The 56,724-nt window shown below is 59.9% G+C and carries 55 protein-coding genes (2 of these 55 cut by a window edge); 21 read left to right on the top strand and 34 right to left on the bottom strand.

Translation table 11 applies throughout. The annotated features are described in order from the left end of the window. From AC097W_RS05075 to AC097W_RS05055, 5 genes are all read left to right on the top strand, one after another. Nucleotides 1–69: the 3' portion of an OmpA family protein gene (locus AC097W_RS05075; RefSeq protein WP_479601211.1), read on the top strand. The gene continues 576 nt to the left of window position 1, outside the view; 69 of the gene's 645 nt are visible here — the last part of the coding sequence; the start codon falls outside the window, past its left edge; its stop codon occupies nucleotides 67–69. Then, a complete protein-coding gene (locus AC097W_RS05070; RefSeq protein ID WP_479601210.1) occupies nucleotides 66–647 on the top strand; it encodes a DUF2894 domain-containing protein in 582 nt (193 codons plus the stop codon). The genes AC097W_RS05075 and AC097W_RS05070 overlap by 4 nt, the downstream gene beginning before the upstream one ends. A 629-nt stretch (nucleotides 648–1,276) precedes the next feature. Then, the gene (locus AC097W_RS05065) at nucleotides 1,277–3,052 is read left to right on the top strand and encodes a hypothetical protein (protein ID WP_479601209.1); all 1,776 of its coding nucleotides are present in this window, start codon (nucleotides 1,277–1,279) and stop codon (nucleotides 3,050–3,052) included. 480 nt (nucleotides 3,053–3,532) lie between these two features. Continuing rightward, the gene (locus AC097W_RS05060) at nucleotides 3,533–5,518 is read left to right on the top strand and encodes a methyl-accepting chemotaxis protein (protein ID WP_479601208.1); all 1,986 of its coding nucleotides are present in this window, start codon (nucleotides 3,533–3,535) and stop codon (nucleotides 5,516–5,518) included. Between the two features lie 21 nt (nucleotides 5,519–5,539). Beyond that, on the top strand, nucleotides 5,540–5,941 hold the full coding sequence (locus tag AC097W_RS05055; RefSeq protein WP_479601207.1) for a response regulator: 402 nt from the start codon (nucleotides 5,540–5,542) through the stop codon (nucleotides 5,939–5,941). 20 nt (nucleotides 5,942–5,961) lie between these two features. On the opposite strand, the gene AC097W_RS05050 is transcribed toward AC097W_RS05055, so the two are convergent. The 10 genes from AC097W_RS05050 to hppD form a co-directional block, all read right to left on the bottom strand. Then, a complete protein-coding gene (locus AC097W_RS05050) occupies nucleotides 5,962–6,204 on the bottom strand; it encodes a hypothetical protein (RefSeq protein ID WP_479601206.1) in 243 nt (80 codons plus the stop codon). A 441-nt stretch (nucleotides 6,205–6,645) separates the two neighbouring features. After that, the gene (locus tag AC097W_RS05045) at nucleotides 6,646–7,329 is read right to left on the bottom strand and encodes an SDR family oxidoreductase (RefSeq protein ID WP_479601205.1); all 684 of its coding nucleotides are present in this window, start codon (nucleotides 7,327–7,329) and stop codon (nucleotides 6,646–6,648) included. Nucleotides 7,330–7,430: 101 nt separating this feature from the next. Then, entirely contained in the window at nucleotides 7,431–9,962 is a 2,532-nt protein-coding gene (locus tag AC097W_RS05040; RefSeq protein WP_479601307.1) for a DEAD/DEAH box helicase, read from the bottom strand. Nucleotides 9,963–10,001: 39 nt separating this feature from the next. Further along, entirely contained in the window at nucleotides 10,002–11,753 is a 1,752-nt protein-coding gene (locus AC097W_RS05035) for a thiamine pyrophosphate-binding protein (protein WP_479601204.1), read from the bottom strand. Between the two features lie 53 nt (nucleotides 11,754–11,806). Next, complete coding sequence (locus AC097W_RS05030; RefSeq protein ID WP_479601203.1) at nucleotides 11,807–12,280, bottom strand: hypothetical protein; 474 nt, start codon at nucleotides 12,278–12,280, stop codon at nucleotides 11,807–11,809. 28 nt (nucleotides 12,281–12,308) lie between these two features. Continuing rightward, nucleotides 12,309–13,175 (bottom strand): phenylalanine 4-monooxygenase, encoded by an 867-nt coding sequence (gene phhA, locus AC097W_RS05025; protein WP_479601202.1) that lies wholly within the window; start codon nucleotides 13,173–13,175, stop codon nucleotides 12,309–12,311. Next, nucleotides 13,172–13,471 (bottom strand): 4a-hydroxytetrahydrobiopterin dehydratase, encoded by a 300-nt coding sequence (locus AC097W_RS05020; protein WP_479601201.1) that lies wholly within the window; start codon nucleotides 13,469–13,471, stop codon nucleotides 13,172–13,174. Before AC097W_RS05020 ends, phhA begins: the two co-directional genes overlap by 4 nt. 10 nt (nucleotides 13,472–13,481) lie before the next feature. Next, the gene (fahA, locus tag AC097W_RS05015; RefSeq protein ID WP_479601200.1) at nucleotides 13,482–14,753 is read right to left on the bottom strand and encodes a fumarylacetoacetase; all 1,272 of its coding nucleotides are present in this window, start codon (nucleotides 14,751–14,753) and stop codon (nucleotides 13,482–13,484) included. After that, nucleotides 14,746–15,294 carry a VOC family protein gene (locus tag AC097W_RS05010; protein WP_479601199.1) on the bottom strand — a complete coding sequence of 183 codons (549 nt, stop codon included), beginning with the start codon at nucleotides 15,292–15,294 and terminating at the stop codon, nucleotides 14,746–14,748. The genes fahA and AC097W_RS05010 overlap by 8 nt, the downstream gene beginning before the upstream one ends. Before the next feature lie 9 nt (nucleotides 15,295–15,303). After that, complete coding sequence (gene hppD, locus AC097W_RS05005) at nucleotides 15,304–16,401, bottom strand: 4-hydroxyphenylpyruvate dioxygenase (protein ID WP_479601198.1); 1,098 nt, start codon at nucleotides 16,399–16,401, stop codon at nucleotides 15,304–15,306. A 107-nt stretch (nucleotides 16,402–16,508) separates the two neighbouring features. On the opposite strand from hppD, the gene AC097W_RS05000 reads away from it, so the two are divergent. Together AC097W_RS05000 and AC097W_RS04995 are read left to right on the top strand one after the other, a co-directional pair. Next, a complete protein-coding gene (locus AC097W_RS05000) occupies nucleotides 16,509–17,012 on the top strand; it encodes an Lrp/AsnC family transcriptional regulator (protein WP_479601197.1) in 504 nt (167 codons plus the stop codon). A 252-nt stretch (nucleotides 17,013–17,264) separates the two neighbouring features. Then, nucleotides 17,265–17,672 carry a BON domain-containing protein gene (locus AC097W_RS04995; RefSeq protein ID WP_479601196.1) on the top strand — a complete coding sequence of 136 codons (408 nt, stop codon included), beginning with the start codon at nucleotides 17,265–17,267 and terminating at the stop codon, nucleotides 17,670–17,672. A gap of 384 nt (nucleotides 17,673–18,056) precedes the next feature. Here the strand turns inward: AC097W_RS04995 and AC097W_RS04990 are convergent, their stop codons facing one another. Continuing rightward, on the bottom strand, nucleotides 18,057–19,280 hold the full coding sequence (locus AC097W_RS04990) for an MFS transporter (protein WP_479601195.1): 1,224 nt from the start codon (nucleotides 19,278–19,280) through the stop codon (nucleotides 18,057–18,059). Nucleotides 19,281–19,366: 86 nt separating this feature from the next. On the opposite strand from AC097W_RS04990, the gene AC097W_RS04985 reads away from it, so the two are divergent. Continuing rightward, nucleotides 19,367–20,173, top strand: coding sequence for an AraC family transcriptional regulator (locus tag AC097W_RS04985; RefSeq protein ID WP_479601194.1), 807 nt, complete (start codon nucleotides 19,367–19,369; stop codon nucleotides 20,171–20,173). Nucleotides 20,174–20,252: 79 nt separating this feature from the next. On the opposite strand, the gene AC097W_RS04980 is transcribed toward AC097W_RS04985, so the two are convergent. The 10 genes from AC097W_RS04980 to AC097W_RS04935 form a co-directional block, all read right to left on the bottom strand. Then, complete coding sequence (locus tag AC097W_RS04980) at nucleotides 20,253–20,756, bottom strand: PaaI family thioesterase (RefSeq protein ID WP_479601193.1); 504 nt, start codon at nucleotides 20,754–20,756, stop codon at nucleotides 20,253–20,255. A 9-nt stretch (nucleotides 20,757–20,765) separates the two neighbouring features. Continuing rightward, a complete protein-coding gene (locus AC097W_RS04975) occupies nucleotides 20,766–22,106 on the bottom strand; it encodes a (Fe-S)-binding protein (RefSeq protein ID WP_479601192.1) in 1,341 nt (446 codons plus the stop codon). Then, a complete protein-coding gene (locus AC097W_RS04970; RefSeq protein ID WP_479601191.1) occupies nucleotides 22,103–22,783 on the bottom strand; it encodes a hypothetical protein in 681 nt (226 codons plus the stop codon). The genes AC097W_RS04975 and AC097W_RS04970 overlap by 4 nt, the downstream gene beginning before the upstream one ends. Nucleotides 22,784–22,896: 113 nt before the next feature. Next, on the bottom strand, nucleotides 22,897–25,503 hold the full coding sequence (gene clpB, locus AC097W_RS04965; protein ID WP_479601190.1) for an ATP-dependent chaperone ClpB: 2,607 nt from the start codon (nucleotides 25,501–25,503) through the stop codon (nucleotides 22,897–22,899). 121 nt (nucleotides 25,504–25,624) lie between these two features. Continuing rightward, nucleotides 25,625–26,113: a molybdenum cofactor biosynthesis protein MoaE gene (locus AC097W_RS04960; protein WP_479601189.1), complete on the bottom strand. Its 489-nt coding sequence runs from the start codon at nucleotides 26,111–26,113 to the stop codon at nucleotides 25,625–25,627. Nucleotides 26,114–26,116: 3 nt separating this feature from the next. After that, the gene (gene moaD, locus AC097W_RS04955) at nucleotides 26,117–26,368 is read right to left on the bottom strand and encodes a molybdopterin converting factor subunit 1 (RefSeq protein WP_479601188.1); all 252 of its coding nucleotides are present in this window, start codon (nucleotides 26,366–26,368) and stop codon (nucleotides 26,117–26,119) included. Then, a complete protein-coding gene (locus tag AC097W_RS04950) occupies nucleotides 26,365–27,609 on the bottom strand; it encodes a molybdopterin molybdotransferase MoeA (protein WP_479601187.1) in 1,245 nt (414 codons plus the stop codon). The genes moaD and AC097W_RS04950 overlap by 4 nt, the downstream gene beginning before the upstream one ends. A gap of 13 nt (nucleotides 27,610–27,622) precedes the next feature. After that, nucleotides 27,623–29,083, bottom strand: coding sequence for a threonine synthase (gene thrC / locus AC097W_RS04945; protein ID WP_479601186.1), 1,461 nt, complete (start codon nucleotides 29,081–29,083; stop codon nucleotides 27,623–27,625). Further along, nucleotides 29,083–30,405, bottom strand: a complete 1,323-nt coding sequence (locus AC097W_RS04940; protein WP_479601185.1) for a homoserine dehydrogenase — start codon at nucleotides 30,403–30,405, stop codon at nucleotides 29,083–29,085. The genes thrC and AC097W_RS04940 overlap by 1 nt, the downstream gene beginning before the upstream one ends. Nucleotides 30,406–30,475: 70 nt before the next feature. Further along, a complete protein-coding gene (locus AC097W_RS04935; RefSeq protein WP_479601184.1) occupies nucleotides 30,476–31,702 on the bottom strand; it encodes a pyridoxal phosphate-dependent aminotransferase in 1,227 nt (408 codons plus the stop codon). Between the two features lie 103 nt (nucleotides 31,703–31,805). On the opposite strand from AC097W_RS04935, the gene AC097W_RS04930 reads away from it, so the two are divergent. From AC097W_RS04930 to AC097W_RS04920, 3 genes are all read left to right on the top strand, one after another. After that, nucleotides 31,806–32,195, top strand: a complete 390-nt coding sequence (locus AC097W_RS04930) for an Mth938-like domain-containing protein (RefSeq protein WP_479601183.1) — start codon at nucleotides 31,806–31,808, stop codon at nucleotides 32,193–32,195. Between the two features lie 113 nt (nucleotides 32,196–32,308). Next, nucleotides 32,309–32,785, top strand: a complete 477-nt coding sequence (locus AC097W_RS04925) for a peroxiredoxin (RefSeq protein WP_479601182.1) — start codon at nucleotides 32,309–32,311, stop codon at nucleotides 32,783–32,785. Nucleotides 32,786–32,977: 192 nt separating this feature from the next. After that, nucleotides 32,978–34,669: a PhoH family protein gene (locus tag AC097W_RS04920; RefSeq protein WP_479601181.1), complete on the top strand. Its 1,692-nt coding sequence runs from the start codon at nucleotides 32,978–32,980 to the stop codon at nucleotides 34,667–34,669. A gap of 100 nt (nucleotides 34,670–34,769) precedes the next feature. On the opposite strand, the gene dnaB is transcribed toward AC097W_RS04920, so the two are convergent. The 7 genes from dnaB to ppsA all read right to left on the bottom strand — a co-directional run bounded on the left by dnaB (nucleotide 34,770) and on the right by ppsA (nucleotide 42,634). Continuing rightward, nucleotides 34,770–36,173 (bottom strand): replicative DNA helicase, encoded by a 1,404-nt coding sequence (gene dnaB, locus AC097W_RS04915; RefSeq protein WP_479601180.1) that lies wholly within the window; start codon nucleotides 36,171–36,173, stop codon nucleotides 34,770–34,772. 214 nt (nucleotides 36,174–36,387) lie between these two features. Further along, nucleotides 36,388–36,840, bottom strand: a complete 453-nt coding sequence (rplI, locus tag AC097W_RS04910; protein WP_479601179.1) for a 50S ribosomal protein L9 — start codon at nucleotides 36,838–36,840, stop codon at nucleotides 36,388–36,390. An 11-nt stretch (nucleotides 36,841–36,851) separates the two neighbouring features. Then, nucleotides 36,852–37,133: a 30S ribosomal protein S18 gene (rpsR, locus tag AC097W_RS04905; RefSeq protein WP_142810912.1), complete on the bottom strand. Its 282-nt coding sequence runs from the start codon at nucleotides 37,131–37,133 to the stop codon at nucleotides 36,852–36,854. Between the two features lie 18 nt (nucleotides 37,134–37,151). Next, nucleotides 37,152–37,445: a primosomal replication protein N gene (gene priB / locus AC097W_RS04900; protein WP_479601178.1), complete on the bottom strand. Its 294-nt coding sequence runs from the start codon at nucleotides 37,443–37,445 to the stop codon at nucleotides 37,152–37,154. Nucleotides 37,446–37,468: 23 nt separating this feature from the next. Beyond that, nucleotides 37,469–37,834: a 30S ribosomal protein S6 gene (rpsF, locus tag AC097W_RS04895; RefSeq protein WP_479601177.1), complete on the bottom strand. Its 366-nt coding sequence runs from the start codon at nucleotides 37,832–37,834 to the stop codon at nucleotides 37,469–37,471. Nucleotides 37,835–37,928: 94 nt separating this feature from the next. Then, on the bottom strand, nucleotides 37,929–40,244 hold the full coding sequence (locus AC097W_RS04890) for a VC_2705 family sodium/solute symporter (protein ID WP_479601176.1): 2,316 nt from the start codon (nucleotides 40,242–40,244) through the stop codon (nucleotides 37,929–37,931). Beyond that, complete coding sequence (gene ppsA / locus AC097W_RS04885; RefSeq protein ID WP_479601175.1) at nucleotides 40,241–42,634, bottom strand: phosphoenolpyruvate synthase; 2,394 nt, start codon at nucleotides 42,632–42,634, stop codon at nucleotides 40,241–40,243. Before ppsA ends, AC097W_RS04890 begins: the two co-directional genes overlap by 4 nt. A 217-nt stretch (nucleotides 42,635–42,851) precedes the next feature. On the opposite strand from ppsA, the gene ppsR reads away from it, so the two are divergent. The 7 genes from ppsR to hemP all read left to right on the top strand — a co-directional run bounded on the left by ppsR (nucleotide 42,852) and on the right by hemP (nucleotide 48,988). Further along, the gene (ppsR, locus tag AC097W_RS04880) at nucleotides 42,852–43,673 is read left to right on the top strand and encodes a posphoenolpyruvate synthetase regulatory kinase/phosphorylase PpsR (protein WP_479601174.1); all 822 of its coding nucleotides are present in this window, start codon (nucleotides 42,852–42,854) and stop codon (nucleotides 43,671–43,673) included. Nucleotides 43,674–43,965: 292 nt separating this feature from the next. After that, nucleotides 43,966–46,119 carry a TonB-dependent receptor gene (locus tag AC097W_RS04875; protein WP_479601173.1) on the top strand — a complete coding sequence of 718 codons (2,154 nt, stop codon included), beginning with the start codon at nucleotides 43,966–43,968 and terminating at the stop codon, nucleotides 46,117–46,119. Nucleotides 46,120–46,160: 41 nt separating this feature from the next. Further along, entirely contained in the window at nucleotides 46,161–46,844 is a 684-nt protein-coding gene (locus AC097W_RS04870; RefSeq protein WP_479601172.1) for a Fe2+-dependent dioxygenase, read from the top strand. Between the two features lie 31 nt (nucleotides 46,845–46,875). Beyond that, the gene (locus tag AC097W_RS04865; protein ID WP_479601171.1) at nucleotides 46,876–47,604 is read left to right on the top strand and encodes an energy transducer TonB; all 729 of its coding nucleotides are present in this window, start codon (nucleotides 46,876–46,878) and stop codon (nucleotides 47,602–47,604) included. A gap of 27 nt (nucleotides 47,605–47,631) precedes the next feature. Beyond that, on the top strand, nucleotides 47,632–48,348 hold the full coding sequence (locus AC097W_RS04860; RefSeq protein ID WP_479601170.1) for a MotA/TolQ/ExbB proton channel family protein: 717 nt from the start codon (nucleotides 47,632–47,634) through the stop codon (nucleotides 48,346–48,348). Nucleotides 48,349–48,359: 11 nt separating this feature from the next. Further along, complete coding sequence (locus AC097W_RS04855; protein WP_479601169.1) at nucleotides 48,360–48,782, top strand: ExbD/TolR family protein; 423 nt, start codon at nucleotides 48,360–48,362, stop codon at nucleotides 48,780–48,782. Then, a complete protein-coding gene (gene hemP, locus AC097W_RS04850) occupies nucleotides 48,779–48,988 on the top strand; it encodes a hemin uptake protein HemP (protein WP_479601168.1) in 210 nt (69 codons plus the stop codon). Before AC097W_RS04855 ends, hemP begins: the two co-directional genes overlap by 4 nt. An 81-nt stretch (nucleotides 48,989–49,069) precedes the next feature. Here the strand turns inward: hemP and AC097W_RS04845 are convergent, their stop codons facing one another. Further along, complete coding sequence (locus tag AC097W_RS04845; RefSeq protein WP_479601167.1) at nucleotides 49,070–49,477, bottom strand: GlcG/HbpS family heme-binding protein; 408 nt, start codon at nucleotides 49,475–49,477, stop codon at nucleotides 49,070–49,072. Between the two features lie 182 nt (nucleotides 49,478–49,659). Between AC097W_RS04845 and AC097W_RS04840 the strand changes: the two genes are divergently transcribed. Together AC097W_RS04840 and AC097W_RS04835 are read left to right on the top strand one after the other, a co-directional pair. After that, a complete protein-coding gene (locus AC097W_RS04840; protein ID WP_479601166.1) occupies nucleotides 49,660–50,355 on the top strand; it encodes a Bax inhibitor-1/YccA family protein in 696 nt (231 codons plus the stop codon). A 166-nt stretch (nucleotides 50,356–50,521) separates the two neighbouring features. Next, nucleotides 50,522–50,914: a hypothetical protein gene (locus AC097W_RS04835; protein ID WP_479601165.1), complete on the top strand. Its 393-nt coding sequence runs from the start codon at nucleotides 50,522–50,524 to the stop codon at nucleotides 50,912–50,914. Between the two features lie 38 nt (nucleotides 50,915–50,952). On the opposite strand, the gene rlmD is transcribed toward AC097W_RS04835, so the two are convergent. From rlmD to surE, 5 genes are read right to left on the bottom strand one after another with little or no spacing between them, the layout of a single operon-like run. Continuing rightward, complete coding sequence (gene rlmD / locus AC097W_RS04830; RefSeq protein ID WP_479601164.1) at nucleotides 50,953–52,413, bottom strand: 23S rRNA (uracil(1939)-C(5))-methyltransferase RlmD; 1,461 nt, start codon at nucleotides 52,411–52,413, stop codon at nucleotides 50,953–50,955. 47 nt (nucleotides 52,414–52,460) lie between these two features. Next, nucleotides 52,461–53,501: a sigma-70 family RNA polymerase sigma factor gene (locus tag AC097W_RS04825; protein WP_479601163.1), complete on the bottom strand. Its 1,041-nt coding sequence runs from the start codon at nucleotides 53,499–53,501 to the stop codon at nucleotides 52,461–52,463. Nucleotides 53,502–53,508: 7 nt separating this feature from the next. Continuing rightward, nucleotides 53,509–54,405 (bottom strand): peptidoglycan DD-metalloendopeptidase family protein, encoded by an 897-nt coding sequence (locus AC097W_RS04820; protein ID WP_479601162.1) that lies wholly within the window; start codon nucleotides 54,403–54,405, stop codon nucleotides 53,509–53,511. An 11-nt stretch (nucleotides 54,406–54,416) separates the two neighbouring features. Next, entirely contained in the window at nucleotides 54,417–55,166 is a 750-nt protein-coding gene (locus tag AC097W_RS04815; RefSeq protein ID WP_479601161.1) for a protein-L-isoaspartate(D-aspartate) O-methyltransferase, read from the bottom strand. Continuing rightward, nucleotides 55,163–55,942: a 5'/3'-nucleotidase SurE gene (gene surE / locus AC097W_RS04810; protein ID WP_479601160.1), complete on the bottom strand. Its 780-nt coding sequence runs from the start codon at nucleotides 55,940–55,942 to the stop codon at nucleotides 55,163–55,165. Before surE ends, AC097W_RS04815 begins: the two co-directional genes overlap by 4 nt. Nucleotides 55,943–56,071: 129 nt before the next feature. Here surE and AC097W_RS04805 point away from each other — a divergent pair, with 129 nt between their 5' ends. After that, nucleotides 56,072–56,724, top strand: the 5' portion of a protein-coding gene (locus AC097W_RS04805) for an NADPH:quinone oxidoreductase family protein (RefSeq protein ID WP_479601159.1). Its footprint extends 325 nt past the window's final position; only the first 653 of its 978 coding nucleotides appear in the window; its start codon is at nucleotides 56,072–56,074; its stop codon lies beyond the right edge, outside the window.

Below are 56,724 nucleotides of genomic sequence, written 5' to 3'. Positions count from 1 at the left end.
CAAAACAGGCGTGTAGAAATGGCGCCCGTTCCCCGGACCACCAACGCCAATACCAGCACCGGGCAATGAACCACGCGCTGGATCCTGTCGAGCCCTTTGACCCGGTGCGCCTGCGCTTTTTGGAGGCTTTGGCCCGGCGCGCCCGGGATAGCGAAGGCACAGTCAAACACCTTCTCGAAGACAAGCTGGCCCGCGCAATGGCAGCCTATCAGGAGCGCGTCGCGCAGCACACGGATGCCGCAAGCGAATTGCAGCGTCTGGAAAGTCCCCCTCAGCCGACCGCCCTGGCGGAGCTGACCCGCACGCTCACGCAACACTTACCAATAAATGCGCCGGCCAGCATGGGTGGCCGTCCTGAACTCAAATCCATCCGCTATTTCAGGGATACCTGGTCCAAGCTCAGCGTTGACAAACAGCTTTCCCAAGCCATTGCCCAGGGCCCGGAGAATGCAGGCCCCCTTAATTCGCATCAACTGGTGCTGCGCTCTTTGTCCGTGATGCGCGACATCTCGCCGGATTATCTGAACCGCTTCATGTCCTATGTGGATGCCTTGCTCTGGTTGGACCAAGCGGATTGCATGCCTGTAGCGAAAAGCGCCCCCGATGACGAGGGCAGGAAAAAACGCAAAACCAGCCACGCTCGTTAAGGCTTTAGGCAGCACAAGTGCCGTAGTGAAATCAGCCTGAAGCCTGCATATTGCATTCACATTCCGCCACTGGCAGATGGATGCGTATCCAATGCGCTTGAGGACTACGTTCGAAGCCCTCAGCCGGTCACGAAGGTTTGCAAATGGCAGATTGCGGGTTCTCAAGACCCGAAATGGAAATTCAGCAAGGGGCCCACGGCAGTCGCATGACTTGGATCTGCCAATGGATGGTGACGCTGGTACAGCGGTCACTCAAGTGGGTCCGTCAGATCTCAGGATCCGACCCAAAGCCGGCCTCCGTTAGATCGAAAAGCAGACATCCTCCATAAGCGTTTCCAACGTTGATGCCGTCCGATCAATCAACCTGTGGGAGTGAGAGGGGAGTAGGCAAGCTGACGGATGATGGGTACGAGTGACGAGGTTCGAAAGCCGGCCGGCCTAGCTTTAGATTTGGATGGCGGCCTTCTCAAGTCGAAGCCGTGCGTGATCCAAGTTAGGGATGAAGCCGAACCGGGACCTTCGCTGGATTGAGAATTCGCAACGCGGCAACCGTACATCCGCAGTAGAATTTTTCGAAGCCGATGCGCATCTCCTTGAGCGTCGTCGCCAATCCAATAATAGGAGTAGTCATGCCATCACATTCCAGTGCGGCGCCTGCAGGGCCGTTGGTTGGTACTGCGATGCCTCTGTCACAGATCACGCCGGCCCGTTTTGGCATGCTGGTGTCCAGTGCAGTGGCGCAATCAGCACTACTCGGAAAAATGCTGACAGCGCGGCTGACGGCGGATCAAAGCGACAAGGAAATGGCTCCGTACGTGGCCATTGTCTTGGCCTCGTCAAAGAAGACCGGCAACACAGACCTGCTGCACAGGGTCGTCGCAAGAATGATCACGTTGCGTCGGCACAATCTGCTGCTGGCCACTGCCTACTTGGTGGGGCGCGACACCGGAAAGGCGGTACTGGATCAGATTTGGGAGCCCAATGAGAAGGCCGCGGTGCTGCACGTGTTCACACAGGTAAGTAGAACGATGCTGCGTCAGGGGAGCGCTGGAAGCGCGAATAGTAGGCCGCGACCTGCGTTTTCGTTGGGTGGCTGGATCGCCGATAGGTGGGACGACGTCGAGGACGCGATCGCCGCCGTAGTCGATGTCGCTCAGGCGGCAGTTGACGCCGCGACTCAATTTGCCAACGACGTGCTGAACAAGGCACTTGATTTGGCTTCCGCATTGCAGTCGCTTGTCGATGAATCCATCGACGCCCTCGCGGCGTTCGCAGATACGCTTATCGATGCTGGAAAGGCCGTTGGCGACGTGCTGTCGGCGGCGCTAGAAGTCTCGGGGGAGATGCTCGAAAAGATGGTTCAGGCAGTTGCCGCAGTGAAGGAGCGGGCCCTAGACGCCATCGATTGGGTGGCTGCGCATACCGGCTCCATCGGTAGCGTCGTCGGTGCGCTGTTGAAGGCTGCTGTGTTACCGCTTGCCATCGTCGAACGGGCTTTGATAGCAGGCGTGGCCATCCTCGAAGTCAGTCGGACCCTGATAGCTGCGGTTGGCTCCCTGGCCAACTACATGGAACAGCTTGTCCACGCAGTAGCCGATACGCTGAAAGCGACACTCAGGTCGATGTTTGCCCTGGGCTACAACGTCGCATCGATCATTGGCGAGCTTGCGTCGGCGGTAATGAGTCATCTGATCCGGGGACAGTTTCTAGCCGCGCTGGTGGACCTAGGCCACGCGGCGCTCGACCTGCTGAAGGCGGCTTGGACGTTTGGTGCGACGCAACTGGCCATCATCTTTGCTGGATTCGTTTCACTGTGGAGTGGACGGCGCCTGACACCGGCCGAACTGGCTGATGTAGTCCGGGTTTACGGTTTCTGGCCCAAGCTGCTGGACGTGTGGATCGTGCAGGGCTCAATCCCTGCGGATATCGTCGGTCTGATGGAGGACGAACGTCCCTTCACCGCGATGTCGACGCTGGTCTTCCCGAGTCCACCTCAGCAAGGCGAGCTCGTGCATGAACTGATGCACGTACATCAATTCCTGAGTCAAGGTGCCCTGTACATGGTCGACTCGATGGAGCGCCAGGCACGGCAGGGAGACGGAGCATACAAGTACAAGCTTGGAGCGCATCCCAATCTGGGGGACTACCACGTCGAGCAACAGGCCCAACTAGTGCAAGACTATTACCTGCTGCGTTACGTGGAGCAGAGCCGGGACTTCAGGGCCTACCTGCCGTATGTGACGCCGCTGTGCGTGGCCCCGCCGCAGATCGGTACGTCTCAGTTCGAGAAGTGGGTTCAGAGATGCCCACAGGCGCTGGAGGCCGTTGGCCTGATCAAGCCACCGAGCGATCCGCACGGAGGCTTGGGCCGGGGTCGGGGTACGGGGCGATACCAGATTCCTTGAATGGACTGAGCACGCGGTTGCGTAGCCAATGCCATCTTCATTGCCGCTGGACTGTGCTTGCCGCTGGAATTGAAGGGTTTGCATCGCGCCGTTGTGCTCTCGTAGAGTGGCAGGCCAAGTCGTGAGGGCAACAGTCCAGCCGCACATCGAGCGGCTTGGAGGGAGATCCAATTGATATCTGGAGCTTCGATACGGCCAAGCAATTGGCGGCCACCAGCGGGCAATGTGCTTGACAGGCGGATCGGCCGCCGAGTCCGTGTTCGAAGGTGGGGAACGTCCGCTTGGTGCGACTTAGCGCAATGACCATATATGGACTTACCGGCGATTCGTGTCGCCATATAAGGGCTTTTGCTGCGCCTTTCCAAGCAACCAGGGCAGGTACTCTCGCTCTCGGAGTGGTGCGTTAGACATCGCACAGGCGGGTCAGGTTTCCACCATGTTTTTGATGCATACTATTCTTCAAAATTCGAAGGAAACTCGATGGAATCACTTGAAAACAGGCGTTCGTTGGACAACAACTCCCATTTTTTCCAGCACCATGGCTGGCTGGCACCCGGGGTCAAGTTGTTTCGCTCCATCGGCTTTCCAGCCAAGACCGTGTGGATCATTGCGGCCATGCTCATCCCCATGGTCGGGCTGCTGGTGCAGCTTTACCGCGCCGACGCGGAGCTGATCAGCATCACCCAGCTTGAACGCCAGGGCCTGGTTTACGTTAATGGAGTCGATGACCTGGCGGCGGATATCCGCAACCTGCGGCGCGCCGCGACCAACAGCTCTGCCGACCTGCCGGAGAAAAGCAGTGCGGTGGCTGCCAGTTTTGCCAAGGTGCAGCAACTGCAAAAAGACTATGGCGTCGCCTTCGGTGGCGATACCAACGCCAGCTTTGCCAAGCTCACCAAGGGGATAGAGGCGGCTCTTCAGCGCCCTACCCTGGCTACGCCGGACGAGACTTTTGCGTTGCATGCGGACAATGTGTCGGCGGCCCTGGACCTGTTGGGGGACATCAGCGATGGCTCCGGCCTGTCGCTGGACCCGGAGCTGGACACGTACCACATGCTGAATCTGGTGGTAATAGTCGGGCCGCAGTATACGGAGTACCTGGCCAGATTGCGTGGCTTGGGGGTGCTCACCTTGGGTAAAGGCGCCGGGCAGCCCATGCCAGCTTCGCGCCGACGGTTGCTGGACCGCGATCTGGCGCTGATTGACTACGTGGACCCCCTGTTTGAAAACTCTTTCCGGCGCGGCGTTGGGGCCCTCCCGGACGTTGTGAAGACCATGGACATGAAAGGCGTGGACACCACGCGACAAGCCTTCATGGACATGGTGCAAAAGCAGGTCATGGTGGAGGCGCCTGCGGGCGACCCGGTTGCATACCGGGCGGCGGCCGACGCTGCCATTGACAGCCAGCTCGCCCTGAACAAACGAATTGCCGCGCGCCTGGACAGCCAGTTCCTGGCCCGTATCGACCGCGTCAAAACCAAGATCTATCTGGAATTCGCGGCGGCCCTGGTGGGTATCGCCATTGCACTGTACTTATTTTTGTGTTTTTATACGGTCATGAAGGGCGGGCTGGCCCTAGTCAGCAAGCACATCCATGAAATGACAGAGGGGGACCTGCGCCACCGTCCTGCCCAGCCCTGGGGCAAAGACGAGCCTGCCGCGCTGATTGTGGATCTGTACAAGCTGTACGACTCCATGCACGACCTGATCCGCCGGGTGCGCCATTCGGCGCGCGAGCTGGCCAACACCAGCGCCGAAGTCTCCCGCGCAAGCCTTGACTTGTCCGCGCGCACGGAGGAGGCCGCATCCAGCCTCGGCCAGCAGGCCTCTGCGGTCGAGCAGATTGGCTCGCAGGTCCGCGAAACCGCACACAGCGCCCAGCGTGCGGCCACTGTGGCACAAGGGAACGCCGAAGTGGCAACCAAGGGCGGGCGCATCATCACCGATGTGGTCACGACCATGCGTGAGATTCACCAGTCGTCGTCCAAAATCAGCGACATCATTGGCACCATCGATGGCATCGCTTTTCAGACCAATATCCTGGCACTCAACGCGGCAGTCGAAGCGGCCAGGGCCGGTGAGTCTGGCCGCGGATTCGCTGTGGTGGCCTCGGAAGTCCGCAGCCTGGCCGGCCGCAGTGCGGAAGCCGCCCGCGAAATCAAGAGCCTGATATCGGCCAGCGTGGAGCGGGTTTCTGCGGGCACCGAGATCGTCGAGGGCGCAGGCAAGGCCATGACTGAACTGGTCAGCAACGCGACCCAGATCAACACCCTGCTGGGCGAAATCTCGGTGGCCACCAGCGAGCAATCCCGGGGCGTCGAAGAAGTCGTCAAAGCCATCCACCAGCTGGACGCGCACACGCAACAAAACGCCGCGCTGGTCGAGGAAACCAGTGCTGCAGCCGGTGCGCTGAGCGAGCAGGCAATCGGTTTGACGGGTGAAATTGCCCGCTTCCGGGTCGCCTGAGCCTTGCTGGCCCGTGACACCATGAACGCTCCGGTTGCAGCCCGGCCCGGGCGCTCTCTGAAAGTGCTGGTGGCGGATGACAACATCATCAACCAGCGCGTGGCAACCGCCATCCTGTCGACGCTGGGGCACACCGGCGTGGTCGTTAGTGATGGTGAAAAGGTCCTGCGATGCCTTGCCGCATTGAAATTCGACGTCGTGCTGATGGACGTGATGATGCCGGTGATGGATGGTCTGCAGGCGGTGGCGGCCATCCGGCAAAAAGAGCAGTCCACCGGAAAACACCAGACCATCATCATGTGCACGTCCCATGCCGAGCCCGGTGATGATGTCCGGTTTATGAGTGCAGGCGCAGATGGCTACATTGCCAAACCGATTTCTGCCAAGCACCTCAACGCCGAACTGCAACGGCTTGGGCTGTAGGCATAGCGCGCAGTTGCACCCTACAACTTCATTTCAAACCGCACCTGCAGATTCACCGCTTTCGGGGCTGTGTTGGTCGACGTCTCGCACACGCTTTGGCCCAAGGCGTTGGTGGTCAGCAGCGTGTCAGAAGACACATAGTCGCGCGGTGCCAGGTTGCTTGCCGACACCCGCATCTGGTAGCCCGGGCTGAAGACCCACAGGCCGTAGGCCTGCAGGGACAACCGTTTTTTGAACACCTCGGCAAGCGACGCCGTGGCCAAGTGGAAATTCCAGCCGATTGAGTAGGTCGTGCGCGTCGAAGTGGGCTTTGTCTTTTCACTGGACTGAACTGTCAGCGATCTCCTAAGTCCCGGGCGCGCTTGGTCAAACGCCCGGCCAGTGGTGCTTGCTTAGGCATTCCCAGTGAGGCCACAAGTCTGTTTCGGCCGTTAAAGCCTGGGTGAATCGCCCCGGATTCTGTAGGTGCCTTTTGTCCGCTTCTAAGCGAGCAATTTGTCCGCAATCAGCCCATAGGGGTAGTAGGATTTGCCGTCGCCAATGGCTGCAATCGATGGCAGACCGGTCAACCAATTTGAAACAGCGAATGTCGGTTGCTGGTCGGTTAGAGACTTACGTTTCCCGTGCTCTGGACTGTATGGGTTTTCCAGAACCAATCCGCGTTCAGGACCTTGAGAAGATGGCTAGATTTGTTAGCCGGACCATCATCGTTGTACCCAGCCGCCGCACACGGGAAAGACCTGCCCGACAAAACAATTGGCGTGTTCGCTGCAGAGGTAGGCCGCAAACTCAGCGTCTTCCGTTGCTCCAACCAAGCGCCCGAGCGGCACCTCGCGCTTCAAGCGCTCCTGGAATCGCGGGTTGGCCTGCACATCGGAGGGAAAGTAGGTGGGGTTTTCGACGAAGTTCTGCGCAATGGCATTGACTTGAACATTGTGGCCCGCTACTTCTACACCAACAGCCTGAACGTAGGCCAGTTGAGCGCCTCGCGCCGCGCTATAGGTGGAAGCGCGCTTCATGCCGCGCAGGGCTGAAGCGCTGCCCATGACCAGAATTTTGCCCGCGCGTCGTTCAATCATCGCAGGCAAGACAGCCCGGAACAAGCGAGGAAGTGGATTCACGAGTGCGGCAAATGTGTTGCTCCACTCTTCATCAAGAACGTCAGTGACGGCCGTTGTGGGTGCAGGTACGGCCAGATTGGCGACGAGTACATCTATTCGACCTGCAGCGGCGACCAGGGAGGCAGGCGAGTCGGGGCTCAACAGCGAATCAGTGCTCTTGATGACCGTTGCTCCGTGTTCGGCAAACACCTGGCACAGAACCGGACCCATAAATACATCTGCGTTGGTGATGAGCACCCGTTTGCCCATAAGGTTCATACCCGCCATAGTTTTTCCTTTGAAAGATGTGGAAAATTTGTATCGTATTCTGATGCCAATGCCCACGCCTGGTTCGATTACGGCAGTGGAGGGTTTGAGCAAAATATGCCTTAAGCCCCCGTATTCATTGCGTTAGCAGCTTCGCTTTTGATAGCACCCAGCGGCGCCAGCAGCGCTCCCAGGTCGTCCTCGCTGAACTTGGACGCACCGGCCGCATCATGCCCCAGCACGCCCTGGGCCAGTGCCAGCTTGCGGGCCTGCAACTCCAGCATGCGCTCTTCAATACTGCCCTCCACCACCAGCTTGTAAACAAACACCGGCTGGCCTTGCCCGATGCGGTGGGCGCGGGCCGTGGCCTGCTCTTCCACCGCCGGGTTCCACCACGGATCCATATGGATCACAGTGTCAGCAGCAGTCAGGTTCAGGCCCACGCCACCAGCTTTGAGGCTGACCAGAAAGATCGGCGCTGCGCCTGCCTGAAACTGCTGCACCACCGCGCCGCGCTGCCCGGTTGGCGTTTTGCCCGTGAGGCTGAGAAACGGCAGCTGCAGCGCCTGCAGGTGCTCGGCCACCAGCTCCAGCAACTCGGTGAACTGCGAGAACACCAGCACACGCCGCCCCTCGTCCACCAGTTCGGGCAGCATCTCGCACAGCAGTTCCAGCTTGGCGCGTTCCATAGTCGCGGGTGTTTTGACTCCTTTGACTAGATGCGGGTCGCAACAGACCTGGCGCAATTTCAGCAGCGCATCCAGGATGCTGATCTGCGCACCGTTAAAGCTCTGGCGTTGCAGCACACGGCGTACCTGTTTGTCCGCCGCGGTGCGCACCGCCTCGTATAGCTCACGCTGCTGGCCTTGCAGCTGCACCCGCTGGATCACTTCGGTGCGCGGCGGCAGCTCGCTGGCCACGTCTTGCTTGCGCCTACGCAGGATGAAGGGCCGCACGCGCTGGGCCAACAGCTGGGCACGCAGAGTCTCGCCGTTTTCTTCGATGGGCTTGCGCCAGCGCGCGTTGAAGCTGCGCACATCACCCAGGAATCCGTGCATCAAAAAGTCGAACTGCGCCCACAGCTCGCCCAGGTGGTTTTCCAGCGGCGTGCCGGTCATGCACAGCGGATGGCGCGCCTGCAGGCGGCGCAGCGCGCGGGCACTGCGGCCGCCGGCGTTCTTCACCATCTGCGCTTCGTCCAGAATCAGCAAATGAAAGCGCTGCGCTGCCAGCGCATTGATATCGCGCCACAGCAGCGAGTAGGTAGTCAGCACCAAATCATGCTCGGCCATCTGCGGGAACAGCGTCGCACGGTCGGGCCCCTGCAGGGTCAGCACGCGCAAGTCGGGCGCCATGCGCTGCGCCTCGACCTGCCAGTTGAAGACCAGCGAGGTGGGCACCACCACCAGCGTGGGCAGGTCCATGCGGCCACTCTGTTTTTCCAGCAGCACGTGGGCCAACGCCTGTGCGGTTTTGCCCAAGCCCATGTCATCGGCCAGAATGCCGCCCAGGCCCTGCGCGCGCAGGTATTGCAGCCAGGCAAGGCCTTCGAGTTGGTAGCCGCGTAGCTGCACTTTCAAACCGGTCGGCGCGACCACAGGTTGCGGTGTGCCAATGGCCTGCAGGCGCTTGGCCAAACTAGCCAAGCCCGCATCACCTTCCAGTTGCCAACCACCTTGCGCGCCAACGCGGTGCGCCTCCACCAAGCCGAAGCGCAGAGCTTCCAGACGACGCGCTTCCCACGCGCCCAGGTGCAACGGATCGCCACTTTTGTGCCTGCGCAGCGGGTCGGTCAGCAGGTCCACCATGGCACCAACAATGGCTTTAAGCGGCGCAGCCAGCGCGTCGATGCGCCGCCCGCCGGGCGCGCGCAGCGAAACCAATTCATGGTCGTCAATGGCGGCCATCTGTGTGGCATTCAACCAGCGTGGGTCGCGCTTGAGCAGGTCGGCCAAAAGTGGCGCCAAGTCCAGCGTCTCGCCATCTATCTCGATACCCAAGCTCAGCAGCCAGGCGCCTTCGCGCTCGGGCAGGTTCAGTTTTTGTACCGGGCGTTCGCGCGGCGCCAGTGGACCATCCAGCTCTTTACCCAACACCTCGCCCGTGTCGGGCTGCACGAGCAGCTTCCAGCGCTGCACGGGCACACTCTCGTGCGCAAAGCCGGGCTGCACCACCACCGACCAGCCTTTGGCTTGCAGGCGCGGCACCTGCTCGGCCCAGAAGTCGCCAAAGAAGCCTTCTTGCGGCAGCGTCCACACCGCGCCCAAGTGAGGCTCTGCAGAGTCGCCCGCTTCGCGGCTGCGCCATTGCAATGATTTCGCCGACACGGGTAGCAGCCCCAGCTCCCACACCAGGTCCATGGCGTCGGCCTCGGCCGCCAGATCACGCCGCATGCGCAGCACCGGGAAACCGGTGCCATGGATTTCTTGCACCGTGGAGGGACGACTGTTCAGCACGGACGTGGGTGCGGGCGTTTGCCACTGCGCGCCTGCGTCCGTGCGGTAGGTCCAGTCGATCTGCACCAGCGTCACGCTGTCACCCCGCGCAGCCAGCTTGCCATGGGGTTTGAAGCCCAGCAGGGCCTCGCCGCGCCCCAGGGTTTGCAGCGTGATGCGCGGGCGAAAGTGACCCAACACGCTGGCGGATATCTTGATCAAATCAGTCTCTAGCCCCCGTGGAATATGCGCAGGCAGCTACTTTTTTGATAGCGCGCCTTGGGTGATAGCCGCTAGCGTGCCCCGCGTGCTGATCAACTCCGGCTCCAGAATGACTTCTATCACCGTGCCTTCAGGTCGCGCCAGCGCCTCCAGCAGTTCGGCTTCAAAGTCGGCGCTCTTGCGAATGGTGACGCCCGCGTAGCCATAGGCACGGGCCAGCGCAGAAAAGTCCGGGTTTTGCAGCCGGGTACCCGCCACATGCTCGGGGTACTCACGTTCCTGGTGCATGCGGATAGTGCCAAACATGCCGTTGTTGAGCAGCAGGATGATGGTTTTGGCGCCGTGCTGCACGGCAGTGGCCAGCTCTTGCCCGTTCATCAAAAAGTCGCCATCGCCGGCAATGGTGAAGACGGTCCTGCGCGTGGTGATGGCCGCCGCAATGCCTGCCGGCACGCCATAGCCCATGGCGCCATTGGTGGGGGCCAGTTGGGTTTTGTGGCCATTCGCCAAGCCGGTGTAGCGATAAAAACGGTGCAGCCAGCTGGCAAAGTTGCCGGCGCCGTTGGTCAAAACGGCATCGGCGGGCAAATGCTTTTGCAGCGTGGCGATGACGCCAGGCATGTTTACCAAGCCGCGCTCATTGTCGGCAGGCAAGTCCTTGATGACGCTGGGCACGAGGTTGGCTTCATAGTCGGCGTTGCAGGCCTGCGTCCAGGCATCCCACGGCACACTCACCGGCGCAGTCAGCACTTCCAGCGATCGGGCGGCTGCGCGCATGCTGGCGTGGATGGCCAAATCTGCCTGGTAGACGCGGTTCAGTTCTTCGGCACTGGCGTGGATGTGCACCAGCGTCTGCACACTGCGTGGGGCCTGCAAGAGCGTGTAGCCACCCGTGGTCATCTCGCCCAGACGTGGGCCGATGGCGATGATCAGGTCGCTGTCCTTGATGCGCTTGGCCAACGCAGGGTTGATGCCGATGCCCACATCGCCTGCGTACTGCGGGTGGTGGTTGTCAAAGGTGTCCTGAAATCGAAACGCATTGCCCACTGGCAAGCGCCAATTTTCGGCAAAGCGCTGCAGGGCTTGTGCGGCCTGGGGCGTCCAGCCTCCGCCACCCGCGATCACCAACGGGCGCTCTGCTTTTAATAGCAGCTCACGCAGGCTGCGCAAGGACCCAGGGTCACTCCAGGCATCTGACGGCTCTACGCGGGCCAGAGGCTGTGGCGTTGCTCCCGTTACCGGATTGGGCACCATGGTTTGCACCAGCATGTCCTCGGGCAGCACCAGCACCACCGGGCCGGGACGGCCATTCATGGCCGTGGCAAAGGCGCGGGCAATGTATTCGGGGATGCGGCTGGCATCGTCAATGCGCTCTACCCGCTTGGCCATACCCAGGGTGCTGGGGCCAAACAGCACTTTGTAGTCGAGCTCCTGAAAGGCTTCGCGGTCACGCGTGTCGCTGGCCACATCGCCCACCAGCAGCACCAGGGGTGTGGAATCCTGAAACGCCGTGTGCAGGCCGATGGCCGCATTGGTGGCGCCGGGCCCGCGCGTCACGATGCACACGCCCGGACGGCCCGAAAGCTTGCCATGCGCCTCGGCCATGAACGCCGCACCGCCCTCCTGGCGGTTGATGACAAATTGAATCTGGTCGCGGTAACGGTGAAAGCCGTCCAGCACCGCCAGAAAGCTCTCGCCGGGGACACCAAAGGCATGGGTTACACCCTGCTCGATCAGACATTGGACCAGCAGGTGGCCAGCGAGTTGGGGTAAAGGTGCGGAGGTCATGATGGCAATTGTGCCGTCAAAGCGGCAGTCCCATCAGGCACACCTGCAAGTCATCAAGTGCCGCGTTCAACCGCCTCAATTTGATCCCGCAGCACCGACATTTGCTTCAATGGAAATGGGTGCTCGGCCCATTTTTCGAGGTAGCCCTTTTCGCCGTACTCCTGAAGAACCTGCTCCGCAGCGGCATGCACCGCCTTGGCAAATTCGACAGGCAGGCAACGCGTCTGGAAGATGGAGCGGCCATCGGCATCGGGTTTGCCGGTAGACAACGCCTTGAACTCAAACACTTCCAGATCGAGATCATTGGGTTGGGGGCTGTAAATTACCCACCTGGACTCGCCGGGCTCTTCCTCGAATTCGAACGACAGGCGCGTGAAACCGGCCATTGCAGCCGACGCAGCCATCACCAGATTTCCCAGTGCATCCGACAGATACGAGGCTTTGAGTGTGCAGTGGGATTGCCCATCGTCAACCGTGCATTCGGACCAACCGGTTCCCACAAGTCGATAGCTGATGGTCAGTGCCATGGGGCTTACCTCACCTGGATTCGTTTCTTCACACGCAGTTGCTGGTCAAATGGTAGCTGCCCGTGCCACGGTGCAGCACCGTGTCGGTAGTCAACACATCGCCGGGCTGGTAGCTGGGGCCGTGATCGAGGCGCTGGTAGTAGGGTGCGAAGTCGATGTTAGCCAGTTCCAGCAGATCCTGCAGGTCGTTCAACACAAAGTAGCTTTCCTGAAAATCGTCAATGCGGTAGTGGGTGCGCATCACACGCTCCAGATCGAAACCGATGCGGTTGGGCGATTCGCTCTGGACAGAAAAAACACTTTCCGAATACGACGATGCAATGCCCGCGCCATAGAGACGCAAGCCCTCTGGCTGGCGGACCAGACCAAACTCCACCGTGTACCAGTACACCCGCGCCAGCTCGGTCAGTTTGCCCAGGCGCTGCGCGCGCAAGCCTGCCTCGCCATAAGCCTGTATGAAGTCAGCCATGACCGGGTGCATGAGCATGGGCACATGGCCAAACACGTCGTGAAACACATCAGGCTCTTCCAGGTAGTCCAGTTGGTGCGCCCGGCGGATAAAGTTGCCCGCAGGGAAGCGCCGGTTGGCCAGATGCTCAAAGAACACTTCGTCGGGCACCAGCCCCGGCACAGCCACCACCTGCCAGCCAGTGGCGGGCTGCAGGGCCTCCGAGAGTTGCACAAAGTCGGGAATGCAGTCCGCTGTCATGGGCAGGTTTTTCATGCCCTCAACAAACGCATCACAGGCCAGGCCCGGCAGCAGTTGGGTCTGCCGCTCAAACAGCGTTTTCCACACAGCGTGCTCTTGCGCGGTGTAGTTGTCCCAGCCCTGATCCACCGTCCAGTCGGGTCGCTGGGGCGTCAAATCGGCCCCAGACGCCAAACCGTGTTTCATGGCTGATACCTCGCAAAGGCCTGGTCGCACAGGCGGGCCATGGCGATGTCATTGGTGCTCAGGCCCAGGACATCATGCGTGGTCCAGGTAATGCGCACCCGGTTGTAGACATTGCTCCACTCGGGGTGGTGGTTGCCCTTTTCTGAAGCAATCGCAATCTGGGTCATGAAGGCGAAGGCCTGCATGAAGTCGGCCAACACAAACTCGCGCGTGATGCGTCCCTGTAGCGGGTCGAGTTGCCAGGCGGGCAGATCTTTCGATAGCGCGTCAATCTGGTTTGAATTCAGCTTTTCCATCATCCGTCCTTCACTCTTTTCCGCGCGCAGGCAGCAGTGTGCCGCGGCATTCACCAAAACCAATGCGGCGCGCACCGGGCCGCTCAGCATAGGCGCGCAGTACCACGGTGTCACCGTCTTGCAGAAAGGTGCGTGTTTCGCCATTGACCAGCGTGATGGCCTGCTTGCCACCCAGGCTCAGTTCCAGCAGCGAGCCGCCCTGCTCTGGAGCGGGGCCGGACAAGGTGCCAGTGCCCAGCACATCGCCCGGACGCAAGTTGCAACCATTGACCGTGTGGTGGGCCACCAGCTGCGCGAGTGTCCAGTACGCATCCCGAAAACTGGACTGCGACAGGCGCTGCCCGGCGTGGCCCGCTGCACGCATGGCGGGGGTTTGCAGCCACACCTCCAGCGTCACCTCAAAAGCGCCGCCCGCGCGGTTAGCGGCGGAGTCCAGATACGGCAAAGGTTGCGGATCATCCGCAGCCCGCACGGGGCCGGTGCGAAACGGCTCCAGCGCGTCCAGCGTCACCAGCCAGGGGGACACGGTGGTGGCAAAATTTTTGGCCAGAAAGGGGCCCAGCGGCTGGTATTCCCAGGCCTGCACATCGCGGGCGCTCCAGTCGTTGAGCAGGGTGAGCCCTGCTATGTGGTCTTCGGCCTGCTCCATCGCCACGGGCGTGCCCAGCGCGTTGCCCGGCCCCACCCATGCGGCCAGCTCCAGCTCGTAGTCCAGCCGCTCGCTGGGGCCAAAGTCGGGCACTGACGCACCCGGCTTGAGGGTTTGGCCCACAGGTCGGTGAAACTGCTGGCCGCTCACACCCATGCTGGACGCACGGCCGTGGTAGCCAATCGGAACCCATTTGTAGTTGGTTGGCAGCGGGTTGTCTGGCCGAAAAAGCTTGCCCACCGTGGTGGCGTGGTGGATGCCGGTGTAGAAGTCGGTGTAGTCACCCACCTCGCAGGGCAAGCCCATCTCCACCGTGTTTTGTGGCAGCAGCGCCTGCGACCATACGGGCTGCAGGGCCGAGCCCATTTGCAAACCCTGCCAGAGTGCCGTACGCAAAGCGCGGCGCACAGCACGGGGTGCAGCCAACAGCGTGGGCATGTGCAGGTGGTCGATCAAACCCGCAGCGTACAGGTCCAGCACCTGGTCGCCAATGGCCACACCCATCTGCCAGGGCTCGGCCGCGCTGCGGCGAAAGCGGCCCAGCGGCAGGTTCTGGATAGGGAAGTCGGTATCGGGCGCGTTGGCCGACTCCACCCAGCTTTGGGTTGCGGGGTCGTGTGTAGCGTCAAGCATGGGGCGCACCCCATTCTTTGGCGTGTAAAAAGGCCGCATGCTTGGGCGCGCGTTTGGTTTGCGACCACTCCTCCAGCATGTCCCACTTCACCGCGTCCAGCCTTGCCAGTTGGGTCTGCTCGTCCGGGTCGGGGCAAGCCAGTTCCAGGCGGTGGCCGTTGGGGTCAAAAAAGTAGATGGAGTGAAAGACGCCGTGGTCGGTCACACCCAGCACATCGACGCCATTGTTTTCCAGGTGTGCCTTGAACTCCAAGAGTTCCGCACGGTCTTTCACCTTGAAGGCAATGTGCTGCACCCACGCGGGGGTGTTGGGGTCGCGCCCCATGGGTGGCTGCGTGGGCAGCTCAAAGAACGCCAACACATTGCCCTGCCCTGCGTCCATGAAGACGTGCATGTAGGGGTCGGGCGCTTTGGTACTGGGCACCAGGTCCTCGGCAATGGCCAGCACAAAGTCCATGTTGAGCATTTTCTGGTACCACAGCACCGTCTCTTTGGCGTCTTTGCAGCGGTAGGCTACGTGGTGAATGCGATCGATTTTCATGGTGTTCCTTTATGCGACTTCCAGTGCACCACGGCGCACCTGATCACGCTCCAGTGACTCGAACAGCGCTTTGAAGTTGCCCTCGCCAAAACCATCATCGCCCTGACGCTGGATGAACTCAAAAAACACCGGGCCCAGCTGCGTTTGCGAGAAGATTTGCAGCATTAGTCGGGGGGTGCCTGGACCTGCAACCCCGTCAGTTGCGTCCGTCGATCCGTCCAGCAAAATGCCACGGGTCTGCAACTCGGACACGGGTTGGCCATGGCCGGGCAGGCGACCTTCCAGCATTTCGTAGTACACATCATTGGGCGCGGTCATCAGCGGCACGCCAGCCAGCGCAAGCTTGTCCACGGTGGCAACCAGGTCATCACAAATCAGCGCGATGTGCTGAATGCCTTCTCCATTGAACTTCATCAAATACTCTTCAATCTGTCCGCCGCCCTGGCGCGCCTCTTCGTTCAGCGGAATGCGGATCTTGCCGTCGGGTGCGGTCAGCGCCTTGGAGGTCAGGCCGGTGTACTCGCCCTTGATGTCGAAATAGCGGATCTCGCGGAAGTTGAACAGGCGCTCGTAAAAATCCGCCCAGAATGCCATGCGGCCGCGGTATACGTTGTGCGTCAGGTGATCGATGAGCTTCAACCCATGGCCCACGGGGTGGCGGTCTACACCCTCGATGAATTCAAAGTCGATGTCGTAAATGGACTTGCCGTCTTCATAGCGGTCAATCAAATACAGCGGTGCGCCGCCAATGCCCTTGATGGCGGGCAGGTTCAGCTCCATGGGGCCAGGGCGCAGTTCCACCGGTTGTGCACCCAGCTCCAGCGCGCGGCTGTACGCATGGTGCGAGTCTTTCACGCGAAAGGCCATGCCACAGGCGCTGGGGCCATGCTCGGACGCAAAGTAGCCCGCCACACTTTTCGGTTCGCGGTTGATGATGAAATTGATATCGCCCTGGCGGTACAGCACCACGTTTTTGGACCGATGCCTGGCCACCAGTGTGAAGCCCATGCGCTCAAACACGGGCTCAATCACGCCGGACACGGGTGACGCAAACTCGACAAACTCAAAGCCCATCAGCCCCATGGGGTTCTCGAAAAGATCAGCCATTGCAGTGCTCCTCAGCGTCTTGTATTGAATCCTTGATTGTGGTCAGTAGCGCCCGCACGGTGTGAGCAAGTTGCACCTTATTTGGTTAATTTATGCATAATTCGTGCATGAATCAAGACAAAACTGATGATTTACTTCTTGACCGGTTCGATATCAGCTTGCTTACCGCGCTGCAGCAAAACGCCCATGCCACCAACCAGCAAGTAGGCGAGGAGATTCACCTGTCGGCTTCGCAGGTGAGCCGACGCATCCAGCGCCTGGAAGCCAGTGGCCTCATCCGCCGCTATGTAGCGCTACTGGACCCCGCCGCGCTAGGGCTGGGTGTGCGGGCCATTACCTACGTCACCCTCACCCGCCACGGCGGCGACGAGGGTCTGGCCTTTGAGCGCGAAATTGCCACTTTTCCGGAAGTACTGGAATGTTATTCAGTGGCTGGCGAGTCCGACTACATCCTGCAAATTGCGGCGGTGAGCCTGAGCGTGCTCTCGGAAAGCGTGCTGCGCAGGCTGACCCGCATTCAGGGCGTGGGCAACATCCGCTCCAATATTGTCTTGAACTGCGTCAAGTCCAGTACCGAGATGCCACTGGGCCATCTCACCCGACCCAGCTGACCGAAAATTCTCTTGAGAATTCGCAAGCCACTACCAGACCACTGGCCTTAAATTGGCATTGCGTGGTTGCCTTGTTGACACCCCGTGGGTCCATGTGTGATCCACGCACACCACCAACGCTGAAGGGACATGTCATGAAAACAGATGCGGAATTAAAACGAGACATTCTTGACGAACTGAGTTGGGACCCTTCGGTCAACGCCACAGCCATCGGCGTCATCGTCCAGGACGGTGTCGTCACATGCGGAGCTTGTGGCTGCTGTCCAACACGCACTGGAATGGAGCGCGGTGGTACCGCGTCACTGCATCCAGCCCAAAGCAGAAAAAGGCTGGATCACCTTGAGCGGACAGGTGGAGTGGGAATACCAGAGCGGGGCTGCAGAACGAACCGTACGCGATCTGATTGGCGTGGTGGGGGTTTCCAATCTCATCAAGGTCAAGCCTCACGTTTCCCCCATCGACATCCAGAAAAGCATTCAGGATGCGCTGACGCGCCAAGCTATTCGTGAGGCCAAACATCTGGTCATTCTGGCGGAGGGTTCCCGTCTTACATTGCGGGGGAAGGTTCATTCATGGGCCGAGCGTCAGGCCGTTCTGGGCGCAGCATGGGCGGCACCAGGCGTGTCCAGTGTGGTCAATGAAATGATTGTCGAGATTTGATCCATTTGCAGCATGTCATGTCGATTGCGTTGACCACGCTGAAGGTCGAATAACCGGCTGTCGGCACAACTGCCATCCTGGACCTCGCCCAGCCGCCAATTTTGCTGCTTGCAGAGCCACTGGGCCAACTGGCGGCAAGCTGGGCCTGCGGGTTCATCATCACCGGTGCCGACCCATACACGGACATTGCGCTGCTGCGAATCGAGGCCAGAAACCTGCCAACGGCTCACCCTTCGGGTTTGAGTAGACCGCGGCGCAGGGAATCTTCTGCGCCAAAGGACGTTCCTTGCCCGGCGACGCTGCCGTTCCGTTCATCCAGACGGATGCCTCGGTAAACCCGGGCGACATCGTCCTGGCTGCTAACGGGGTTCCGGTTGAACTGGATTAGCTGCTTCGCTTCACGGTTCGCCGCCCCACTCCCAGCGCAGCCACCACGCTGAGCAGCAACACCAGTGCTGCGCCGATCAGGGTGGCGCCATACCAGCCCCGGTCCATAAACACCCCAAACACAAGGGGTGAAATGGCAAAACCGGTATCCAGGCCCGAATACACCAGGCCATAAACACGCCCTGTGGCGCCTTTGGGTGTGGCTTTCTTGATCATCATGTCGCGCGAGGGGCCGCCAATTCCCACCGCAAAGCCCGTGATAGCCAGCACGACCATGGTGGCCGTCGCACCCAGCAGCCCGGTGCCACAAATTGCCAGCAGTACCGCGCCCGCGGCCATGGCGATCGCCACGACCCGGTCGCTATTGATGGCACGCGCGGCAATAAAGCCCCCCACAAACATGCCTACCGCGCCGCACAGCATGTAGGCGGTCAGCGTCAGCGTAGCGGCCTCAAAGCTGATGCCGTGCATGGCTTTGAGGATGGAGACCGAGAAGCTTTGCACCACGGCCAGCGTCATGGTGGAGAGCAAAAAGAAGCCGAAGCACCACCACACCACCGGCAGCTTCATGAATGCGAGGTCGTGCTCTTTGTGCACATCCGGCTCATGGCGTACCACCTGGGTGCTGAGCTTGTCGCGGTTCAGCGCCAACACGGCAAATATGACCGCGTACATCACTGCTGCAGCCACATAGGCGTTGCGCCAGCCCACAGCTACACCCATGCCCGCAAAAAACACCGGTGCTGCCGCCCAGCCCAGATTGCCGGTCAGGCCGTGGGCACTGAAGGCATAGCCCAACCGCTGGGCCGATACCCGCTGGTTCAAGATCGTGAAGTCCACCGGGTGAAACGTGGCGTTGCCCAGGCCCGCCAGTGCCGCCACCATCAACAGCCCCGTGTAACCAGTCACCATGGACGCGGCCATGCAGGCCGCCACAAAAATACCAAGAGCAACAAACAGCAAGGGACGCGCACCCACCCGGTCCACCACAAAACCCGCGCTGGCCTGGCCCACGCCCGACACGACAAAGAAGGTGCTCATCAGCAAGCCCAGCTCCGAGTAGCTCAGGCCAAACTCCTTCATGAACACCGGAAACAACAGGGGCAACAGCAAATGGCCAAAGTGCGAGCTGGCATGGGCCAGGCCCACGAGGCCGATGATGGCGGCATCCTGCCCAAGCGGAGCGGAAATGGGGGGGTGGCTAATGGTGGCGCTGGTCATGCCGTTATCGTACGGCCCGCCCGCGCCGCCGAAATACGATAAAAAGACAATAATTGTCGAATGTCCGCCAAATCAGTTCATTCCATATGAAACGCAATACTGCCCTCAAGCCGGTGCGCTTTGACGACTCGGAGGGACGCCCACCAACATCCCAGCGTCCCGTTCGCAGCAGGTCCCGCCCTCTTGTCATGGATACCCACATCGAACCACACCAGCACCCTTGGGCTCAGTTCACCTACTGCGCAAGCGGGCTGATGCAAGTCACGGTAACGCAGAGCGATGTGCAGACCACCTTCATCGTTCCGCCCTCGCGGGCCGTCTGGATTCCGCCCGGTGTGCAACACACCGTGGTGGTGCTTGAATCCGCCGAGTTACGCACTGTGGACCTGTCACCAACGGTCACCCCGCAAGGCTGGGAGGACTGCCGGGTGTTGGTGGTGACCCGGCTGTTGCGTGAACTGATTCACGCACTGGTCGCGTCTCACCCGGGTACCCGGGACGATGCGCTCATGGCGTTGACCGTGGACGAAATCACCCAAGCCGAGACGCAGGCACTGGGCGTTCCCATGCCGCGCGACAAGCGGCTACGCGCACTGTGTGAAGCCGTCCTGAGCGACCCGGGCCGACTGGCCACTTTGTCGGAGTGGGCGGTGGACATCGGAGCGAGCGAGCGTACCGTGTCGCGCCTTTTTCGCACTGAGCTGTCCACCAACTACCAGCAGTGGCGCCAGCAGGCTATCTTGGCCCACGCCCTACCCTTGCTTGCGCGCGGCACACCCATCAGCCAGGTCGCAACCGCCAGCGGCTACGCCACCGACAGCGCCTTTTGCGCCATGTTCAAGCTGGCCATGGGCAAATCGCCCAGCCATTTTCAAAACAAAAATTCGAACTGAATACTGATAAATTGCTATCAAATCAATAGCTGCACACGCATGTTTTACGGGGGCTTAAGGGGATTTATCCTCTCAAACTTCAGCTAAAAAACCCAAACGGGTCTTTGCGATTTCCGTCGTCAAGCAGTTGCCCCAGCTTGAAAATGCCACTCACCCGCAAGGCGGGCTCGCCATCGGCAGTAATCAGGGCCTGACCGAACAGCAGGTTGCGTGTGGTGCGCAGCACCTGTGCCTCGCTTTGCACCCACGCGCCCAGCTTGGCAGAGCCCATGTAATCCACTTGCAGACTGACCGTTGGCAGAAACCGCGAGGCCATGTCGGCCTGGTAGAAAGCCGCACAGGGGATCACCATGTCGGCAAATGTGGCCAGCATGCCGCCATGGCACATCTTGAGCGGATTGGTGTGCCGCTCTTCCACCCGAAAACCCAGCAGCAGGCGCTCGCCCGTCCACTTGGCGTAGAGGGGGCCGTTGCCAGCGATAAAGGCGCCGCCCACCTGGACCACGCGAAATCCTTCGGGCACAGGCAGGCTTACGCCAAGGGAAATGTCATCGAAATCGCTGGAGTGCTGCGCAGGGGTCATTGTGGGAGATTACTTTGAATAAACCGGCAATTGTGCGGCAACCATCTCCACCACACTCTCGATTTTGGTTGCCCACTGCACTTTTTCGGCCCCTGCCATGAAGTTCAGGCGACAGCTGGCGCAGGACACGACGACCGTGTCGGCACCCGTGGCATCAACCTGCTCGCGCTTGATTTCCCACGCCTTGTGGCGCAGACCTTCCGCACGGTTGATGAGAAAGACACCGGCGCCACCACCACAGCACCAGTTTTGCTCGGCCGTGGGAGTGGTTTCAATCAGATCCATGCCCAGGGCGGCCAGGGCGGCGCGCGGCTCGTCCATCACGCCACCATGGCGGGCGAGCTTGCAGGCATCGTGGTAGGTGATCTTTCGGCTGGCATCACCCGGTGTCAGCGTAAGCCGGCCACTACTGATCTCACGGCCCACGAACTCCGAAGTCGCCAGCACCTCAAATGGCAGCGGCTCCCCATTCTGAAGCCGTCCATCCCAGCGCAATGCCGGGTAAGCGTGACCACATTCCGGCAGGATGACCGTTTTGGCGCCAATAGCCAACGCCTCGTCAACCAGCTTCTGGGTGGCGGCTTTTTGCAGTGCTTCACTGCCCGATAGCAAACCAAAGTTGGCCGCCTCGAAACCGGCGCTGCGCAGGGTCCACTTTAGGCCCAGATGGTTCAAAATGCGCGCGGCAGCAGCCAGTGCGTCCTGGTACAGCAGCACGTCAATCACTGTGGTGACCAGCATCACATCGGCTTGGGGCTCGTCCAGCGGAATGGTGATGCCCTGCGCACGCAGCAACTCAATGGTCTGCTTCAGTTCGATGGGGCCGACGCCAAACACGGTACCGCGGCCAGCCTGCTCCTGCGCTACTGCAGTCAGTTCCAGGGGTGCCATGCCGGCTTCGAACAAGGCTTCGCGCATGACGTTCACTCCGCGCGCCGTGTTCACGCCCATGGGACAAATCATGCTGCAACGACCGCACTCGGTGCAGCTGTCATAAACCAACTCTTGCCACTCCTTCAAATCGTCAATGGTGATGTCGCGGGTGTAGAGGCGTTTGATCGGTGCAAAGGCGGACGTCTCGCGCGCATGCACACGGCGCAATAAATCCAGCTTGCGGCTGGGGCTGTATTTGGGGTCTTGCGTGCTCTGGAAAAAGTGGCAGGCCTCGGAGCAGTAACCGCAGTTGACGCAGGCCTCCAGGTCCAGCGCCAGACTGCGATCAGTCTTGGCACGCATGACCGCCCGGGCCTTGCTTACGCGCTGGTCATCAGTCAGCGCATCCGGCTGCGCCATCTCTGGCAGATGGTGAATGGCATCGAGAAAACCATGAAAAACATCCATATTGATCATGAGCGCACCCCGCGACGGCCAAAGAAGGTGGCCAGCTGCATACGCCCCGGCAACACCAGAAAAGCATGCATGAGCTTGCCAAAGGGAAACCACACCAGCAGCAATTCGAGTGACAGCAGGTGCACCGCCAGCGGGCCGCCGTAGATCACGTGGTCCCGCGCCAAGATGATGGCTGACGGGTCGCCAATGACCCCCATGCCAGTGATGAGCGGCAGGAACGTGACCGTCCAGGTGATCATGTCGTCTGCATTGGATATCTTCTTGAGCACCGGGTCAGTCAGGCGAAACAGCAGCGCCATCAACAGCGAGACGATGGTGGCGCCGGCGGCGATGTACATCACCAGGTCGGGCAATGCGGGCCAATGCAACCAGGTAATCCGCTGAATAAAGGCGATGTGTGGTGCGTAACCGAAGAACACCACGAACAGCCCGATGTGAAACACATACGGGTTGATAGTGACCAGCGTGGCACTGGGATGAAAGCCACCTCGGGGCACCATGCGGGTAAGCGCGGCGCCCAGCGCATCGCCAGTGCCAAAGGCCTGGCGGGCCGGCGCCTGGGGGCTATGGGACACTGGCATACGCCACAGTGCGAACAGGCGCCAGCTGACTCCCGCCACAAAAATAAAAAGCGACACCGCCAGCAGCGGCCCGCGGGCCCATTCAAGCAAAGTCATGGAGTAGCCCTTCAAAAGTACCTTGTGTACCTTACCCCGGGCAGTATTCCCTGCACTTGATATACATCAACAGTTGATACGCCCCGGCGCATCAACCTGCTGATGCAACCACCTTAGCCGTGCGTGAAGCTGAACTGCCCCGGTGCCTGGATGGTGTCCACGCCCACATGAATGGTTTCCTTCGGCACAAACTGGCCTTCCAGCAGCAGTTTCGACAGCGGGTTCTCGATGCGCTGCTGAATGGCGCGCTTGAGCGGCCGTGCACCAAACACCGGGTCGAAGCCCACCTTGGCCAGTTCGGCCACCGCAGCGTCGGACACTTCAAGCGCCAGATCCATATGGGCCAGCCGCGCCGTAAGGATCTGCAACTGGATCTTGGCAATGGCCGCGATGTTGGTCGCATCCAGTGCATGGAACACCACGGTCTCGTCAATACGGTTCAAAAACTCGGGGCGGAAGTAGTTTTTCAGTTCGGCCTGCACGGCGTCCTTGATGTCCTCATAGTCCTTGCCTACCATGCTCTGGATGATGGGTGAGCCGATGTTGCTGGTCATCACGATCACCGTGTTCTTGAAGTCCACCGTGCGGCCCTGACCGTCGGTCAGGCGGCCGTCATCCAGCACCTGCAAGAGCACATTGAACACATCGGGGTGTGCCTTCTCCACCTCGTCGAGCAACAGCACGCTATACGGTTTGCGGCGCACGGCTTCGGTCAGGTAGCCGCCCTCTTCGTAGCCCACATAGCCCGGAGGCGCGCCAATCAGACGGGCGACGGAATGCTTCTCCATGAACTCGCTCATGTCGACGCGAATCAAATGGTCTTCGCTGTCAAACATGAAGCCCGCCAGCGCTTTGCACAGTTCGGTCTTGCCCACGCCCGTGGGGCCGAGGAACAGGAAGGAGCCCGTGGGGCGATTCGGGTCGGAGAGCCCCGAGCGTGAACGGCGGATGGCGTTGGCCACGGCACCGATGGCTTCGTCCTGCCCCACCACGCGCTCGTGCAGTTTGACTTCCATCTGCAAGAGCTTGTCTTTCTCGCCCTGCATCATTTTGGCGACCGGAATGCCGGTGGCACGGCTCACCACTTCGGCAATTTCATCGGCGCCCACCATGGTGCGCAGCAGCTGCGCGCGACCACCATCTTTGGCGGTCTTGGCTTTGCCAGCCTCTTGATCCTGGGCGTCTTTCAGTTGCTTTTCGAGCTCGGGCAGCTTGCCATAGGTGAGCTCGCCTGCCTTGTTGAAATCGCCCTTGCGGGTGAGTTCTTCAATTTGGAAACGCAGCTTCTCGACCTCTTGCATGATGGCTTTGGAGCCCTGGGCCTGGGCTTTCTCGGCCTTCCAGATTTCGTCCAAATCGGCAATTTCCTTCTCGAGACTGGTAATCTCTTCGTTGATCAGCTCCAGGCGCTTTTGCGAGGCTTCGTCCTTCTCGCGCTTGACAGCTTCGCGCTCGATGAGCAATTGGATCTTGCGACGGTCCTTCTTGTCCATGACCTCGGGCTTGGAGTCCAGCTCAATCTTGATTTTCGACGCAGCTTCGTCTATCAGATCAATCGCCTTGTCCGGCAAAAAGCGGTCAGTGATGTAGCGGTTGGACAGCTCGGCGGCGGCCACGATGGCCGGGTCGGTAATCTGCACGCCGTGGTGCACCTCGTAGCGCTCTTTCAGACCGCGCAGAATGGCAATAGTGGCCTCTACCGTGGGCTCACCCACCAGAATCTTCTGGAAGCGGCGCTCCAGAGCGGCGTCTTTTTCGATGTATTTGCGGTATTCGTCCAGCGTGGTGGCGCCCACGCAATGCAACTCGCCACGGGCCAGTGCGGGCTTGAGCATGTTGCCCGCGTCCATCGCGCCCTCGGCTTTACCCGCGCCCACCATGGTGTGCAACTCGTCAATAAACACAATGGTCTGGCCTTCGTCCTTGGCCAGGTCCTTGAGCACATTTTTCAGGCGTTCTTCAAACTCGCCACGGAACTTGGCACCCGCCAGGAGCGCGGCCATGTCCAGACTCAGCACCCGTTTTCCTTTGAGCGAATCGGGCACTTCACCGGCCACAATGCGTTGCGCCAAGCCTTCCACGATGGCCGTCTTGCCGACACCGGGCTCGCCAATCAACACAGGGTTATTCTTGGTGCGGCGCTGCAGCACCTGGATGGCGCGACGGATTTCGTCGTCGCGGCCAATCACGGGGTCCAGCTTGCCCAGGCGGGCGCGTTCAGTCAGGTCGATACAGTATTTCTTGAGGGATTCGCGCTGGTCTTCGGCATCTGCGCTGTCCACATTCTGGCCACCGCGCACGGCGTCAATGGCGGTCTCCAGGCTCTTGCGGGTCAGGCCGTTGGCGCGCACCACGTTGCCAATATCGGCCTTGCTGTCCGCCAAGGCCAGCAGAAAAAGCTCGCCGGCTACAAACTGATCGCCCCGCTTGATGGATTCCTTCTCGGCCGCCTGCAGTAGCGAGACCATGTCACGGCCCACCTGCACCTGCTCGTGCCCCTGCACTTGCGGTAGTTTCTTCATGGCAGTCTCAGCGCCGGCGGTGAGGCCGGGCACGTTCACGCCCGCGCGCTGCAACAGCGACTTGGGGCCGTCTTCCTGGCGCAGCATGGCCAACAGTACGTGGGCAGGCTCTATGTACTGGTTGTCATTGCCCAGTGCCAGTGTTTGGGCCTCTCCCAAGGCTTCCTGAAATTTGGTGGTGAGTTTTTCGATTCGCATAAAGATCCCTTTAGTTGTCCTCAAGCTGGGGGACTACACCGGTCATTTCAAGTGCGATTCGGCTTGGAAGCAAGCCCAGACAACGGGGAACCTGATTTATATCAAGATCCGGCGGCCGCCCTCAGGCGTTTTTAGCGACGATGCCCCATTTGGCCAGCGCCTCGTCATCGCTCACCCGTGCGTCTACCCACTGCGCACCGGCGGGCGTTTGCTCTTTCTTCCAGAACGGGGCCTGTGTTTTGAGGTAGTCCATCAAGAACTCACAGGCCTTGAAGCTCTCGCCCCGGTGCGCGGAGGTCACCGCCACCATGACAATCTGGTCGGGCGGCTGCAGCAGGCCTACGCGGTGAATAATGCGGGCCCCGAAAATGTCAAAGCGGACAAAAGCCTCGTCAATCATGGCTTCGATGGATTTCTCGGTCATGCCGGGATAGTGCTCCAGTTCCATGGTCAAAACAGAGTCTGCCGCACCACCCAGGTTGCGGTCCCGCACCGTGCCAATAAAACTGCAGACAGCGCCAACGCGGTGATCACCCGCCCGCAAGGCCGCAATTTCGGCCGCCACATCGAAGTCAGCCGTCTGGATGGAAACACGCACGGGTGCTTGCATGCTTCAGCCGCCCGTCACGGGTGGGAAGAACGCCACCTCAGCGCCCTCAACCAGCAGCGCCGATTCGTCACTCAGCGTCTGGTTTAACGCCATGCGCACGGACTTGCCACGCGCCAGGGCATCCGCGAAGTCGTCACTGCGGGCAATCAGTTCGTCACGCAGCGCGGCCAGGGTGGTGGCCGGGGTGTCAAGGGTTTCGCCACCGGTGCCCAGGGTCTCGCGAATGGAGGCAAAGTATTTCAGGTGCACTTTCATGCCAGCAACTCCGCAAAAGAAACAAACCGCACGATGTCTCCCGGTGCAACGGTGCCACTGGGCGGGTTGTCCACCAGCCCATCGCCCCACACCGCAGAGGTAAGCACGCCTGAACTCTGGTTGGGAAACAGGTCCAGTCCGCCGTCGTCATTGCGCCGTACGCGCAAAAACTCACGGCGTTTATCGGCTCTGACCCAAGTAAAGTCTGCGCGGGCAGCTACTGTTTTAATAGCAACATCTTCCTGTCCCTGCAGGCACAGCAGAAAGGGCCTCACCAGGAGCAAGAACGTGATGAAGCTTGAAACGGGGTTACCCGGAAGTCCCAGAAAGTGCGCAGGGCCAATGCGGCCATAAGCAAAGGGTTTGCCTGGCTTGATGGCGATTTGCCACAAATCAAGCGTGCCCAGCGCCTGCACAGCGGGCTTGATGTGGTCTTCTTCGCCCACCGACACGCCACCGCTGGTCAGGATGACATCATGAGAGGCGGCTGCATCCTTCAACGCCTCAATCGTGGCCTCGCGCTGGTCGGGCACGATACCCAGGTCGGTTACATCGCAACCCATGCGGCGAAGCAGCGCGTTCAGAAAAAACCGGTTGGAGTTGTAGATAGCACCGGGAGGCATATCCTGCGGCGCCACGGCACCGGGCATGACCAGTTCGTCTCCGGTAGAGAACAGGGCCACGCGGGGGCGGCGGATGACGTCCAGCCGGTCCATGCCAATGCTGGCGGCCAGACCCAGCTCGGCGGGCCCCAGACGACGACCCTTGGCCAGCACCACGTCACCCCGGGCTACGTCTTCACCCGAACGGCGAATGTTCTGTCCCGGCTTGGGCGCGGTGTTGACCTGCACGCGGGGCCATTCGGCGGCATCCGGCAGCACGGTGCATTCTTCTTGCATGACCACCGCGTCGGCCCCGTCGGGAACCGGGGCACCTGTGAAAATACGCGCCGCGGTACCAAGCTCCAGCGCGGTACCACTTGTACCGGCGGCAATGCGCTGCGAAACAGCCAACTGCGCGCCGGGAATCAATGCGTCAGCACACCGCATCGCGTAGCCGTCCATGGCGCTGTTGTCATGTGGCGGCACATGCAAGGCCGAGACGACATCCTGGGCCAGCACGCGCCCATCAGACTCCATGGTGTGCACCTGCTCGGTCTCTTGAAATGGATGGGCATGCGACAAGAGCTGGCGCAGCGCCTCGTCCAGGGGCAAAAGTGGTGGTCGCTGCGGCTGGGTCATCGGATTAATCTCGTTAGGCGGACTGCGCACATTCCCGGACGATCAGCGCCTTGATGGCATCCACATCGGCGTCCATGACAGACACCCGCTTGGGGAGTGCCTCAATACCTTCAAACTTGGATGGCCGATCGGGCTCACGGCCCAGCGCTTCGACAATCGTTTCGGCAAACTTGACGGGCAATGCGGTCTCCAGCACCAGCATCGGCACGCCGGGGGTCAGGTGCTCGCGCGCCACCTTCAACCCATCGGCGGTGTGGGTGTCGATCATCACATGGTGGCGAGCCCAGGTGTCGCGAATGGTGTCCAGACGGTTCGCGTGGGTGCTTTTGCCGCTGACAAAACCGTAGCGTTCGGCACAGTGCACAAAAGCCGGGTCCGCGCTGAGGTCGAAACGCCCTGCCTTGACCAGCTGCGGACCAAACAGGTCCGCTGTGCGCGCGCCGTCGCGGCCCAGCAAGTCAAACACAAAGCGCTCGAAGTTGCTGGCCTTGGAAATGTCCATGGACGGGCTGGAGGTCTCGTGCGTATCGGCGCTCATGCGCACCCGGTACACACCCGTCCGAAAGAACTCGTCGAGCACATCGTTCTCATTGGTGGCGACCACCAGCTTGTCGATGGGCAGGCCCATCATGCGGGCCACATGGCCGGCGCAGACATTGCCGAAATTGCCGCTAGGAACGGTAAAACTGACTTTCTCTGGCGCGGCCTGGACGCGGCCGGAAGTCGCCTGGAAATAACCCGCAAAGTAATAGACCACCTGGGCCATCAGGCGCGCCCAGTTGATGGAGTTGACGGTTCCAATGCGGTACTTGCGCTTGAACTCGAGGTCGTTGGAAACGGCCTTGACCATGTCCTGGCAATCGTCAAACACACCTTTAACGGCGATGTTGTAGATGTTGGCATCCATTAGGCTGAACATCTGCGCCTGCTGGAAGGCGCTCATGCGCCCGAACGGGCTGGTCATGAAGACGCGCACGCCCTTCTTGCCCCGCATGGCGTATTCGGCCGCGCTGCCGGTGTCGCCACTGGTGGCACCCAGGATGTTGAGCTCTTCACCACGGCGGGCCAGCTCAAATTCGAACAGATTGCCCAGCAGCTGCATGGCCATGTCCTTGAAGGCCAGCGTGGGGCCGTTGGACAGGGCTTCAAGGTAAAGGCCATCGTCCAGTTCGCGCAGGGGCACGATCTCGCTGGTACCAAACACCTCGGTGGTGTAGGTCTTGCGGCAAATGGCCCGGAGGTCGGCAGCCGGAATATCGTCGATATACAGCGACAGCACTTCGAACGCCAACTCGGCGTAGCCCTGGCTGTGGTACACGGTACGCCAGCGCGAAAGCAGGGCGTCGCTGACCTGGGGATAGGTCTCCGGCAGGTACAAGCCGCCATCGGGCGCCAAACCTTCGAGCAGGATTTCGCAGAAGCGATTGCGGTCGGCAGTGGCGGGGTTGGAAGCCCGGGTGCTTACGTATTTCATCAGGCCAACTCTTCCTTGCGGATACGGGTAATGGGTTGCAGCACGGTGGGAAGTGCTTGCATCGCCGCCAGTGCGCCATTCATTTTGGCTTCCTGGCAATCGTGCGTGAGGATGATCAGGTCGGTCTGGGTGCTGCCCTCGCCGCCCACCTCATCGGCCTCGCGTTGCAAAACTGCGTCGATGCTGATGCCCGCATCGGCCAGCAGACCGGTTACCTTGGCCAGCACACCGGCCTGATCGGCCACGCGCAGACGCAGGTAGTAGCTGGTGACCACGTCGCCCATGGGCAACACGGGGGTGCTGCTCATGGCGTGCGGCTGAAATGCCAGATGGGGCACACGGTGGGCCGCATCGGCAGTGTGCAGGCGGGCGATGTCCACCAGATCGGCAATCACGGCACTGGCCGTCGGTTCCGCACCGGCCCCCTTGCCGTAGTACAGCGTGGTGCCGACGGCGTCGCCTTGCACCATCACGGCGTTCATGGCGCCTTCGACGTTGGCAATCAAGCGCTTGGCCGGCACCAGACTCGGGTGCACGCGCAGCTCAATGCCTTTGTCGGTGCGCTTGGTAATGCCCAGCAGCTTGATGCGGTAGCCCAGTTGCTCGGCGTACTGGATATCAGCCGCGCCCAGCTTGGTGATGCCTTCCACGTAGGCCTTGTCGAACTGCACTGGAATGCCGAACGCAATGGCCGACATGAGGGTGACCTTGTGCGCAGCGTCCACGCCTTCGATGTCAAAAGTAGGGTCGGCTTCGGCGTAGCCCAGACGCTGCGCTTCCTGGAGCACCACGCCAAAGTCCAGACCCTTGTCACGCATCTCGGACAGGATGAAGTTGGTGGTGCCATTGATGATGCCGGCGATCCACTGGATGCGGTTGGCCGTCAGGCCTTCGCGCAGCGCCTTGATGATGGGAATGCCACCGGCCACGGCCGCTTCAAACGCCACCATCACGCCCTTGGCGGAGGCTGCAGCAAAGATTTCGGTGCCGTGCACTGCCAGCAACGCCTTGTTGGCAGTAACCACATGTTTACCGGCCGCAATGGCTTCGAGCACCAGGGTTTTGGCAATGCCGTAGCCGCCAATCAGTTCGATCACGATGTCGATGTCGGGATTGGCAATGATGGCGCGGGCGTCATTGACGACTTTCACACCGTCACCGACGATCGATTGGGCACGGGCCACATCCAGATCGGCCACCATGGTGATTTCGATACCGCGACCGGCGCGACGCTGGATTTCTTCCTGATTGCGCTTGAGTACGTTGAAAGTGCCTGCGCCTACCACGCCAATGCCGAGAAGGCCTACTTGAATCGGTTTCATATATATTTTCAGGTTTTATGCATGTAGCCCCCGCAAACAGTGCGTGAGCTGCTATCAAATCAATAGTAAATCAGTTGCTGTGCTGCTTGCGGTAGCTTTCCAGGAACCGGGCCATGCGACCAATGGCTTCTCGCAAATCGTCTTCATGCGGCAGGAACACGATGCGGAAATGATCCGGCGCGGCCCAGTTGAAGCCCGTGCCCTGCACCAGCATCACGCGGGTCTCCTGCAGCAACTCCAGAAAGAACTGCTGGTCGTCCACGATCGGGTACATCGTGGGATCCAGCTTGGGGAACATGTAGAGCGCCGCCGATGGCTTCACACAAGTGACTCCCGGAATGGCGGTAATGAGCTCATAGGCCAGGTCGCGCTGACGGCGCAGGCGCCCGCCCTCGCCCACCAGCTCATTGATGCTCTGGTGGCCACCCAACGCGGTCTGAATGGCCCACTGGCCCGGCACGTTGGAGCACAACCGCATGTTGGACAGCATGTTCAGGCCCTCGATGTAGTCGCGCGCCGGCCGCTTGTCGCCCGAGACCACCATCCAGCCCGCGCGGTAACCACAGGAGCGGTAGCTCTTGGACAGCGAATTGAAGGTCAGCGTCAGCACGTCATCACTGAGCGAGCCCATGGCGGTGTGCTTCACGCCGTCGTACAGCACCTTGTCGTACACCTCGTCGGCAAATATCACCAGACCGTGCTCGCGGGCAATCTCCACAATGGCCAGCAACAAGGCATCCGAATACAGCGCGCCGGTGGGGTTGTTGGGGTTGATGACCACAATGCCTTTGGTGCGCGGCGTGATTTTGGCGCGAATGTCATCCAGACTGGGCATCCAGCCATTGGCTTCGTCGCACAGGTAGTGCACCGGTGTGCCGCCGGAGAGGCTGACCGCAGCGGTCCACAAGGGGTAGTCGGGCGCTGGCAACAACAACTCATCCTCATCGTCAAGCAAACCATTGGTGGCCATCACGATCAGTTCACTGGCGCCGTTGCCCAGGTAGATATCGTCCAGCGTGACACCCTTTACACCCTGCTTCTGCGTCTCGTGCATAACCGCCTTGCGGGCCGCAAAAATGCCTTTGCTGTCCGAGTAACCCGCCGAGTTGGGCAGGTTGCGAATCATGTCCTGCTGGATTTCCTCGGGCGAATCAAAGCCAAACACGGCCAGATTGCCGATGTTGAGCTTGATGATCTTTTGGCCTTCTTCTTCCATCTGCCGGGCGCGGTCCATGATGGGGCCGCGGATGTCGTAACAGACGTTGGCCAGCTTGGCAGATTTTTGAATGGTTCTCAAAGTCCCTCCGGGAGTCAGCAGCACAGGGTGAAACCTATAATTTGACCACAGTTCCGTATCGACCTGATGCGGTGCAGCATTCAAATTTCACCCGAATAACGCCATGAAACTCCAGCCAGACGCCATTCAGGGGCCCTCCATCAACGAATACGGAACGGGGTGGGTTGCCGTCAACGGCGAAAAGTTCAGCTCCAGCCTGGTCATCAGCGCCGCAGGCCCGCGCTTTGCCTGGAATTGCGCCCATTTTGAAGAGCTGCAAGCCAGCCACTTTGAACTGCTGGCCGAGATGGATGCAGAGCTGATCATTTTTGGCAGCGGTGACCGCATCCGTTTCCCGCAGCCGCAGTGGCTGCAATCGCTTTATGCCCGGCGTATAGGCCTGGAAACGATGGATACGCAAGCCGCCTGCCGGACTTACAACTTTTTGGCCGCCGAAGGGCGCAAAGTGGTTGCGGCGCTTTTGTTGGAGCCCGGGAAGACCCTTGGGGTCTAGGTCGCCCGTTTCAGAGTAAAATCATGGGTTGCAGTCGAGGGTGACGTAACGCTGTCACGTTTCCAGCCCTCTGCTTTGACTGACACATCCAGCACGCGAGACTAAAGTACCATATGGCGATCGTTGTCAACAAACCACTACCCGAATTTGAAGCCAATGCAACAGGTGGCATCAAGGTAAGCAACACCACCCACCTCGGGAAAACCATGGTTTTGTTTTTCTACCCCAAGGACAACACCCCTGGCTGTACAACCGAAGCCATGCAGTTTCGCGACAAGTACAAGGACTTCGTGAAAGCTGGCGCAACTGTTTTTGGCGTTTCGCGCGACAACATGAAGTCCCACGATGAGTTCAAGACCAAACTGGAACTCCCGTTTGAATTGATCGCCGACACGGAAGAAAAAATGTGCCACATGTTTGGCGTGGTCAAGAACAAGATCATGTACGGCAAAAAGGTCAAGGGCATTGAGCGCAGCACTTTCCTGATTGGCACAGACGGTCTGGTGAAGGAAGAATGGCGTGGACTCAAGGTCCCTGGTCATGTGGACGACGTTCTGAAGGCTGTCAAGGGACTCAAGAAAGTCGCCTGACAGGACTGCGTTGTTTTGACGCACGCCGACCCGGCGGTGTCACTTGGCTCATGCATAATGATTCCATGCTGTTGAACATCGCAACCGCGCTCCTACAAAAAGCCGCCTTGGCTCAAGGCGGCTTTTTTGCTTTTGCGATTCCATTCTTTGTGTCCACAGCCCTCCCCATTTCCATTCCACGAGCCTCAACCTATGCCATTGCCCCCCGCACCTACCAAACCCGCTGACCGGCTTTCTCCCAAAGCGTTTGAGGCCATTGCGCGCAGCGCCGTCAGGCCTGCGAGCAAGCCTGAACCGGTCGCATCAATGCAAGCGCCGGCGACCCGTGCTGCCACGGACAAGGCTCCTCTGCGAGAAAACTCCCGGAATTCGATGCCGGCTCTGCTGAAAGAGCCGGTGGCAACGCCAGGTGCGAAGGCTGCAGTTCCCGCCCCCATCAGCGAACCGGCGGCAACCCGGAGCGCGGTGCGCTCGAAGAAGTCGGCGCGAACCGCCGGTCCGACGAAACTGTTTGTTCTCGATACCAATGTGCTGATGCACGACCCAATGTGCCTGTTCCGCTTTGAGGAACACGACATCTATTTGCCCATGATTGTTCTGGAAGAACTCGATGGTCACAAAAAGGGCATGACCGAGGTGGCCCGCAACGCCCGCCAGACGAGCCGGACACTTGACGCACTGGCTGGCACACCGGGAGCGGACATTACCGCCGGATTCCAGCTGGCAAGCACCGGGCACCGCGAAGCACGCGGAAAACTCCTGTTTCAGACCCAGCCGCTCAACTACACCTTGCCCACCAGCCTGCCCCAAGGCAAGGCCGACAACCAGATTCTGGGTGTGGTCGAGGCACTGCGACAGAAATTTGCACCCCGTGAAGTGGTGCTGGTTTCCAAAGACATCAACATGCGCGTCAAGGCACGCGCGCTGGGATTGGCCACCGACGATTACCAGAACGACAAAACCCTCGAAGATGGCGATCTTCTGTATTCTGGCTCTCTTGCGCTGCCATCAGATTTTTGGGCAACCCATGGCCAAGCGGTCGAGAGCTGGCAGCAGGGTCAACACACGTTCTACAAGATTGACGGCCCGGTCGTACCCAGCATGTTGATCAACCAGTTTGTGTACTACGAGTCACCTGGCGAACCCAGCCTGTACGCCCGGGTGACCGAGATCCGGGGCACGACGGCCGTCATCAAGACGCTGCGCGATTTCAACCACCTGAAAAATGCAGTCTGGGGCGTCACCACCCGCAACCGGGAACAAAACTTTGCCATGAATTTGCTCATGGACCCCGAAGTGGACTTTGTGACCCTGACCGGAACGGCGGGTACCGGCAAGACCCTGATGGCACTGGCTGCGGGTCTGACCCAGGTATTGGATGACCGCCGTTACACCGAAATCATCGTGACCCGTGCGACCGTCAGTGTGGGCGAGGACATTGGTTTTCTGCCAGGAACCGAAGAGGAAAAAATGGGCCCCTGGATGGGTGCGCTGGACGACAACCTCGAGGTTCTGAGCAAGACCGACACCAGCTCAGGCGAATGGGGCCGTGCGGCCACCAACGAACTGGTTCGCAGCCGCATCAAGATCAAGAGCATGAACTTCATGCGGGGGCGCACCTTCCTGAACAAGTACGTCATCATTGATGAGGCGCAGAATCTGACACCCAAGCAGATGAAGACTCTGATCACCCGCGCGGGCCCTGGCACCAAGATCATCTGCATGGGCAATCTTGCCCAGATTGATACGCCCTACCTGACTGAAGGCTCGTCCGGCCTGACCTTTGCGGTGGACCGCTTCAAAGGCTGGCCACACGGCGGGCACATCACGCTGGCGCGTGGCGAGCGTTCGCGCTTGGCCGACTTTGCCAGCGAGGTGCTATAGATTAGATAGCTGCTTGCGCAGGTATCACGGGGGCCAAGCACCCATTTGATGTAAAAAAGCCGCACAGTGTGCGGCTTTTTTTCTGTTCATACGCAACCCATCAATAGTCGCCGCCACCGCCACTGGCCAGACTTTCAAACTTCGTGATGTTGCGCAGGAAGGCTAGCTTGACGGTCCCGGTGGGGCCGTTTCGCTGTTTGGCGATGATGACTTCCGCCACACCGGGTTCCTTGCAGGCGTCCTTGGTGTAGTACTCGTCGCGATAAATGAACATGATGATGTCGGCATCCTGCTCGATAGCGCCCGATTCTCGCAAGTCGCTCATCATGGGGCGCTTGTCGGGGCGCTGCTCAACACTTCGGTTTAGCTGCGAAAGAGCAATGACCGGGCATTTCAGCTCTCGGGCCAGCATTTTGAGGCCCCGGGATATTTCGCCAAGCTCGGTGGCCCGGTTCTCGCCGTCGCTCCCGCTGCCGCTCATCAATTGCAGGTAGTCGACAACAATGAGGCCGAGCTGCCCGCACTGGCGCGCCAAGCGTCGTGCATTGGCGCGCAGTTCGCTGGATGTCAGGCCTGCACTCTCGTCGATGTGCAAGGAAATCGTCCGCAACTTTTCAATGGATTCGGAGAGGCGCGGCCACTCCTCATCAGTCAGCTTGCCGGTGCGCAAATGGCCCTGGTCAATGCGGCCAATGGAGCCCACGATACGCACCGCCAACTGCGCGGCGCCCATTTCCATGGAGAACACGGCAACGGGTAAGCCTTCGTTCAAGGCCACATTTTCGGCAATGTTGATAGCCAGCGCCGTTTTCCCCATGGATGGACGTGCGGCCAGGACGATCAGATCACCGGCCTGAAAACCTGCGGTCATGCGGTCCAGGTCATAGAAGCCGGTTGGCACGCCCGTGACGTCATTGGGGTTGTCGGCCATCTCCTGGACCCGGTCGAGCAGCTTGACCACCAGGGAATCCATGGCCTGAAAGCCCTGGTTGTTGCGCTTGCCCTGCTCCCCAATATTGAAAATCTTCTGCTCGGATTCATCCACAATTTCCGAAACAGGCCGGCCCTTGGGATTGAACGCATTGGTGGCAATTTCGTCGCTGGCACTTACCAGTTTGCGCAAAATGGAGCGGTCACGCACGATCTCGGCATAACGGCGGATATTGCTGGCGCTGGGTACATACTGGGCCAGCGAGTTCAGGTACGCGAGGCCGCCGATTTCCTCAGCTCGGCCCTGGTTTTGCATATGCTCAAACACGGTAATCACATCCGCAGGCTTGCTGGCATTGACCAGAACGCCAATCGCGGCATAAATTAACCGATGCTCATAACGGTAAAAATCGCCGTCAGTGAGAATATCACCCACCCTATCCCAGGCGGCATTGTCGAGCAACAGTCCGCCCAGCACGCTGGACTCCCCTTCGATGGAGTGCGGCGGAACGCGAAGCTGGGCAATCTGGCGGTCTGCGCCGTATTCGTCTACGGCAGAAATTACGGCTGACATGGTGTTTTCCTTGAAGCCACCGATGCTACGCGGCCCACGCGCCTGCGTCGAGTGAAAGGCTGGGCATAAGCGGGGATCAACATGTGGGCAAGCTGTGGAAATCAGTGGATAACCGGACCACCAATGAAAAAGCCGCAGGGGGCATGCCCCTACGGCTCATTTTTGGCATTGTGCCGGGAGCCTGAATAATCAGGCGCCGGTGCGAATGTCAAATTTAGGCTGTTTCGCCGTATACGGAGACAGTGATCTCAACCACCACGTCAGTGTGCAGAGCCACGCTGACGGTGCTTTCGCTGACGGTCTTGATAGGACCATTAGGCATGCGGATCTGGGATTTCACGACTTTGTAACCATTTTTGACCAGCTCTTCAGCGATGTCAGCATTGGTTACCGAACCGAACAAACGACCGTCCACGCCAGCCTTTTGAGTCAGCTTGACGGTTGTACCCGCAAGCTTTTCACCCAGCTTTTGCGATTCGGCCAATTTGGCCGCTGCCGCTTTTTCGAGCTCAGCGCGTTTGACTTCGAAAGCAGCCTTGGCAGCTTCAGTGGCGCGACGAGCGCGGCCAGAAGGAATCAGGAAGTTACGTGCGTAACCATCTTTAACCTTGACGATATCGCCGAGGTCACCGAGGTTCACGACCTTGTCGAGCAGAATAATTTGCATGGTCGGACTCCTTAGATCTTGTGCTGGTCGCTGTACGGCAGCATGGCGAGGAAACGCGCACGCTTGATAGCGGTATTGAGCTGGCGCTGGAAAATAGCGCGGGTGCCGGTCAGGCGGGCGGGAATGATCTTGCCGTTTTCAGCAATGAAGTCACGCAGTGTGTCGATGTCCTTGTAGTCGATTTCTTCGACGCCAGTCACCGTGAAGCGGCAAAAGCGCTTGCGCTTGAACAGCAGGTTTTGTGCGGGGCGCTTTGGGCGCTTGTCTTTGTTGAATTTTTTGAACGTGGCCATTAGGGCCTCCTGAAAAAATTAATCTTGCGAAAATTCTTGAATATGAAACACAACGCTTTTGCCATTTCGGGGAGTTGCCAGAAAACCGCTGAATCTCCAGACGCTGCCGATTGCTTGGGTTACAAGCCGCTCGGCCAACGTTCCAAAGGCCACCGCCTTTACTGCTGCCTTTACCTGTCTTGCCTGCCCCGCCTCTTGAAGTTCCGACTCGTGTTCGAGTCTGAGATTCAAGGCCGGCAATCCGGCCGGGGTGTATCGCAGGGTTTCCGCCTCTGCGATACAAGCACTCAAAACAAGCGTATTGGCACGCACTCTCCGTCAGCAAAAATGCCGTCTTAGCCTTGGTACTCGGCCTGTTGGGTCTTACGCGCATCTTCGCGCTCGACCGTCTTCATCATGGAAGAAGGACCGGTATCGGCTTTCTTCTTCGACACGGTGAGGTGGCGCAACACGGCGTCGTTGAACTTGAAGGCGTGCTCCAGTTCAGACATCACAGCCTGGTCGGCTTCGATGTTGACACACAGGTAATGGGCTTTTGCAAGCTTGTTGATCATGTAGACCAGTTGGCGACGGCCCCAGTCTTCCACGCGGTGCACCTTGCCACCGCCAGCGGTGATCATGCCCTTGTAACGCTCCAGCATGGCTGGAACCTGCTCGCTCTGATCCGGATGGATCATGAGAATGATTTCGTAGTGACGCATTGATACTCCTTATGGGTAACCCGTTTTTGGGAACTTTGGGTAAAAAAAACTGCCCTCAGCGTCTAAACGAGGTGCAGCAAGGTGAAGCCCAAGATTATAACCCACTCGAATTTATTGAGGTCGTTTGATCGTCCAGCACCTGACCGGCCCGCGTTACCAGGCTCAGGAAAGCCGTCGTGACAAAGCCCGCGGCAACGCCAAAAACCCCGGCCGACACGGGCTGAATGCCCCACCACAAACCCTCACCCGACAAGCCCAGCGCCAGGCGAACCACCGGAAGATTGATCGCCATGTAATAAATAGTGACACCCAATCCGGCCAGCATTCCGGCTACAGCACCCGCGCGCGTGGTGCGTTTCCAGAAAATACCCAACACCATCGCCGGAACAAACGCGGCACCCGCCAAAGAAAATGACGCAGACACCAGATACAGAATCCCTGCGGGCCTTTGTGCCGCCACATAGGCCGCTATCAGCGCGACCACCAGCAAGGCAAACTTGGACCACATCACCCGACGCATGGCCTGCGCCTTGTTTCCGTCTCCTTCAAAGTAGACGTCATGCGCCACGGCATTGCCAATCGTCAACAACAAGCCATCGGCGGTGCTGAGCGCGGCGGCCAGGCCGCCAGCAGCAACCAGTACGGACACCACATAGGGCAACCCGCCGATTTCAGGCGTCGCCAGCATGACCAGATCGGCACCGATTTTCAGCTCTGCAAACTGGAGGAGGTGATCCCCATTGACATCGGACACCGTCAGCAGTGACGGATCCCGTGCCCACTGAGCAACCCACGAAGGCAGGCTATCGAAGGGCAGACCCACCAGGTGGGCCATCACCTCGTATTTGACCAGTACGGCAAGCGCAGGTGCCGACAAATACAGCAGGGCGATAAAGACCAGCGACCAGGCCACCGAACTACGGGCCTCAGCCACGGTGGGTGTGGTGTAGTACCGGGTCAGCAAATGGGGCAGACCCAGGGTTCCCACCATCAGGCAAAACATCAGGGCCATGAAGTTCAACCGGGAGGTATCAAACGCCTGCCGCTCTTGGGCGGACCCCGACGGATCGCCAGCAAATGGCGTCGCATGCGCCGGCATACCGCCCAGCGGTTTGGACCTCTCCCGGTTCTCCATCATTGCCAGGGTCCAGCGTTCCCGCGCTGAATTGGCATCTTTGGGGACTGCAGCCAGCTCGCGGCGCAAGGCTACAGCCCGGTCGTCGTCAGCTTTCAGTTCGCCCACAGCACGAAGCTGGTTACGCAGCGTCTGGCGCTCGATCTGCAAGGAGCCCTCCACATCCTGCAGCTTTTGCTCAAAAGATCGGGCTCTGCGGGCGTACTCCTCAATCACCTGCTGCTCCTCCGGTGAATCCATCAGGCGCCGCTCCATTTCCGCAATCTTTTGCAGCTGCTGTCCGTACACCAAAGGTGCCAGAGGATTACCAATCTGCTTGTAGGCCAGCCACGACACCGGAATCAAAAACGCCAGGATGATGACAACATACTGCGTAACCTGAGTCCAGGTCACAGCCCGCATTCCTCCTAGAAAGGAGCACACCAACACGCCGCCCAGACCGAGCAGAATTCCAATCTCAAAGTGGACTCCCGTCAGACGGGAAGTGATCAGCCCTACCCCGTAAATCTGTGCCACAACATAGGTAAACGAACACAAGACGGCCGCCAGCGCTGCAATCATGCGGGGCCAGCGGCCGCCAAAGCGCAGAGCGAAATAGTCAGGAACCGTGTAGAGCTTCAAGCGCCGCAGATACGGCGCCACCAGAAGGGCAACAAGACAAAACCCTCCCGTCCACCCCAGTACGTAGGCCAGTCCGCCTGCCTGCGCACCGGTTCCGGAATAGCCCTGCAAATACAGTCCCCCGGCAAGGCTGATGAACGAAGCGGCGCTCATCCAGTCCGCCGCTGTCGCCATACCGTTGTAAAACGCCGGTATGCGCCGGCCAGCGACGTAATACTCGGCCGCGTCAGCGGTGCGGCCAAACACGCCAATCACGGCATAAAGAACGAGGGTTGCAGAAAGAAAAATGCCTGCAACCCATACTTTGGGCAAACCCCTGCGTTCGGCCAACGCCAATGCGAACAAAAAGGCAATGAGGCATATGACATAGAGGGCAAATCGCCTGTGCAGCATGCGTTTATGCATGCCATAGGCGACGGCATCAAATCCAGGCTCCGGCCCCTCCCGCCGGTTTGCTACCCATGCAAAGACCACCACGATACCGATAAAAACAAGCACCGATCCCTGCGCAGCAAACCAGAATCCGACCGGCCAGTTCGCAACGACGAACTGTAGATCGCGGGCAAAAAAAACCACCCCAAAAGACGCAGCAAACCACAGCGCCAGCAGACCTGCATGCAGGCTCCACCGGCGCCGGGTCGCTGCCTGCGTCATTTAGCGGCGAGCTTTTGCCAGGTTGAAATAACGGAATCCGGATTAAGCGAGATGGAGGAAATCCCTTCATCCACCAGCCACTGCGCGAAGTCAGGATGGTCGCTGGGGCCCTGACCGCAAATACCAATGTACTTGCCCTGGCGTTTGCAGGCAGCAATGGCCATGCTGACGAGCGCCTTGACAGCCGGGTCACGTTCGTCAAAGTCGGCGGCCAGCAACTCGAGTCCGGAATCACGATCCAGGCCCAGTGTGAGCTGGGTCAGGTCGTTGGAGCCAATTGAAAAGCCATCGAAATACTCGAGGAACTGATCAGCCAGGATGGCATTGCTGGGTATCTCGCACATCATGATGAGCTTGAGCTCGTTTTCACCACGGCGCAGCCCATGGCGCCCCAGCAATTCGGTCACCTTCTTGGCCTGGCCCAGCGTCCGGACAAATGGCACCATAACCTGAACGTTGTTCAAGCCCATTTCATTGCGCACCCGCTTGAGCGCTTCGCACTCCATCGCAAACGCCTCGCCAAAGTCCGTACTGATGTAACGCGCGGCTCCGCGGAAGCCCAGCATCGGGTTCTCTTCTTCCGGTTCATAGCGGCTACCGCCGATCAATTTGCGGTATTCGTTGCTCTTGAAGTCCGAGAGCCGCACGATGACCGGCTTGGGCCAGAAAGCGGCAGCAATGGTTGCCACACCTTCGGCGACACGGTCCACGTAAAACGCGCGGGGTGAAGCGTGACCACGTGCCACCGACTCCACCGCCTTTTTCAGATCGGCATCCACATTGGGGTAGTCCAGAATGGCCTTGGGGTGCACACCGATGTTGTTGTTGATGATGAACTCCAGCCGGGCCAAGCCCACGCCCTCGTTGGGGAGCTGGCAGAAATCAAATGCCAGCTGCGGGTTGCCCACGTTCATCATGATCTTGACGGGGCTCTCGGGCATGGTGCCGCGCAGAACCTCGGTCACCTCGGTCTCCAGCAATCCGTCGTAGATGAAGCCGGTGTCTCCCTCGGCGCAACTCACGGTCACCAGCATTCCATCCTTGAGCGACTCGGTCGCGTGGCCGCAGCCCACCACCGCCGGAATACCCAACTCACGGGCAATGATCGCCGCGTGGCAGGTGCGCCCACCACGGTTGGTAACGATAGCGGAAGCTCGCTTCATGACGGGTTCCCAGTTGGGATCGGTCATGTCGGTAACGAGAACATCACCGGCCTGCACCTTGTCCATCTCGCTGATGTTGTGCACGATGCGCACGGGGCCTGTGCCAATTTTCTGACCAATGGCACGGCCCTCCACCAGCACGGTGCCTTTGCCCTTGAGCTTGTAGCGGTATTCCGCTTGATTGCCCGCCTGGCTTTTGACCGTTTCGGGTCGGGCCTGGAGGATGTATAGCTGTCCGTCGAATCCGTCCTTGCCCCACTCAATGTCCATGGCCCGGCCGTAATGCTCTTCAATCACCAGCGCATAACGCGCCAGTTGCTCGGCTTCCGCATCGGTCAGGGAATAGCGGTTACGCAACTCCGTTGGCACATCTGTCGTTTTAACCAGCTTGCCACCCACCGCTTTTTCTTCCGATGTGGTGAATTGCATCTGGATCAGCTTGGAACCCAGGCTGCGCCGGATCACGGCGCGTTTGCCCGCACGCAGCATGGGCTTGTGCACATAGAACTCGTCGGGGTTGACGGCGCCCTGCACCACGGTTTCGCCCAGCCCATAGCTGGAGGTAATGAAAACCACGTCCGAGAAGCCCGACTCCGTATCGATGGTGAAAATCACACCCGCGGCCCCCATGTCGGAGCGGACCATGCGCTGGATGCCCGCACTCAACGCCACATGCTCGTGGGCAAAACCCTTGTGCACCCGGTAGCTGATCGCCCGGTCGTTGTACAGGGACGCAAATACCTCGCGAATTTTGTGCAGGATGTCGTCGATGCCGTGCACGTTCAAAAAGGTTTCCTGCTGGCCTGCAAACGATGCATCCGGCAAATCCTCGGCGGTGGCCGAGGACCGCACCGCAAACGTCGCTTCGCGGTTGTCTGCGCTGAGGGTTTCAAAAGAAGAACGGATGCCCTGCTCCAGCTCCGGCGGAAAAGGCTGCGCCTCCACCAGGGCGCGAATTTCCGCGCCCACCTGCGCCAATGCCCGCACGTCTTCCGTGTCCAGTGCCAGCAGTCGGGTTTTAATGGTTTCCGCGAGGCCGCCAAACTTCAGGAATTCCCGAAAGGCATGGGCTGTCGTGGCAAAACCGGTGGGGACCTTCACGCCGGTAGGCAGATGAGAAATCATCTCGCCCAGGCTGGCATTTTTGCCACCGACCGACTCGACGTCGGTCATTCGCAGGTTTTCAAAAGGGACAACCAGATCGGTTGGGCTGAATAGTGTCGACATGGGTAAGCTCCAGAAGTTAAAACTGTTTCGCTGCCCTGCGCCGGAACGAAACCAGTCCGTGCCGCAGCCGCCTGTCTTTTTCCGATTTCTGTTGTTGTTCTGTTGAAACCGGGGCTAAGAGAAAAATGCGCTAAATTGCAGCCATTGTAGGGGCCGCCTGCCGCCTGGCTACAAATCCGCACTTGCATAACACTGACAACTTCTTCGCCCACCCACCATGCACCACCGCACCGTATTTTTTGTGTCTGACGGCACCGGCATCACGGCCGAAACCTTTGGCAATGCCATCCTGGCGCAGTTTGAAGCGAAGGCGCGCCACGTCCGCCTGCCGTTTGTCGACACGGTGGACAAAGCGCATCAGGCGGTACGCCAGATCAACCATACGGCGGTGGTGGACGGCGCCAGACCCATTGTTTTCACCACGCTGGTCAACATGGAGGTCCTGAAGGTGATTCAGGACGGATGCCAGGGCATGCTGCTCGACATGTTTGGCACCTTTGTCCACCCGCTTGAAAACGAGTTCAAGCTCAAGTCCAACCACCGGATCGGCCGCTTCAGCGATGCCAGCAAGAGCAAGGAATACCAGAGCCGTATTGAAGCCATCAATTTTTCGCTGGCCCATGATGACGGCCAGTCCAACCGCGATCTGGAACATTCCGACGTGATCCTGGTGGGTGTCAGCCGCAGCGGCAAGACCCCCACTTCACTGTACCTGGCCATGCAATACGGGCTCAAGGCATCCAACTACCCGCTGATTCCCGAGGATTTTGAGCGTCAGCAGTTACCGCCTGCGCTGGTGCCGCACAAGGCCAAGATCTTTGGTCTCACGATTCAGCCTGAACGTCTGAGCGAAATTCGCAACGAACGGCGACCCAACTCCAAATACGCGTCACTGGAAAATTGCCGTATGGAGATCAGCGAAGCCGAAGCCATGATGCGGCGCACCGGCATTCGCTGGCTGTCTACCACCACCAAGTCGATTGAAGAGATCGCCACCACCATCCTGCAGGAGATCCATCCGGATCGACTGGTTTATTGAGAGGCAACCAGGACGCGTGCTGGTTGGAAAGGAAATTCCTATCTTTGATTAATTTAAATAGGAATGATTCGCATTTGTATGTAGAATAGGCGCTGTTCATTTCCACAACAGCCAGCCAAACCACGCACCGCCCGGCGCGACGTGCATAGCCAGCCAGACAACACCCCTCAAGGTAGATGCCGCTATGCCACACCGCACAAATTACAATTCAAATACGAAGCAAAACCTCAGCCGCCCTGCGCATAGTGCTACAAAAATAATAGCTTCCTCATCGACTACTCCCCGTCCCCTGATGCCCATCGGAGCCATGTTGCTGGCCGGATCCCTGAGTGCAGCGGCGCAGCAACCGCCAGCGGACACCCTTAAAACACTCTCTACCGTGGTGATCACGGAAAAAGCCGAAGCGCCCGAAGACAAAGACGCCTACCGCGCCACCAGCACGTCCATCGGCAAAGGCAAGCAGCAGTTGCGCGACATCCCCCAATCCGTCACCGTAGTCACCGAAAAACTGGTGGACGACCGCAACCTGGATACCCTGAAAGACGTGCTGCACAACACGGCTGGTGTGACGTTTCAGGCGGCCGAAGGGGGTGAAGAAGACATCCGCCTGCGCGGTTTTTCGCTGGCAACCACGGGCGACATCTTTCTGGACGGCGTCCGCGACCCTGCGTTTTACGAGCGCGACACCTTCAACAACGACCGCATTGAATTGCTGCGCGGATCCGCCTCCATGCTGTTTGGCCGCGGCTCCACCGGCGGTGCGGTCAACCAGGTCAGCAAACTGCCACGCGACTCGGATGAGTACGAGGTCACCACCACACTGGGCAGCTACAGCTACCGCCGCGTCACCGGCGACTTCAACATCCAGACCGGCGACGACTCCGCCCTGCGCATCAACGCCATGGCCACCAAGGCAGACAACAATGGCACCGGCAGCAGCCTGGACAAACGCGGCATTGCGGCGGCCTACCGCTTTGGCATCGGTTCATCCGACGAGCTTTTGGTCAGCCTCTACACCCTGGAAAACCACAACGGCATCAACTACGGGATGCCGTGGATCAAGCCCACCTCCACGGCCGCGGCATCCACCTCCACCATCAATAACAAGCTCGACCCCAGCGCCTACTACGGCATGGCGAGCGACTACAACAATAGCAGTGCCAAATTTATAACGGGCAGCCATATTCACCGCTTTGGGGGCGAGACGGAACTCAAAACCGTCATCCGCCAGGGCGTATTCACCCGCGACCAACGTGCAGGCACGGTACGTATGCTTGCCGGCGCCGGTTTGAACAACTTCTCGGACGCCACGGTACTGAACCGGGGCAACAACGCCAAAATTCAGGATTTGAACGCCACCTACGCGCAAAGTGACCTCAGCACCCAATTCACCGCTTGGGGCTTGCAACACGAAGTGCTGGCGGGCATTGATCTGGCACGGGAGGCAAAAAATGTCTACCGCATCAGCGCCGTCACTAAGCCATCCACCACCGCCGGAACGCCCAACGACGGCGCCTGGATCGATGAAAGTGCCCGCACCGCCGGCGTTTCCAGTGCATTCAAGGCTGACAACATGGGCGTCTATGCGCAAGACATGCTGCAAATCGCCCCGAACTGGAAAGTGCTGGGCGGCCTGCGCTTTGACAGCATGCGCGGCACGTTTGACAACGTATTGGCCACGGGTGTGGTCAGCAGCAGCTACAACCAGACCATCGCTAACTGGAGCCAGCGCGTCGGCGTGCTGTACCAGCCCAGCGCGCTGAGTTCTTTCCATTTTTCCTACGGCACCTCGTTCAACACCTCAGCCGATACCTATTCGTACAGCGCCCTGAGTGCCAACACCGACCCCGAGCAAAGCCGCAACGTCGAGTTGGGCGCCAAGCTCGACAGCGTGGACAAGCGTTTCACCACCCGGCTGGCCATTTTTCAATCCACCAAAACCAACGAGCGCAACACCGACCCTGACTCGGCCGCCACAGCCCTGCTGCTCTCGGGAAAACGCCACACCAGCGGCCTGGAGGTCGACCTCTCCGGTCGCCTGACACCGCAATGGGAAATGTATGTTTCCTATATGTGGATGCCCGACGCCGTGATTGACGTGGCAGCTCCCACCGCCACGGCCGGCGAGCGTGAAGGCGAACGCCCCTCACTGACCCCCGTACATACCGGAACGGTGTGGAGCACGTACCAGATCAACAGCCAGTTGCGTCTGGGCGGCGGCATCAATTTCCGCAGCGAGCAGTCTCCCAACCGCAACCCGGGCTTCATGGCGCCTGGTTTTGCCACGGTGGATCTGATAGCCGAGTACAAGTTCAATGACCGCTATGTACTCAAAGGCAACATCGCCAATGTGGCCAACACGCTGTACGCCGACTCGCTCTACACCGGCCACTACGTTCCTGGCTCGGGCCGCAACGTCCAGGCCACGCTGAACGTGAAATTCTAAAAAGCCGTCCGCCCATACGCAACCCCACTGCCACCATCGCCATGCTTCTCACTTTTGCCAACCTGTTAACCCCTGACGAAGTTAGCCATGCCCAGGGCTTGCTGTCCACCGCCCCGTGGTGCGACGGACGCAAAGGTGCAGGCGAACAAGCCAGGCAGGTGAAAAACAACGAGCAACTGGACCACGACTGCGAAGCCGCCAGAACGATTCGCGCCATGGTGCTGCAGGCGCTGGACCGCAGCCCCCTCTTCTTCTCGGCAGCCCTGCCGAAACGGGTATTCCCGCCGCGGCTCAACCGATATGGGGGTGACAGCAATTTCTACGGCAACCACATCGACGGTGCGGTGCGCTACCTGCCCGACACAGGTCAGCGGGTGCGAACCGACGTGTCCTGCACCCTCTTTCTATCGGACCCGGAAACTTACGACGGTGGTGAGCTCTGCATTGCCGACACCTATGGCGAAAAGGCCATCAAGCTGCCTGCAGGCCACATGGTGCTGTACCCCGGGACCAGCCTGCACCAGGTCAAACCGGTCACCCGCGGCTACCGCCAGGCGTGCTTCTTCTGGATCGAGAGCATGGTGCGCAGTGACGAGCAACGCAGGCTGCTGTACGAGCTGGACATGAACCTGCTGGGCCTGCGAACCCGCCACGGTGAAACCGACGAGACCACGGCACTCACCGGCGTGTACCACAACCTGCTGCGCATGTGGGCCGACACCTGAAGCCAACAGCCAGATGCCGCAAACTTACACTATGCCGAACCCCGCTTTAACCCTCACCCGCACGCCTGCCCGCATGAACCGCAATACCTCCATCGTTATCGGCGTGGTGCTGCTGCATGTGGTGGCACTGTGGGCACTGCAAACCGGTCTTCTGCGCCGTGTGACCGAGCTCGTAATACCCGCGGAGATTCTGGTGGAAGTCATGGCACCAAGCCCTCCGGCTGCCATGCCCATCGCGACACCGCCTAAAGCGCCCACCCCGGCAAAGCCCACGCCCGTGGCGCCCGCCGCCTTGAAGGCACCCGTGCCGCTTGCTGCGCCCATGCCGCTGGCCGTGGCAGACCCGGCTCCGGCTCCGTCCAGCGTTGCCCCTGTCACAGCGGCCGCACCCGCCAACCCACCGGTCAACTCCGGGGCCATCAGCACGGCGGGTGTCGCGACACCCGCGTCCACCGGTACTGCCACTGCCCTAACCAAAGTGGAGCCGCCCTCCACGGATGCCGATTACCTGAACAACCCCAAACCGCCCTACCCGCGCCTGAGCAAGCAACTGGGCGAACAAGGCAAGGTGGTGGTGCGTACGCTCATTGGCGTCGACGGCACAGCGCAAAAGGCGGAAATCAAACAGTCCAGCGGCTTTGACCGGCTGGACCAGGCCGCGCTGGCAACCGCGCTGCGTTGGCGCTACGTACCCGGCAAGCGGGCCGGTGTGCCGGAAGCCATGTGGTTCAACGTGCCATTCAGTTTTGTTCTCGAATAGTCACCCAATTTTTTTAGTGGAGTAGTTATGGATTCGCAACTCGGACTTTTCAGTCTCTGGACCCAGGGCGACTGGGTGACACGGTCAGTCGCCCTGATGCTGCTGGCGATGTCGCTGGCCTCGTGGATCGTCATCCTCATCAAGGCGCTGGACATCTTCAAATACAAGGATTCGGGAAAGCGAACGGAAGCGTTCTGGCACAGCGGAGACTTCGCCGATGGCCTGAATCAACTGGGGCCGCAGGATGGAAATCCGTTCGTTCATCTGGCCACGGCTGGCCGCGAAGCCAGCCTGCACCACCAGGATTCCAAGGCACAGCTGTACGACACGCTGGACATCAGTGACTGGATCAGCCGGTCCCTGCGCAACTCGATTGACGACAGTACTGCACGCTTCCAGTCGGGTCTGGCCATACTGGCGTCGGTTGGGTCAACTGCACCCTTTGTCGGCTTGTTCGGCACGGTCTGGGGCATCTACCACGCACTCATGGCGATTGGTGCGTCGGGGCAGTCCACTATCGACAAGGTGGCAGGCCCCATCGGTGAGGCGCTCATCATGACGGCACTGGGTCTGGCCGTCGCCATTCCTGCGGTGCTGGGCTACAACGCCCTGGTACGGGGCAACAAGTCGATCCTGACGCGCCTGAACCGCTTTGCCCACGACCTGCATGCCTACTTCCTGACCGGCGCCCGGGTGGGCAATACCAGTACCGACGGAAAAATCGTCGCCATCAAGAAGGCCTGAAGGAGATAACCATGGCATTTGGAATGCACGACGCGTCCGCTGAAGCGGATACCGAGGTGATGAACGAAATCAACATGACGCCGCTGGTAGACGTGATGCTGGTGCTGCTCATCATCTTCATCATCACCGTGCCGGTCATGAAACAGGCCATCAACGTGGAATTGCCCCAAGCGACCAGCCAGCCGATTGACGCCAAGCCCGAGACCATCCAGCTCAGCGTGGACGCTCAGGGCGCCTATTTCTGGAACCGGAAACGCGTGGCGGAAAGCGAATTACCAGCTTTGCTGCGCGTGGAGGCCGGCAAAAACCCCCAACCCGATTTGCACATTCGCGGGGACAAGGCTGTGCGCTATGAGTTTGTAGCCCAGGCCATGGCAGCCGCCCAACGGGCCGGTTTGCGAAAAATCGGGTTCATCACTGAACCCAAAAAATGAGGGTGTCAACAATGGCTCGCCCGGCCCTGCCGGCCTACCTGAATGCGCAACCGAAAACAGCACAAACGACGCCGGGGGCGGTGCGCCCCGCCGTGTTGCTTTCGGCGGATCTGCTGGGCTCAGGCCAGACCGTCGAAATTGAGCACAACGGCCAACGCTACCGTTTACAGACGACTCGGGCCGGCAAGCTCATTCTGACAAAATAAACGTCAAAAATGCCTGTAGCCCCCGTAGATATTGCGCGAGCAGCTATCAATAAAAGAGCAATTCAGGCGCTTAAGCGCGTATTACAGGCCGATGGCGGCAATGCCGGCCTTGGCAATCTGCGCATCTTCGCTGGACTTCACGCCGCTCACACCGACTGCGCCCAGGCATTGGCCGTCCTTCATGATGGGCACGCCACCTTCGAGCATCCCCTCCAGATTGGGAGCGCTCAGGAACGATGCACGGCCGCCGTTGATCATGTCTTCATACACCTTGCTCTCGCGCCGACCCATGGCCGATGTCCGGGCCTTGCCGGGTGCGATATGGGCAGAAATAGGTGCTGCACCATCCAGGCGCTGGAACCACAGCATGTTGCCACCGTCGTCCACAATGGCAATACTGACGGCCCAGTTGTTCTTCAGCGCTTCGGCTTCCGCTGCGGCTGCAATGGCCTTGATGTCGGAAAATTCGAGGACGGATTTGATTTTCATAGTGTGGTCTCTATCTTGGTAAAACCCCAAGCATACCGTCTGAGGGACGCCCTTTCGTGACCGGGTTTGCACAACAGCCCTGCTAAAAATCGGGCCAATCCGGGCGATTTGCCGCAACCGGGACTTGATAAACCCTAGAATGGCTGCACCTGCGTCAAGCAGACCTATAAGGAGCTAAGACTATGACTGATCGCGTAACCACCATGGGCCAGAGCCTGGGCTATGGCATTTCCACCGAGCAGCGCAACAAAGTGCTGCGCAACACCTACTGGCTTCTCGCCCTGAGCCTCGTGCCGACCGTGCTGGGTGCCTGGGTTGGCGTGGCCACGGGCATTACGCAGTCCCTGAACGGCATTCTGGGTATGGTCGTGTTCCTGGGTGGCGCGTTTGGTTTTATCTACGCCATCGAAAAAACCAAAAACTCCGCTACGGGTGTTCCCGTGCTGCTGGGTTTCACCTTCTTCATGGGCCTGATGTTGTCGCGCATGATTGGCATGGTGCTGGGTTTCAAGAACGGCCCTGACTTGGTCATGACCGCCTTTGGCGGAACCGCTGGTGTATTTCTGGTGATGGCCAGCCTGGCTACGGTCATCAAACGTGACCTCTCCGGCATGGGCAAGTGGCTCTTCGTGGGAGCCATGGTGTTGGTGGTTGGCGGCATCATCAACGCGTTTGTGGGCTCCACCGCGGGCATGATGGCGATCTCGATGGCGGCCATCGGTATCTTCAGCGCCTACATGCTCTACGACATCAAGCAGATCATTGACGGTGGCGAGACCAACTACATCAGCGCCACACTGGCTTTGTACCTGGATCTCATCAACGTGTTCCAGAGCCTGCTGGCACTGCTAGGCATCATGGGTGGCGAGCGCGACTAAACTGACTCGGCATGCAGCGATCCGAGAAAGGGGCCCTGAGGGGCCTTTTTCTTTGCCTGCAAACCCGGTCTTTGTCGCACCATGGACTCAATTCCCGGCAGTATTTGCCGATACAGAACCTAGATATCCCGCACCATCCATGATTTCACGCCTGATCCTTCTCACAATGACCCTGCTACTGGGCGGGTGTGACATCGCGGCCATGCTGGCCGACCCCAAAGTGGCCCAGCGGGAAGCCGACGCCAAAGCCATTGGCAGCGCATGCCGTTACGGCGTGCGCAGCATTGAAGACTGCTACGCGCTCAACGAGAAAGCGTCCAAGGCCGCCGTGTTTGCCGGCTGGAAAGAGATGGACCAGTACATGCGCGACAACAAGATTGACGGCATCCCGCCCACCGGCGTGAAGGCCCCTGGTCCTGCGGAAGAGGTCATTGATGGGCCCAAAGGCGACAAACCTGCCGCGGATGCACCCAAAGAAAAAGGCGGCGCGGAACCCAAAGCCAAAACGTCTGCCAAAGCGCCCGCCAAACCCAAGGCATCTGAGAAGCCCGCTGAATAGCGCCATCTCGGGATACCGGGATGGCAGGCCCGTCTGCCTCAGACTTCCAGGTCAAATACCGCCATGCTTTCCACATGCGCGGTGTGCGGAAACATATTGACCACGCCCGCTGCCGAGCACCGATAGCCGCCCTGCTGCACCAGCACACCCGCATCGCGCGCCAGCGTAGCCGGGTTGCAACTGACATACACGATGCGTTTGGGTGGTGACCAGGCCAACTCGGCCTCGGTGGCAACACCGTCCAGCCGACGCTGGCGCAACGCGGCCAGGGCTTGCACCAGAGAATAGGCGCCTTCTCGGGGGGGGTCCACCAGCCATTTTTGGGCCGCCCCATCGCCCACCAGCATCTCCGGCGTCATTTCAAACAGGTTACGCGCTACAAATGTTGTAGCTGCCAGCGCACGGTTGGCGGGGGCTGCCGCCTGATTCAGCTTCAAATTCTCGCGTGAACGGGCGACCAGCTCCTCAGCACCCTCCACACCCAGCACTTCGCGCGCCTGGGTGGCCAGGGGCAGCGTGAAATTGCCCAGGCCGCAGAACCAGTCGATCACCCGCTCGTCCTTGCCCACGGCCAGCAGCCCCAATGCGCGCGAGACCAGCACCCGGTTGATATGGGGATTGACCTGCGTAAAGTCGGTCGGGCGAAACGGCATGGTGATGCCATAGGCGGGCAGCGCATAGGCCAGCTGAGCGGTCTCATGACCCGGCAACTCGTCAAGCTGGTGCACGGTGTCCAGCCCTTTTGGCTGCAGCCACCACTGCACACCCGGATGGGCCGCCGCAAACTGGCGCAAACGATCCAGATCCGCATCACTCAAGGGCACCAGATGGCGCAGCACCAGGGCGGTTACGTCACCAGCACCGGGGGCGCCCTCCATATCGCCAATGGCCAGCTCAATTTGCGCACAGCCATCCACCGCCTCCAGCGAGGCAATCAAGCCGCGCAATGGCACTAACATGGCGCTGACGTGGGGGGCCAGAACCCGGCATTCCTTCATATCGGCCACATAGCGGCTTTTGCGCTCGTGAAAACCCACCAGCACGGCGCCTTTTTTGCGTACATTGCGCACCGACAGGCGCGCACGGTACCGGTAGCCCCAGGCGGGGCCCTCAATGGCCCGCAAAATATTATCGGGCTTGACTTTGCCGATGTGCCAAAGGTTGTCTTCCATCACCCGCTGCTTGACGGCCACCTGGGCGCCAATGTGCAGGTGCTGCATCTTGCAGCCACCGCAGGCACCTTCGTGCAAACCAAAATGGGGACACTCGGGACGCACGCGCTGCGAGGATTCGCGGTGGATCTCGGTCAGCGTGCCTTTCTCAAAGCTGGCTTTGGAGCGGTGAATCTGGGCGCTCACCACCTCAAAGGGCAATGCACCATCAATAAAAACCACCTTGCCGTCCGGTTTATGGGCCACGCCCTGCGCTTCCAGATCGAGGGATTTCACAACCAGCCAACCCTCGGGCAGCGGCTTTTCAGTCAAATTTGTTTCTGTCATGCCTGAATTGTCTCAGGTACACAGGGGCCGACGGCAGCCCGAGGCCGCTACATCAGCGATTGACGCGTAATGCCGCGCCGTGTGAGGTAGCGTTTGAGCTTGAACAGCGCTTCATTCTGAACCTGGCGCACCCGCTCGCGCGTCAAGCCGAGGCGTGCGCTAATGACGTCCAGGGTCTCGGGATCGCGGTCGTGCAGGCCAAAACGCCCTTCCAGCACTTCACGCTCGCGCGCGGACAGTGTGGTGATCCACTCCTCCAGCAACAGATCCACCTCATGGGCCTGCAGGATGTCTTCGGGGTCCAGCGCCAGCTCATCCACCAGCGTGTCACCCATGGTCTGCTCGTTGTCGCTGCGGTCCAGGGAGGCGTCCAGCGACCGCGGCGCCTCGGCCATGGACAGCAAATCGGCCACGTGACTGGCATCGCGCCCCACCAGTGCAGCGATGTCCTCCACCCGGATTCCTTCTGGGCGCTGGGCCGTCAGGGCAGCATCATTTTCCAGCGCCCGGCGGGCGCGCAGCACTTGCTGCAACTCCCGTACCACGTTCACCGGCAGGCGCACGGCACGGCCCTGGTACATCAGCGCGCGGTCGACCGATTGGCGGATCCACCAGGTGGCGTAGGTCGAAAAACGGAACCCCCGTTCGGGCTCGAATTTGTCGATCGCGTGCATCAGGCCTAGGTTGCCCTCTTCAATCAGGTCCGCAATGGGCACGCCGCGCCCCATATAGCCTTTGGCAATACTCACGACCAGACGCAAGTTGTGCTCGATCATGCTTTGTCGGGCAGCAAAATCGCCCGCCTTGGCGAGGGTGGCCACCTCAAATTCCTGCTCGGGGGTAAATAGCTCGGTACGCCGCACGCCTCGCAGGTACAGGGACAGCGAATCCACCGAGGAATCGACGGAAGAGTCGATCCCGGGGATCTCCGGCACGCGATCGTCCACCGGATGCACTGCTATGAAATCAATAGCTGTCTGCGCAATGTCTTCGGGGGCTAGGGCCCGTTTTTGCTCCAGAAAATTCCCTGCAGACCGCTGGTTGGCAGCGTTGCTGTCAAAACCAGTCGGTCGGGGTTTTCTTGCCATGTGGCCTCTATTTTGAGGGAAGGTATTTCGAAGGATCGACTGGCTTGCCTTGCCTGCGCACCTCAAAGTGCAGCTTGACGCGGTCCGCATCGCTGTTGCCCATCTCGGCTATCTTTTGCCCTTTCTTGACCGATTGGTCTTCCTTTACCAGCAGGGTCTGGTTGTGGGCGTACGCAGTCAGGTAGGTGCTGTTGTGTTTGAGGATGATCAAATTGCCGTAGCCTCGCAGGCCTGCACCGGCATACACCACACGCCCCTCGGCCGCTGCGACCACAGGGTCGCCGGCAGAGCCGCCAATATCCAGGCCCTTGTTTTTGGCTTCATCAAAACCGGCCAACACTGGCCCATTGCCTGGCCAGATCCAGTTAATCTCGTCATCACCACCCGCAGAAGCAGGAGCAGCAGCAACCGTTGGGGCTGGGGCCGCCGCTGGCGTTGCGGACGCGGGGGCCGAAGCGGGCTTGGCCGTCCCAGCTGCAATCGGTGTCGAGGTGACGGAGCTTGTGCTCACCGGCTTGGCAACTGCCACAGATGCCGTGGAAGCCGCAGCAGTCGTGTCATTGGCTACCGGTGGTACCACCCGCAACACCTGACCCACTTCAATCTTGTTGGCGTTCTCGATGCTGTTCCAGCGGGTGATGTCCTTATGGCTTTGGCCAGTTTCAAGGCCGATTCGGATCATGGTATCGCCTGGCTTGACCGTGTAGTAGCCCGGTTTACCCGCATTCTCGAACCCGGGCAGCTGTTTGACTGCCGCCGTGCGGGCATCCATGGCCGCCTTACCCGATACCGAGCCGCGGTCCTCCACCGGGGCGCGGTTGAGCACGGTGGACCCGCACCCAGACAACAAAACACCGACCGCAACACCCGTCAACAACAGACCACGACGCATCAAACCAAACATAAGCACTTCCTTCAAGCAACACCTGATTTTAAAGGGACAAAGTGCACGGCCTCCAATATCGTCTGTCGAACCCCTTGCGGCGTCTTGTCCAGCACCATCAGTGCTTGTGCGCCGCCCTGTGCGCCAGCGGTGACAACGGGCGCTACCAGACGCCCGCCCATGGCCAGCTGATCCACCCAGGCCTGCGGAACCGCTTCCCCGCCCGCTGCAGAGATGATGGCCGCGTACGGCGCGCCCTTGGCGTACCCCTCCATGCCGTCCCCAAACAGCAAATGCAAATTGGGCAAACGCAGATGACGCAGGTTTTCACGTGCCTTGTCATGCAGACCGCGCAGGCGCTCAATGCTGTAGACCTCGGTGGCCAGCAGGCTCAGCACCGCAGCCTGGTAGCCGCAGCCGGTACCAATCTCCAGAATGCGGCCCAGTTTGCCTGGCTGCCCATTGCGCAGCAGCTCGGCCATGCGCGAGACCACCCCCGGCTTGGAAATGGTTTGCCCCAGACCAATGGGCAGGCTGGTGTCTTCATAGGCCTGGTTGACCAGCGCGCTGTCCACAAAGCGGTGGCGCTCGATGGCACCCATGGCGGACAGCACCCGGGAATCGCTCACACCCTGGGCGGCGAGCTTCTGCACCATGCGCAGACGAACGGCGCTGGAGTCCATGCCGACCCCGTGAGGTGCCGCCGGAGCGCTATGGGACGCCTGACGGGGCTTGAGGGGCGCCGAATCCAGCCGCGCCGGAAACGATGGGCGCTGCTTCATGGCTTGGGTGTCTGCGCGCTGGCCGACAGCCGTGAGGCGGTTTGAGCCCAATACCCCAAGTAGTCGTGGTCCGTCAGATCCACCTTGAGCGGCGTCATGGCGATGTGACCTTGCGCCGTAGCGTGGAAATCGGTGCCATCGGCATCGTCCTTGACCGGGCCGGCTGCGCCAATCCAGTACATGGTTTCACCCCGTGGGCTCTGCTGCTGGATCACCTTTTCCGCGGAGTGGCGTTTACCCAGGCGACACAGCTTCAAGCTGCCAATCTCGTCGTAAGGCAAATTAGGGATATTGACATTCAGCAGCCAGGGTGTGGGTGTAATCAGCTGCTGTTGCGCCATCGCTTGCACCAGGTCGCGCACCTTGCGGGCGGCAGAGTCCAGGTGATGCCAGTCCCGGTCGACCTGAGAGAACGCTATGGCCGGAATACCGAACAAAAAGCCCTCCATGGCAGCACCCACGGTGCCGGAATAAATGGTGTCATCGCCCATGTTGGCGCCGTTGTTGATGCCGGACACCACAAGATCAGGCCGGTAGTCCAGCAAGCCCGTCAACGCAATGTGCACGCAATCAGCTGGTGTGCCATTGACATAGCGAAAACCGTTGCTTGCCCGGGTGACATACAACGGTGAATGCAATGTCAGCGCGTTGGATTTCGCGCTGTTGTTCTGCTCTGGCGCAACCACCTCCACTTCCGCCACGTCTTTCAGCGCTTCGTAAAGCGCCACAATGCCGGGCGCCTGGTAACCATCGTCGTTGGATATAAGGATTTTCATAGTCTCTGCAGGTAGCTGTTCATTGTAGGGGGGCGCAACAAGCGCACACATCCGAAGGGTTGGTCACCCCAGAGACAAATTGCACGGGCGCATGGCCCTATGATTTGCCTACATTTTTTGGAGACTCCCATGCATGCCTGGCTTTGTGAAAACCCCACCGGCGTTGACGCCCTGAACTGGAAAGAACTACCGACACCCCAGCCTAAAGCGGGCGAAGTGCTGATTGAAATCAAAGCCGCCAGCCTGAACTTCCCTGACCTGCTGATTGTGCAAAACAAGTACCAGATGAAGCCTGCGTTGCCTTTTGTTCCGGGATCGGAATACGCAGGCGTGGTACAGGCGGTCGGCGAAGGCGTTACCCATCTCAAGGTGGGCCAACCTGTCGCCTGCCTCAGCGGCACCGGGGGCTTTGGCACCCACACGCTGGCACCGGCTGCGCTGTGCATGCCGCTTCCGCCCGGATTCCCGATGGTCGACGCGGCCGCCTTCATCATGATTTACGCCACGTCCCACCATGCGTTGGTAGACCGGGCGCAGCTCAAAGCGGGAGAGACTGTGCTGGTGCTCGGCGCTGCCGGCGGGGTGGGCACATCCGCCATTCAGATAGCCAAAGCCATGGGTGCGCGGGTGATTGCGGCCGCTTCCACACAGGAAAAGTGTGATCTGTGCAAATCCATTGGCGCGGATGCCGCCATCAACTACACCACCGAAAATCTCCGCGAGGCGGTCAAGGCGCTCACCGATGGCAAAGGTCCGGACGTGATTTACGACCCGGTGGGTGG

Source organism: Rhodoferax sp. GT1R46 (assembly GCF_056521285.1).
Note: the sequence above shows the minus strand (reverse complement) of the source record. Positions and strands in the feature narration are given on the sequence as shown.

Excerpts from the sequence above, each read along its gene's own strand:
- AC097W_RS04940 (WP_479601185.1), bottom strand. The coding sequence starts at position 30,405 with ATGAAACCGATTCAAGTAGGCCTTCTCGGCATTGGCGTGGTAGGCGCA.
- AC097W_RS05070 (WP_479601210.1), top strand. The coding sequence starts at position 66 with ATGAACCACGCGCTGGATCCTGTCGAGCCCTTTGACCCGGTGCGCCTG.
- fahA (WP_479601200.1), bottom strand. The coding sequence starts at position 14,753 with ATGCTTGACGCTACACACGACCCCGCAACCCAAAGCTGGGTGGAGTCG.
- AC097W_RS04960 (WP_479601189.1), bottom strand. The coding sequence starts at position 26,113 with ATGCAAGCACCCGTGCGTGTTTCCATCCAGACGGCTGACTTCGATGTG.
- AC097W_RS05065 (WP_479601209.1), top strand. The coding sequence starts at position 1,277 with ATGCCATCACATTCCAGTGCGGCGCCTGCAGGGCCGTTGGTTGGTACT.
- AC097W_RS04875 (WP_479601173.1), top strand. The coding sequence starts at position 43,966 with ATGCCCATCGGAGCCATGTTGCTGGCCGGATCCCTGAGTGCAGCGGCG.
- AC097W_RS04890 (WP_479601176.1), bottom strand. The coding sequence starts at position 40,244 with ATGACGCAGGCAGCGACCCGGCGCCGGTGGAGCCTGCATGCAGGTCTG.
- AC097W_RS05035 (WP_479601204.1), bottom strand. The coding sequence starts at position 11,753 with ATGACCTCCGCACCTTTACCCCAACTCGCTGGCCACCTGCTGGTCCAA.
- AC097W_RS05030 (WP_479601203.1), bottom strand. The coding sequence starts at position 12,280 with ATGGCACTGACCATCAGCTATCGACTTGTGGGAACCGGTTGGTCCGAA.
- AC097W_RS04815 (WP_479601161.1), bottom strand. The coding sequence starts at position 55,166 with ATGAAGCAGCGCCCATCGTTTCCGGCGCGGCTGGATTCGGCGCCCCTC.
- AC097W_RS04840 (WP_479601166.1), top strand. The coding sequence starts at position 49,660 with ATGACTGATCGCGTAACCACCATGGGCCAGAGCCTGGGCTATGGCATT.
- AC097W_RS05060 (WP_479601208.1), top strand. The coding sequence starts at position 3,533 with ATGGAATCACTTGAAAACAGGCGTTCGTTGGACAACAACTCCCATTTT.
- ppsR (WP_479601174.1), top strand. The coding sequence starts at position 42,852 with ATGCACCACCGCACCGTATTTTTTGTGTCTGACGGCACCGGCATCACG.
- dnaB (WP_479601180.1), bottom strand. The coding sequence starts at position 36,173 with ATGTCAGCCGTAATTTCTGCCGTAGACGAATACGGCGCAGACCGCCAG.
- AC097W_RS04825 (WP_479601163.1), bottom strand. The coding sequence starts at position 53,501 with ATGGCAAGAAAACCCCGACCGACTGGTTTTGACAGCAACGCTGCCAAC.
- rlmD (WP_479601164.1), bottom strand. The coding sequence starts at position 52,413 with ATGACAGAAACAAATTTGACTGAAAAGCCGCTGCCCGAGGGTTGGCTG.
- AC097W_RS04845 (WP_479601167.1), bottom strand. The coding sequence starts at position 49,477 with ATGAAAATCAAATCCGTCCTCGAATTTTCCGACATCAAGGCCATTGCA.
- AC097W_RS04985 (WP_479601194.1), top strand. The coding sequence starts at position 19,367 with ATGAAACGCAATACTGCCCTCAAGCCGGTGCGCTTTGACGACTCGGAG.
- thrC (WP_479601186.1), bottom strand. The coding sequence starts at position 29,083 with ATGAAATACGTAAGCACCCGGGCTTCCAACCCCGCCACTGCCGACCGC.
- hemP (WP_479601168.1), top strand. The coding sequence starts at position 48,779 with ATGAGGGTGTCAACAATGGCTCGCCCGGCCCTGCCGGCCTACCTGAAT.
- rplI (WP_479601179.1), bottom strand. The coding sequence starts at position 36,840 with ATGCAAATTATTCTGCTCGACAAGGTCGTGAACCTCGGTGACCTCGGC.
- AC097W_RS04980 (WP_479601193.1), bottom strand. The coding sequence starts at position 20,756 with ATGACCCCTGCGCAGCACTCCAGCGATTTCGATGACATTTCCCTTGGC.
- AC097W_RS04835 (WP_479601165.1), top strand. The coding sequence starts at position 50,522 with ATGACCCTGCTACTGGGCGGGTGTGACATCGCGGCCATGCTGGCCGAC.
- AC097W_RS05055 (WP_479601207.1), top strand. The coding sequence starts at position 5,540 with ATGAACGCTCCGGTTGCAGCCCGGCCCGGGCGCTCTCTGAAAGTGCTG.
- rpsF (WP_479601177.1), bottom strand. The coding sequence starts at position 37,834 with ATGCGTCACTACGAAATCATTCTCATGATCCATCCGGATCAGAGCGAG.
- surE (WP_479601160.1), bottom strand. The coding sequence starts at position 55,942 with ATGAAAATCCTTATATCCAACGACGATGGTTACCAGGCGCCCGGCATT.
- AC097W_RS04860 (WP_479601170.1), top strand. The coding sequence starts at position 47,632 with ATGGATTCGCAACTCGGACTTTTCAGTCTCTGGACCCAGGGCGACTGG.
- AC097W_RS05010 (WP_479601199.1), bottom strand. The coding sequence starts at position 15,294 with ATGAAAATCGATCGCATTCACCACGTAGCCTACCGCTGCAAAGACGCC.
- AC097W_RS04855 (WP_479601169.1), top strand. The coding sequence starts at position 48,360 with ATGGCATTTGGAATGCACGACGCGTCCGCTGAAGCGGATACCGAGGTG.
- rpsR (WP_142810912.1), bottom strand. The coding sequence starts at position 37,133 with ATGGCCACGTTCAAAAAATTCAACAAAGACAAGCGCCCAAAGCGCCCC.
- AC097W_RS04975 (WP_479601192.1), bottom strand. The coding sequence starts at position 22,106 with ATGATCAATATGGATGTTTTTCATGGTTTTCTCGATGCCATTCACCAT.
- AC097W_RS05045 (WP_479601205.1), bottom strand. The coding sequence starts at position 7,329 with ATGGCGGGTATGAACCTTATGGGCAAACGGGTGCTCATCACCAACGCA.
- clpB (WP_479601190.1), bottom strand. The coding sequence starts at position 25,503 with ATGCGAATCGAAAAACTCACCACCAAATTTCAGGAAGCCTTGGGAGAG.
- AC097W_RS04950 (WP_479601187.1), bottom strand. The coding sequence starts at position 27,609 with ATGACCCAGCCGCAGCGACCACCACTTTTGCCCCTGGACGAGGCGCTG.
- AC097W_RS04990 (WP_479601195.1), bottom strand. The coding sequence starts at position 19,280 with ATGACCAGCGCCACCATTAGCCACCCCCCCATTTCCGCTCCGCTTGGG.
- hppD (WP_479601198.1), bottom strand. The coding sequence starts at position 16,401 with ATGGCTGATCTTTTCGAGAACCCCATGGGGCTGATGGGCTTTGAGTTT.
- AC097W_RS04970 (WP_479601191.1), bottom strand. The coding sequence starts at position 22,783 with ATGACTTTGCTTGAATGGGCCCGCGGGCCGCTGCTGGCGGTGTCGCTT.
- AC097W_RS04870 (WP_479601172.1), top strand. The coding sequence starts at position 46,161 with ATGCTTCTCACTTTTGCCAACCTGTTAACCCCTGACGAAGTTAGCCAT.
- AC097W_RS04930 (WP_479601183.1), top strand. The coding sequence starts at position 31,806 with ATGAAACTCCAGCCAGACGCCATTCAGGGGCCCTCCATCAACGAATAC.
- AC097W_RS05000 (WP_479601197.1), top strand. The coding sequence starts at position 16,509 with ATGAATCAAGACAAAACTGATGATTTACTTCTTGACCGGTTCGATATC.
- moaD (WP_479601188.1), bottom strand. The coding sequence starts at position 26,368 with ATGAAAGTGCACCTGAAATACTTTGCCTCCATTCGCGAGACCCTGGGC.
- AC097W_RS04920 (WP_479601181.1), top strand. The coding sequence starts at position 32,978 with ATGCCATTGCCCCCCGCACCTACCAAACCCGCTGACCGGCTTTCTCCC.
- AC097W_RS04865 (WP_479601171.1), top strand. The coding sequence starts at position 46,876 with ATGCCGAACCCCGCTTTAACCCTCACCCGCACGCCTGCCCGCATGAAC.
- ppsA (WP_479601175.1), bottom strand. The coding sequence starts at position 42,634 with ATGTCGACACTATTCAGCCCAACCGATCTGGTTGTCCCTTTTGAAAAC.
- AC097W_RS04820 (WP_479601162.1), bottom strand. The coding sequence starts at position 54,405 with ATGTTTGGTTTGATGCGTCGTGGTCTGTTGTTGACGGGTGTTGCGGTC.
- phhA (WP_479601202.1), bottom strand. The coding sequence starts at position 13,175 with ATGAAACACGGTTTGGCGTCTGGGGCCGATTTGACGCCCCAGCGACCC.
- AC097W_RS05020 (WP_479601201.1), bottom strand. The coding sequence starts at position 13,471 with ATGGAAAAGCTGAATTCAAACCAGATTGACGCGCTATCGAAAGATCTG.
- AC097W_RS04925 (WP_479601182.1), top strand. The coding sequence starts at position 32,309 with ATGGCGATCGTTGTCAACAAACCACTACCCGAATTTGAAGCCAATGCA.